General features: G+C 70.5%; 45 protein-coding genes and 2 pseudogenes (2 of these 47 running past the window's edge). 28 read left to right on the forward strand and 19 right to left on the reverse strand.

The features are described from left to right. Positions 1-174 carry the 5' portion of a response regulator transcription factor gene (locus J4573_RS39455; RefSeq protein ID WP_208261243.1) on the reverse strand. It extends 525 nt beyond the left edge of the window, so the window shows 174 of its 699 coding nt (coding positions 1-174); its start codon is at positions 172-174; its stop codon lies off the left edge, out of view. Positions 175-313: 139 nt separating this feature from the next. Here J4573_RS39455 and J4573_RS39460 point away from each other — a divergent pair, with 139 nt between their 5' ends. The 3 genes from J4573_RS39460 (at position 314) to J4573_RS39470 (ending at position 2943) form a co-directional block, all read left to right on the forward strand. Then, complete coding sequence (locus J4573_RS39460; RefSeq protein ID WP_208261244.1) at positions 314-1465, forward strand: putative hexosyltransferase; 1152 nt, start codon at positions 314-316, stop codon at positions 1463-1465. Between the two features lie 113 nt (positions 1466-1578). Then, positions 1579-1941, forward strand: coding sequence for a BlaI/MecI/CopY family transcriptional regulator (locus J4573_RS39465; protein ID WP_208261245.1), 363 nt, complete (start codon positions 1579-1581; stop codon positions 1939-1941). 30 nt (positions 1942-1971) lie between these two features. Beyond that, the gene (locus J4573_RS39470) at positions 1972-2943 is read left to right on the forward strand and encodes a M56 family metallopeptidase (protein WP_208261246.1); all 972 of its coding nucleotides are present in this window, start codon (positions 1972-1974) and stop codon (positions 2941-2943) included. Positions 2944-2984: 41 nt separating this feature from the next. Here J4573_RS39470 and J4573_RS39475 read toward each other — a convergent pair whose 3' ends face one another. Then, entirely contained in the window at positions 2985-3917 is a 933-nt protein-coding gene (locus J4573_RS39475) for a COG4705 family protein (protein WP_208261247.1), read from the reverse strand. A 459-nt stretch (positions 3918-4376) separates the two neighbouring features. On the opposite strand from J4573_RS39475, the gene J4573_RS39480 reads away from it, so the two are divergent. From J4573_RS39480 to J4573_RS39505, 6 genes are all read left to right on the forward strand, one after another. Further along, on the forward strand, positions 4377-5255 hold the full coding sequence (locus J4573_RS39480; protein ID WP_307797269.1) for an ATP-binding cassette domain-containing protein: 879 nt from the start codon (positions 4377-4379) through the stop codon (positions 5253-5255). After that, positions 5252-6070 carry an ABC transporter permease subunit gene (locus tag J4573_RS39485; protein ID WP_208261249.1) on the forward strand — a complete coding sequence of 273 codons (819 nt, stop codon included), beginning with the start codon at positions 5252-5254 and terminating at the stop codon, positions 6068-6070. Before J4573_RS39480 ends, J4573_RS39485 begins: the two co-directional genes overlap by 4 nt. Positions 6071-6104: 34 nt before the next feature. Then, positions 6105-7319: a sensor histidine kinase gene (locus J4573_RS39490; RefSeq protein WP_243774291.1), complete on the forward strand. Its 1215-nt coding sequence runs from the start codon at positions 6105-6107 to the stop codon at positions 7317-7319. Further along, positions 7316-7981: a response regulator gene (locus J4573_RS39495; RefSeq protein WP_208261250.1), complete on the forward strand. Its 666-nt coding sequence runs from the start codon at positions 7316-7318 to the stop codon at positions 7979-7981. The genes J4573_RS39490 and J4573_RS39495 overlap by 4 nt, the downstream gene beginning before the upstream one ends. Before the next feature lie 681 nt (positions 7982-8662). Then, positions 8663-10351 carry a M28 family metallopeptidase gene (locus J4573_RS39500; protein WP_208261251.1) on the forward strand — a complete coding sequence of 563 codons (1689 nt, stop codon included), beginning with the start codon at positions 8663-8665 and terminating at the stop codon, positions 10349-10351. A gap of 175 nt (positions 10352-10526) precedes the next feature. After that, positions 10527-10763: a hypothetical protein gene (locus tag J4573_RS39505; protein ID WP_208261252.1), complete on the forward strand. Its 237-nt coding sequence runs from the start codon at positions 10527-10529 to the stop codon at positions 10761-10763. Positions 10764-10851: 88 nt separating this feature from the next. Here the strand turns inward: J4573_RS39505 and J4573_RS54590 are convergent, their stop codons facing one another. The 5 genes and pseudogenes from J4573_RS54590 to J4573_RS39525 all read right to left on the reverse strand — a co-directional run bounded on the left by J4573_RS54590 (position 10852) and on the right by J4573_RS39525 (position 17367). Next, the gene (locus J4573_RS54590; protein ID WP_307797276.1) at positions 10852-11529 is read right to left on the reverse strand and encodes a PP2C family protein-serine/threonine phosphatase; all 678 of its coding nucleotides are present in this window, start codon (positions 11527-11529) and stop codon (positions 10852-10854) included. A gap of 60 nt (positions 11530-11589) precedes the next feature. Continuing rightward, positions 11590-12450: pseudogene (locus tag J4573_RS54595) on the reverse strand (Sco1979 family transcriptional regulator); the annotation flags it as partial. A 54-nt stretch (positions 12451-12504) separates the two neighbouring features. Next, positions 12505-13860: an FAD-dependent oxidoreductase gene (locus tag J4573_RS39515; protein ID WP_208261254.1), complete on the reverse strand. Its 1356-nt coding sequence runs from the start codon at positions 13858-13860 to the stop codon at positions 12505-12507. A gap of 49 nt (positions 13861-13909) precedes the next feature. Continuing rightward, entirely contained in the window at positions 13910-15982 is a 2073-nt protein-coding gene (locus J4573_RS39520) for an ATP-binding protein (protein WP_208261255.1), read from the reverse strand. A gap of 677 nt (positions 15983-16659) precedes the next feature. Continuing rightward, positions 16660-17367: a hypothetical protein gene (locus J4573_RS39525; protein ID WP_208261256.1), complete on the reverse strand. Its 708-nt coding sequence runs from the start codon at positions 17365-17367 to the stop codon at positions 16660-16662. Positions 17368-18056: 689 nt separating this feature from the next. Between J4573_RS39525 and J4573_RS56940 the strand changes: the two are divergent. Further along, positions 18057-18278, forward strand: a pseudogene (locus J4573_RS56940) (SDR family oxidoreductase); the annotation flags it as partial. Between the two features lie 53 nt (positions 18279-18331). On the opposite strand, the gene J4573_RS54600 reads toward J4573_RS56940, so the two are convergent. Beyond that, positions 18332-18910 (reverse strand): hypothetical protein, encoded by a 579-nt coding sequence (locus J4573_RS54600; protein ID WP_243774292.1) that lies wholly within the window; start codon positions 18908-18910, stop codon positions 18332-18334. 802 nt (positions 18911-19712) lie between these two features. Here J4573_RS54600 and J4573_RS39535 point away from each other — a divergent pair. The 3 genes from J4573_RS39535 (at position 19713) to J4573_RS39545 (ending at position 25216) form a co-directional block, all read left to right on the forward strand. Beyond that, complete coding sequence (locus tag J4573_RS39535) at positions 19713-23579, forward strand: eCIS core domain-containing protein (protein ID WP_208261258.1); 3867 nt, start codon at positions 19713-19715, stop codon at positions 23577-23579. Between the two features lie 233 nt (positions 23580-23812). Beyond that, on the forward strand, positions 23813-24250 hold the full coding sequence (locus J4573_RS39540) for a hypothetical protein (RefSeq protein ID WP_208261259.1): 438 nt from the start codon (positions 23813-23815) through the stop codon (positions 24248-24250). A gap of 186 nt (positions 24251-24436) precedes the next feature. Then, positions 24437-25216 (forward strand): SGNH/GDSL hydrolase family protein, encoded by a 780-nt coding sequence (locus J4573_RS39545; protein ID WP_208261301.1) that lies wholly within the window; start codon positions 24437-24439, stop codon positions 25214-25216. Between the two features lie 41 nt (positions 25217-25257). Here J4573_RS39545 and J4573_RS39550 read toward each other — a convergent pair whose 3' ends face one another. Beyond that, the gene (locus tag J4573_RS39550; RefSeq protein ID WP_208261260.1) at positions 25258-25614 is read right to left on the reverse strand and encodes an STAS domain-containing protein; all 357 of its coding nucleotides are present in this window, start codon (positions 25612-25614) and stop codon (positions 25258-25260) included. Positions 25615-25769: 155 nt separating this feature from the next. Here J4573_RS39550 and J4573_RS56385 point away from each other — a divergent pair, with 155 nt between their 5' ends. Beyond that, on the forward strand, positions 25770-29369 hold the full coding sequence (locus J4573_RS56385; protein WP_208261261.1) for an AAA family ATPase: 3600 nt from the start codon (positions 25770-25772) through the stop codon (positions 29367-29369). A gap of 111 nt (positions 29370-29480) precedes the next feature. Here the strand turns inward: J4573_RS56385 and J4573_RS39560 are convergent, their stop codons facing one another. Beyond that, positions 29481-31460: an ABC transporter ATP-binding protein gene (locus tag J4573_RS39560; RefSeq protein WP_208261262.1), complete on the reverse strand. Its 1980-nt coding sequence runs from the start codon at positions 31458-31460 to the stop codon at positions 29481-29483. Positions 31461-31722: 262 nt separating this feature from the next. Here J4573_RS39560 and J4573_RS39565 point away from each other — a divergent pair, with 262 nt between their 5' ends. From J4573_RS39565 to J4573_RS39590, 6 genes are all read left to right on the forward strand, one after another. Beyond that, a complete protein-coding gene (locus J4573_RS39565; RefSeq protein ID WP_307797271.1) occupies positions 31723-32811 on the forward strand; it encodes an LCP family protein in 1089 nt (362 codons plus the stop codon). 59 nt (positions 32812-32870) lie between these two features. Next, a complete protein-coding gene (locus tag J4573_RS39570) occupies positions 32871-33197 on the forward strand; it encodes a hypothetical protein (protein ID WP_243774293.1) in 327 nt (108 codons plus the stop codon). 189 nt (positions 33198-33386) lie between these two features. Continuing rightward, on the forward strand, positions 33387-33542 hold the full coding sequence (locus tag J4573_RS39575) for a hypothetical protein (protein ID WP_208261263.1): 156 nt from the start codon (positions 33387-33389) through the stop codon (positions 33540-33542). A 172-nt stretch (positions 33543-33714) separates the two neighbouring features. Beyond that, positions 33715-33879, forward strand: a complete 165-nt coding sequence (locus J4573_RS39580) for a hypothetical protein (protein ID WP_208261264.1) — start codon at positions 33715-33717, stop codon at positions 33877-33879. Positions 33880-33912: 33 nt separating this feature from the next. Beyond that, positions 33913-34398 (forward strand): glutathione peroxidase, encoded by a 486-nt coding sequence (locus J4573_RS39585; protein WP_208261265.1) that lies wholly within the window; start codon positions 33913-33915, stop codon positions 34396-34398. A gap of 92 nt (positions 34399-34490) precedes the next feature. Then, entirely contained in the window at positions 34491-35399 is a 909-nt protein-coding gene (locus J4573_RS39590; protein WP_208261266.1) for an oxidoreductase, read from the forward strand. A 404-nt stretch (positions 35400-35803) separates the two neighbouring features. Here the strand turns inward: J4573_RS39590 and J4573_RS39595 are convergent, their stop codons facing one another. Further along, positions 35804-36436, reverse strand: coding sequence for a TetR family transcriptional regulator (locus tag J4573_RS39595; protein WP_208261267.1), 633 nt, complete (start codon positions 36434-36436; stop codon positions 35804-35806). 71 nt (positions 36437-36507) lie between these two features. Between J4573_RS39595 and J4573_RS55630 the strand changes: the two genes are divergently transcribed. Next, positions 36508-38178 (forward strand): FAD-dependent monooxygenase, encoded by a 1671-nt coding sequence (locus J4573_RS55630; protein ID WP_208261268.1) that lies wholly within the window; start codon positions 36508-36510, stop codon positions 38176-38178. Here J4573_RS55630 and J4573_RS39605 read toward each other — a convergent pair. After that, a complete protein-coding gene (locus J4573_RS39605; RefSeq protein ID WP_208261269.1) occupies positions 38135-38710 on the reverse strand; it encodes a TetR/AcrR family transcriptional regulator in 576 nt (191 codons plus the stop codon). The two genes, J4573_RS55630 and J4573_RS39605, sit on opposite strands and share 44 nt — an antisense overlap. A gap of 133 nt (positions 38711-38843) precedes the next feature. Here J4573_RS39605 and J4573_RS39610 point away from each other — a divergent pair, with 133 nt between their 5' ends. Then, entirely contained in the window at positions 38844-39800 is a 957-nt protein-coding gene (locus tag J4573_RS39610; protein WP_208261270.1) for an ABC transporter permease family protein, read from the forward strand. Then, positions 39797-40444: an ABC transporter ATP-binding protein gene (locus tag J4573_RS39615; RefSeq protein ID WP_208261271.1), complete on the forward strand. Its 648-nt coding sequence runs from the start codon at positions 39797-39799 to the stop codon at positions 40442-40444. The genes J4573_RS39610 and J4573_RS39615 overlap by 4 nt, the downstream gene beginning before the upstream one ends. An 18-nt stretch (positions 40445-40462) precedes the next feature. Here the strand turns inward: J4573_RS39615 and J4573_RS39620 are convergent, their stop codons facing one another. The 4 genes from J4573_RS39620 to J4573_RS39635 form a co-directional block, all read right to left on the reverse strand. Further along, entirely contained in the window at positions 40463-41014 is a 552-nt protein-coding gene (locus J4573_RS39620; RefSeq protein WP_208261272.1) for a methylated-DNA--[protein]-cysteine S-methyltransferase, read from the reverse strand. 77 nt (positions 41015-41091) lie between these two features. Next, positions 41092-43713: a DUF7824 domain-containing protein gene (locus J4573_RS39625; protein WP_208261273.1), complete on the reverse strand. Its 2622-nt coding sequence runs from the start codon at positions 43711-43713 to the stop codon at positions 41092-41094. Further along, the gene (locus J4573_RS39630) at positions 43710-46373 is read right to left on the reverse strand and encodes a DUF7824 domain-containing protein (protein ID WP_208261274.1); all 2664 of its coding nucleotides are present in this window, start codon (positions 46371-46373) and stop codon (positions 43710-43712) included. The genes J4573_RS39625 and J4573_RS39630 overlap by 4 nt, the downstream gene beginning before the upstream one ends. Then, positions 46370-47824: an SWIM zinc finger family protein gene (locus J4573_RS39635; RefSeq protein WP_208261275.1), complete on the reverse strand. Its 1455-nt coding sequence runs from the start codon at positions 47822-47824 to the stop codon at positions 46370-46372. The genes J4573_RS39630 and J4573_RS39635 overlap by 4 nt, the downstream gene beginning before the upstream one ends. A 125-nt stretch (positions 47825-47949) precedes the next feature. Here J4573_RS39635 and J4573_RS39640 point away from each other — a divergent pair, with 125 nt between their 5' ends. The 4 genes from J4573_RS39640 to J4573_RS39655 all read left to right on the forward strand — a co-directional run bounded on the left by J4573_RS39640 (position 47950) and on the right by J4573_RS39655 (position 51308). Beyond that, positions 47950-49311, forward strand: coding sequence for a citrate synthase (locus tag J4573_RS39640; protein ID WP_208261276.1), 1362 nt, complete (start codon positions 47950-47952; stop codon positions 49309-49311). A gap of 48 nt (positions 49312-49359) precedes the next feature. After that, on the forward strand, positions 49360-49731 hold the full coding sequence (locus J4573_RS39645; RefSeq protein ID WP_208261277.1) for a hypothetical protein: 372 nt from the start codon (positions 49360-49362) through the stop codon (positions 49729-49731). Between the two features lie 55 nt (positions 49732-49786). Beyond that, on the forward strand, positions 49787-50122 hold the full coding sequence (locus tag J4573_RS39650) for a DUF3817 domain-containing protein (protein ID WP_208261278.1): 336 nt from the start codon (positions 49787-49789) through the stop codon (positions 50120-50122). Positions 50123-50348: 226 nt separating this feature from the next. After that, entirely contained in the window at positions 50349-51308 is a 960-nt protein-coding gene (locus J4573_RS39655) for a bifunctional helix-turn-helix transcriptional regulator/GNAT family N-acetyltransferase (protein ID WP_208261279.1), read from the forward strand. 232 nt (positions 51309-51540) lie between these two features. Here J4573_RS39655 and J4573_RS39660 read toward each other — a convergent pair whose 3' ends face one another. The 3 genes from J4573_RS39660 to J4573_RS39670 all read right to left on the reverse strand — a co-directional run bounded on the left by J4573_RS39660 (position 51541) and on the right by J4573_RS39670 (position 56133). Further along, positions 51541-52956 carry a chaplin family protein gene (locus J4573_RS39660; protein WP_208261280.1) on the reverse strand — a complete coding sequence of 472 codons (1416 nt, stop codon included), beginning with the start codon at positions 52954-52956 and terminating at the stop codon, positions 51541-51543. Positions 52957-53304: 348 nt separating this feature from the next. Then, a complete protein-coding gene (locus tag J4573_RS39665; RefSeq protein ID WP_208261281.1) occupies positions 53305-54666 on the reverse strand; it encodes a hypothetical protein in 1362 nt (453 codons plus the stop codon). Between the two features lie 186 nt (positions 54667-54852). Continuing rightward, positions 54853-56133: a PucR family transcriptional regulator gene (locus J4573_RS39670; protein ID WP_208261282.1), complete on the reverse strand. Its 1281-nt coding sequence runs from the start codon at positions 56131-56133 to the stop codon at positions 54853-54855. Between the two features lie 163 nt (positions 56134-56296). On the opposite strand from J4573_RS39670, the gene J4573_RS39675 reads away from it, so the two are divergent. After that, positions 56297-57671, forward strand: partial view of an MFS transporter gene (locus J4573_RS39675; RefSeq protein ID WP_208261283.1) — the 5' portion only. The gene runs 119 nt beyond the window's last position; only the first 1375 of its 1494 coding nucleotides appear in the window; its start codon is at positions 56297-56299; its stop codon lies beyond the right edge, outside the window.

Genomic DNA, 57671 nt, shown 5'->3' on the forward strand with positions numbered 1-57671 from the left:
GACGTCGGGCAGACCGAGGTCGAGCAGGACCAGGTCGAACTCCGTCATCGCCGCTTCCCGGACCGCCGTACGTCCCGCGCGGACCCAGGTGACCTCGTGGTCCTGCATGCGGAGCTGCGATTCCAGCAGAGCGCCGATGGTCTCGTCGTCCTCCACCACCATCAGCCTGGCCATGCGCTCATCGTACGTGCGCGGAGAGCATTCGGGGCGCTCCCGCGGCCGCCTTCCAAACGCTTACCTTGCAGGTCCGGGGCGCTAACCTGCCGCTGCCTAGCGTGGCTCCTCCGACCACAGCCTCGGGGGAGGAGCCGGGATGCCAGCCGCCTTCGGGGAGCCTCGAATCCAGGCACGGGCGTGGTGTCTGCTGTGGAGCTGGGCGATGGCCTGGTCGCTGGTGCACGCCTGGCACGCCGGAGGTTCGTGGCACTGGTTCACCCAAGGCAGCCAGGTTCTGTTCGACGACGATCCCGGGACGAACCTGCACCTGTACGCGAGGCATCCCGAGTTGCAGATCGGACCGCTGGCATTCGTGGTGGCGGCCCCGATGCTGCTGTTCCAGGCCGGCACGGCACGTGTGGTGGCGATTGCTCTCATGAGCACCAGCGGCCTTGTGCTGCTGGCAGGCCTGTGGGCTCTCGTTCCGCCGAGGCGCCGCAGCGAGGCCCGCTTGCTGTGGGCCGGGGCGACGCTGCTGCCGGTCTGGGCCGAGTTGGCCACCCGCGCCGGCCACCTGGACGACGTGCTGGCGCTGGCCTTCGCCGTCGCCGCCATGCGCGCGTTGGTACGTGGGCATCCCTTGCTCACCGGAGTGTTCCTGGCGGCGGCCGTCGACTCGAAGCCCTGGGCGCTGGCCTTCGCGCCCATGCTCCTCGCCCTGCCCTGGCGTCAGTGGTGGAAGGCCGCGGTCGTGCTGGTCACAGGAGTCCTTGCGGCCTGGCTGCCGTTCCTGCTCGCCGACCCGAACACGATGGCGGCGGCACGTTTCACGATCCGAACGTCCGCGTTCTCGGGCCTGAGAGCGATGGGTTTCACCGATCCAGCGACACCGCCCTGGGACCGGCCCGTTCAACTGCTGCTCGGCGGGGTTCTGGGAACGCTCGCAGTTTTCAGAGGACGGTGGCCGGCCGTCATCCTCCTGGCGACCGGCGCTCGGATCCTGCTGGATCCCAAAACCTACGGCTACTACACCTCAGGCGTCCTGCTCGGTGCGCTGGCCTACGACCTGATGTGCGGCCGGAGCCAGTGGCCGCGCCTGACCTGTCTGGGCTTGATCATGCTCTATCTCCCGCAGGTCTTTCCGCCCGCCGGCAACCCGTTCCCGCCGCAGCTCGCCGGGATGCTCCGCGTCATGTACGTGGCCATCGCGGCGGGAGTCGTACTTCTGTCGCCGCGAAGACCGGACGCCGAGCGCGACAAGGCCACTGACACGACCCCGACACCGCGCGTACCAGCGCCCGCCTCATGATCATATTGATGGCGCCGACTATCCTTCTACTGGCTGAAGCAGGTGTCAGGCTCTCTGCGGCCCGAAGATCACTAGCGGCTCAGGGGCGACGACTCGCCGGAGGGACGAAGGATATGACCGAGCCGAGCGAGCGTCGTGCCTCAGGCGCCCTTGAGGGCGAGGTCATGCAGGCCCTCCAGCAGGCGGCCGAGCCGCTGGCGGCGGGAGACGTCCAGACACGGCTGAGCGGCGACCTGTCCTACAGCACCGTGGTGACGATCCTGTCGCGCATGTACGCGAAGGGCCTGCTCAAACGCAAGAAGGCCGGGCGCGCGTTCGTCTACTCGCCGGTGAGCGATCAACCGGGCCTGGCCGCCCTGCAGATGCACAGGGTGATGGACTCCGAGCCCGACAGCCGTGCCGTCCTGGCTCGGTTCGTCAGCTCGCTGTCCGAGCAGGACGAACGCATCCTGCGCGATCTTCTCCAAGATCCGTGAGCGCCATGCGCCCGGCGCCGGGGGGAACGCATGGATCTTGACCAGTACGTGCCCCTGGTCGCTCCCGTCAGCGCGGCACTGGCAGCCCGGCCGCTGGCCTGGCGACTGCCACCGCGCGCCGCGACATGGCTGCTCACGGCCGGTGCGGCGATCATGGGCCTGGCCACGGTCTGCTGTCTGGTTCTCCTCACCTCGGGCGGTCTCCTGCACATCTCGTGGATCGCCGCGCTGGCGGACATGGCGCCAGGGGAGCTTCCGAGGTCTCCGGAGACGAACGTCCCGATGGCCACCGTCGCCGGCGTGCTCCTGGTCGTGTCCCTGGCGATGGCGACGCGTGCTGCTCTCGTCCAGGTCCGGGGTCTGCGCTCCAGCGCGCGTGCCGCACGGAACCTGCCGGGACGCGATGTCGTCGCGATCGTCGAAGACGACCAGGTCGACGCCTACGCACTTCCAGGGCGCCCGGGCCGGGTGGTCGTCTCTACGGGAATGCTCGAACTCCTCACGCCGATCGAACAGGGCGCACTTCTCGCCCACGAGCGGTCGCATCTCTCCGCCAGGCACCACCTGTTCCGCGGCGTGACCGCGGTGGCCGTGGCAGCCAACCCTCTTCTGTGGCCGTTGAGAGACGCGGTGGTCTTCAGCACCGAACGCTGGGCGGACGAGTTCGCAGCACGCACCATCGGTGATCGCACACACCTGGCACGTGCCATCGGGAAAGCCTCCCTGGCCGGGCCCTCCGGGCGCCTCGCTGAGGGTGCCGGAGGCATGAGCATCATCGGCGGGACGCGAAGGCCCCGGCTACGCCGCGATCCACGTCCCGGCCCGGTCCCTCGCCGGGTGATGGCACTGATGCGGCCCCGCCGGGTGCGGCGCAGTGCGATCTTTCTCGCGCTGCTGACGATCGCCGTGCCCACGTTCACGGCCACCCAGCAGGTCGGTGAAGCCGCCCAAGAACTGCACGGCCAGGTCGAGTTCGCGCAGGAACAGGCGCCGACCCGCTGAACACCTCGCCCCGCCGGTCGTCAAGCTGGGCCGCAACAGTGCTATCTGTCGGGCGTCGAGCCGGCGGTGGGCCTGGCGGTTTCCTGATGTCCTGCCGGAGCGAGCACGACCGCGCCGTTCGGGGTCAGCGCTCGGCCGGTACGGCGATCGATCGGGTAAGGGAGCGGCGGGAGCGGGTGCCGGCGTACGTGCCAGGCCTGGTAGGCGACGAGCGTGAGGAGTACGGCCAGCAGAGCGGCGGACCCCCGCAGGGTGCCCCAGCCGAGGCCGCCCTCGTCGACCGGTTTGATGAGCGAGTCGCCTCCGGCCGCGCCGAGCGGACGGGTGAGGACGAACGCCACCCAGAACAGGAGCGTGGTGTTGATGCCGGTCAGGTAGTGGGCGGCCAGGATGAGGACCATGACCGCCGCGATGATCAGGAAGGCGTTGCGGAAGCCGAGGCCGGTGTCGTCGGAGAGCCAGTCGCCGCTGGCGGTGCCGAGGGTGTTGGAGACCAGGATGGCGATCCAGTAGAGGATTTCGCCGGTGCGGCTGGAGACGTTCTCCACGTCGTAGCTTTGGCCGGTGCGCCACCAGACCAGGAAGACGACGGCGAGCAGGCCGGTGAGGATGAGGGCGCCCCAGCCGTAGCCGACGCCGTTGGCCGCGCTGCCGTGGCCGGGGCCGCGGTCGAGGAAGTCCGACATCTCGGTGCCGACCATGCTGGTGCCGAGCACGACCGCCCAGTAGAGGGCGGGCCGGAACCGGGGGGCCTTGAGCTGGAGGACCAGGACCACCAGAAAGTAGCCGAGGAAGATCACTTCGGTGCCGATGTAGCCGATGGCGAGCGTGATGCCGAACAGGTCGCCGGCCGTTTCGCCGAGCGTCACCGCGACGATCTTGATCACCCAGAACAGCGCCGTCACCTGCGGAAGTTTCCGCATCACGTAACGGACGCCGAGGTCTGCCGGCACTCCAGAGGTCTCCGTGGACACCTGCGCTCCCCAGCTCGAGGATGACTACTTAACGTGACGAGACGCTAGCAGTCTGGAGCTGTGGATCTCGCGTATTTCTACAAGACTGTCGAAGAAGCGCGTTCGCATCACCGCGGGGCCTGCTCGGTCTTCCGTCGGCGCGGACCGCGCACGCCGTTGCCGGGCAAGCGTGGATGCCATCAAAAACTACACGCGTGTAGATACCGGGCTAAGCTTGCACGAGTTGGCCGGCCGAGTGTGATGATCCTGCTCTTAGGCCTACGGCGTAGTTCTTGATATGTACCTGCCTACATCTGGTTGTTCAGCATGGCTCACGGGAGTCTCCGACCTCGGGGCGAAGACTCCAGGACCCTGCTGACCGTAGCGTTTCAACGCCGAGCGAGATGCCGAGTGAAACGGCGGGATATTCACGTGATCGAAGCCAGAGGCCTGACTAAACGGTATGGAACAAAGCTGGCGGTGGACGATCTAACGTTCACTGTGAAGCCAGGTGTCGTCACCGGATTCCTCGGCCCCAACGGGGCGGGAAAGTCCACGACCATGCGCATGATTCTCGGGCTGGATCGGCCCACGGCCGGAACGGTGACCGTCAACGGGCGACCCTACGCCGAGCATCGCGCACCGCTGCGCGAGGTGGGCGCGCTCTTGGAGGCCAAGGCCATTCACACCGGGCGTACCGCCACCAACCACCTGCTGGCCCTGGCTGCCACGACCGGCATCCCGCGCAGCCGGGTCGAGGAGGTCATCGACCTGGTCGGGCTGCGGGAGGTCGCACGGCGCCGGGCGGGCGGTTTCTCGCTCGGCATGGGGCAGCGGCTCGGCATCGCCTCGGCGATGCTCGGAGACCCCAAGACGCTCATCCTGGACGAGCCGGTCAACGGCCTGGACCCGGAGGGGATCCTCTGGATTCGCACCCTGCTGAAGGAGCTGGCGTCCGAGGGCCGCACGATCCTGGTCTCGTCGCACCTCATGAGCGAGATGGCGCTGACCGCCGAGCACCTCATCGTGATCGGGCGAGGTCGGCTGATCGCCGACACCTCGGTGAAGGAGTTCATCGAACGAGCCTCCACGGGCAGTGTGAAGGTCCGTTCGCCTCAGGCCGCAAAGCTGCGCGAGCTGCTGAGCGGACCGGGCGTGACAGTGGCCAGTGGTGAGGAGAGCACGCTGGAGGTCATCGGGCTGACCAGCGACGAGATCGGCCAGATCGCCGCGGACCATGCGCTCGTCTTGTTCGAACTGGCGCCTCAACGCACCTCGCTCGAGGAGGCCTTCATGGCGCTCACCAGTGACGCCGTCGAATTCCGTGCCGGGCGTCTGACCGAAGGGGCTGCGGCATGACCGCCGTGACGACCGAGCCGGTGCGCGTCGACGGAGTCTCGTTGCCGCGGGTCCTGCGTTCGGAATGGATCAAGTTGTGGACGCTGCGCTCCACGTTTTGGACGCTGTTCACCGCGATCGTGGCGACCGCCGGGCTGGGCATGTTGTTCAGCTGGGGGTTCGCCGGCCACGCCAACGACCCGAAGGACCCGATTCCCAACGCCGCCATCCGGGCGGTGACCGTGCCCTTGCAGCCGTACGTGATCGCCCAGCTGGCCATCGGTGTCCTCGGCGTAATGATCATCACGGGGGAGTACTCCACCGGCATGATCCGGGCGACCCTCGCGGCCGTGCCGACCAGGCTGCCGGTGCTGTGGGCCAAGGCCGCCGTGTTCTCGGTCGTCGTTCTGGTGCTGATGGAGGTCATGGCGTTCGTGGCCTTCTTCTGCGGTGAGGCGATCATTTCCACGCACCACATCCAGGCGTCGCTGTCCTCCCCACAGGCACTGCGGATCGTGCTCGGCGTCGGCCTCTACCTCACCGTCGTGGGGCTACTCGGCACCGCGCTGGGGGTCATCATCCGCAGCACCGCGGGCGCGATCGCCGCATTGTTCGGGATCCTGCTGGTACTCCCGCTCCTCGGCGAAGTCCTCAACCTGACTTCATGGGGAAAGCACATCACCCCGTACCTGCCCTCCAACGCGGGCGGAGACCTCCTCACCAACATGCCCGACCCCGGCTCGCTGAGCCCCTGGACCGGATTCGGGCTGTTCTGCCTGTACACGGCGGCCGCGATGGCAGCGGCGGCCTACCTACTGCATCGCAGGGACGCTTGAAGCGGATGAGCGGATGAGCGGATGAGCGGATGAGATGAGCGGCTTGAGCCTGGTCAGGAACCGCGAGGCGCTTTCGCTGCTTCGCGGCTCATGGCCGCATCGCGTCGCCGAACGCCACCCTCTGGTGGTCGACGCCCTCCTGGCAGCGGTGCTGTTCGCGGCGGCGATACCACGCGAGATCCATGAACCCGCTCGGCCGGTCGCACTGGGCTGGGTCCTTCAGGCGGGCCTGGTACTCCCGCTGGCCTGGCGACGAGTCGCCCCGCTCACGACCTTTGCGGTCGTGGCCGCGCTCGCCTTCACCCAGTGGCAGAACGGGGTCCTCGTACCCACCGGAGACGTAGCAGTCCTCATCGCCCTTCACGCCGTGGCCGCCCACACCACGCTACGGAAGCTGGCCCTGGCCTTCACGGTGGCAGAGCTCGGCGTGACCCTGGCAGCGATCCGATGGGCTCCGAATCACGAGACCTTCAAGGCGTTCGTCCTGCTGTCCGGACTGACCACCGCCGCGGCGGTACTCGGCCTGAACCAGCGGACCCGCAAGGCCTACACCGCGTCACTGGAGGACCGCGCGGCCCGGGCCGAACGTGAACGCGACCAGCAGGCCCAGATCATCGCCGCCGAGGAACGTGCCCGGATCGCCAGAGACGTCCACGACATCGTGACGCACAGTCTGTCGGTCATGATCGCCCTCGCCGACGGCGCCGCATACGCACTTCCCACCGCTCCCGACCAGGCCGCGGACGCGATCGACAAGGCATCGACCGTCGGGCGCCAGGCCATCGCGGAAATGCAGCGCGTTCTCGAGGTACTGCGTTCCGGTGCGGACGACCTTCCCGCACGCCGTCCCCAACCGGCGCTCCAGCAACTCGACGGCCTGATCGCCGAGGTCCGCGCCGCCGGGCTCCCGGTCGAGATCATCGTCGAAGGCAAGGCCCCCGCCATGCCCTCCGGCGCCGAACTGACCATCTACCGCGTCGTACAGGAAGCGCTCACCAACACGCGCAAGCACACCGCGCCCGGCACCGCGGCCCGCGTCCGGATCGCCTACGACCCCGAGACCGTCGACATCGAGATCGTCGACGACGGAACGGCGTCACCGCCGGAACGACCCCACGGCCACGGCCTCACAGGGATGCGCGAACGGGTGGCGGTGTACGGCGGCCGCCTCGAGGCCGGGCCCCGCCCCTCCGGCGGGTGGCGGGTGCACACGACGTTGAAACCCGCCGAACTCCGGAGCGCACCGTGATCAGTGTCCTGCTCGTCGACGACGAGCCACTCCTTCGCCTGGGGTTCCGCCTGGTCCTGAACACCCAGCCCGACCTGGACGTCATCGGCGAAGCAGGCGACGGAGCCGAGGCCGTCCGGCAGGTCGCGGACCTGGAACCCGACGTCGTGCTGATGGACGTACGAATGCCGGGCACCGACGGCATCGAGGCCACCGAGCAGATCGTCCGAAGCCACGCCACGACACGCGTCCTCATCCTCACGACGTTCGACCTGGACGAGTACGCCTTCGCCGCCCTGCGCGCCGGCGCGGCCGGCTTCCTGCTCAAGAACGCCCAGCCCGCCGACCTCATCGCGGGCATCCGCACCGTCGCGTCCGGCGACGGCGTCGTGGCGCCGCGCGTCACCCGGCGGCTGATCGAAACCTTCGTCGGCGCCGGCACCCCCCAGAGCCTGGCGGCCCAGACCGAGAACGCCCGCCTGGGCCGCCTCACCGACCGAGAACGTGAGGTCCTCGTAGCGATGGCGCGCGGACGCTCCAACGCCGAGATCGCCCACGAACTAGGCCTATCCGAAGCCACCGTCAAAACCCACGTCAGCCGCATCCTCCCCAAACTCGGGCTCCGCGACCGAGTCCAGGCCGTCGTCCTCGCCTACCAAACAGGCCTGATCCGCATCGTCTGAGCCAACCGCGAAGCGTTCGCGCCCTTTCCGTGCGGTCGCACGACCAACGGACCTGTGACGGCCTTGTCCGCGTTCTCGCGGATGGTCTGGCCTAGTCCAAGAACTTGCAATCCGCGTAAGAGATCGTCCGCCCCCAGGCAATCTCGAAGGCGGCGACAACTGGCCGGACCGGGAGAGATCTGTGAAGCCCCTCCCGCCTTGACGGAAGAACTGTGAGTTATCCGTGCCGCTGGGGACGCGACATTGGGCGAGGCGACCCGACCTGCTGGGAGAGCCCGCGCTGACCTTGAGCCCGACCTGCACGCCGACCGCCGCTCCGCGGCCCCTGGCCGCCGCCCAGGCATACCGGCTGCGCATGACCGGGCCCGGCGGGCCGCAGACGACGTGCCCTCCCCGGCAGCGGCCGCCATTCTCCGCGGATTCGTGTCCACGGTCGCAGCCCCCGCCGTAATCGGCGATCTCCGTTGAAGGCCTCTCGCACCTCTCGCGCGTAAATTAAAGGGGCGCACGATAAACCTCGCCAAATGAGAAATTCATGAAGATCCACAGATAAGGGTGACCTTACTTTGACCGGAGACGGACAGTTGATCTGCGAATAGTTTTCATGTGATGGGCGGTGTGAAACAGTGACCCTCGTTCGGCCTCCGGTCGAATGCCATTGGTATGCGAGGGGAGTTTCGCATGTCACATCATCGCTGGATGCTGCGCCCGTTCACGGTCTTGGCGGCGGGTGCCGCTCTCGTCACGATGGTCATCACCGCCCCCGCCGGGGCGGCCCCTGCGCCCGCGGGCGCGGGCCAGGGGCCGAGTTCTGCCGGGTGCGCAAATCGCGTCAACGACACGCCGCGCAAATTGATCGAGTGCATCCAGACCGAGGACCTGTGGCGCCATATGCGGGCGTTCCAGGCGATCGCCGATGCGCACCCGGGCGCGGACGGTCACCCCTCTCGCAATTCCGGCGAGCCCGGCTATAAGGCGTCGGTCGACTACGTCGCCAAGCTGATGCGCCAGGCCGGATACGACGTCAAGATCCAGAATTACAAGTTCTTCTACTTCGCCTTCACGGCGCTACCGACCTTCCGCGAGGCCTCGCCGACGCCGCACGACTACACCGTGGCCACCGACTGGAACCCGGGCCAGAGCACCGGTGCCGCTTCGGCGGCCCTCCAGCCCGCGGGCGGCATCGTCATCCCGCCGACCTCGTCGCCCAGCTCGACCAGCGGCTGCGCGGCGGCCGACTTCACCGGCTTCACCGCGGGCCGGGTCGCGCTCGTCCAGCGCGGCGGCTGCAACTACGGCGTCAAGGTCCAGAACGCGCAGGCGGCCGGCGCCACCGGAGTGATCGTCTTCAACGAGGGCAACCCCGGACGCACCGATCTCATCAACGGCAGCCTCATCGACGCCGCGGGCAACCGGATCGTCCCGACCATCCCCGTCGCCTTCACCTCGTTCGCGACCGGCAGCGACCTGCTCACCCAGTACGACCAGGCCGTCCAGAACGGCACGGCACCGCCGGTCATGAGCCTTGAGATCAAGGCGAAGGTCAACCCCAACGCCGACGACTACAACGTCATCGCCGACTCCAAGGGCGGCGACCCGAACCACACCGTGGTCGTCGACGCCCACCTCGACGCGATCTACGGCGCCGGAATGCTCGACAACGCGTCCGGCTCCGCGACGATCCTGAACATCGCCCAGCTGATGCGCAAGGTCAAGCCCCGCAACAAGCTGCGGTTCATCTGGTTCGGTGGCGAGGAGCTGGGCGAGCTCGGCTCGGCGTTCTACGTCAACAACCTCGCCCCCGCCGACCTGGCCAAGATCGGCTATGACCTGGACGCGGACGTGACGGCGACCCCGAACTACGTGGTCGGCGTGCTCGACCCGGCGGGCGTCGACCTGTTCACCCGCACCGTCTCGACGCAGTTCCCGCCGCAGGTGTACGAGCCCTCGAAGGTCGCCAGGGACCTGGGCATCCAGTACTTCAGCTCCATCGGGAAGAACCACATCCTGTTCTCTCCGGTGGGCACGGACGCCGAGCAGTTCAACCAGGCCGGCGTTCCCGCGAGCGGCGTGCTCACGGGGCAGGACTGCTGCAAGCTCCAATCGGACGTCGACCTGTTCGGCGGCGTCACCGGCAACTTCGAAGGAAAGATCCCGAGTACCGACGGCGGATGCGTCGACAACCCGTTCCGCTGGTGCGACAACCTCGCGAACAACGACAAGAAGGTCCTCACCTTCATGTCCCGGGGATTCGCCAACATGGTGGTCAACATGGCCTTCGACACGAAGGTGCTGTCCGCGGCCGCCAACCCGCGAGTCCACGCCCAAGCCCGGCCGTCGCCCCACACCACAGGAGCCCCGTCCCGCTGAGCCGCACTTCCACACAGCCCTCAGGCCCCAGGAACGCGTTCCTGGGGCCTGACCCCTGGGCGCCGGGCGGGCGCGGGTGGGCGCGGATGGCATCGCCTGTGCTGCGGAGACAGGACAGAAGCGGGGGTCTTGGCTCTCGCCGGACGGGGCCGCACGAGCCCTTGCCGAAGACACCATGTCCCGCTGCGATCGCACCCTCGGCCCAGACCACCCGTTCACCCTGCGCACCGCAGGCTCACTGGCCATGGGTTTCCACGCTCTCGACCGCAGTGAGCAGGCGTCACACCTGGTCTCCAGCCTGCGCCTCCAGGATGTGGACGACGCAATCCACCAGGCCGACTTCCATTGGGACTCTGGCCTGGCCTTGAACGCACTGTCGCCGCACTACGGCGACCGCATCACCCTGAACTGACAGCGATCACCGCGCCGCCCACAGAGTTTCAGGCAGTCCCTCGCGGCCGTCTGCGTGGACGATGGGCTGTGCCTTCTACGGCACTGGATCATTCGGGGGCGGTGGGTTGGGCCCGGCCGATGGCGGTATGTGCAGGGGGGCGATCGAAGCGCGCCAGCAGGAACGTTGTTTGGAGAGGGATCTCGTCGCCGGAGTGCTGGAGCAGATCGCTCTGAATGCCGTCCAGTAGCACCGCAGGCTCGTCCGTCTGCAAGGAAGAGATCCGTTCCGCGAGCGGATAACCGTGCTTTTGACCGGCCTCGCTCGCGCCGTGGGTGCACAGCAACAACCGATCGTCGGGACGGACGGGGACAGTGGTCGTCTCGCACCAGTGATTGGTGAGGTCGAGCAGGCTCAGCGGCGGGTAGGTCGGCAAGGACTCGATGGGAAGCGCCCGGTTCTCGCGCAGCAAAAGGGGTGGGGGATTCCCGCAGCACACCATCTCGGCGCGCCCGTCCTCCGGGTGCAGGGTGATGAGGACGGCGGTGACGAACTCTTCGGTCTTCATCTTCGGGCCGAGTGCCGCGTTCATCCGTTCGGCCACTCCCGACAGGGGCCGTTCGTTGACCGCCAGCTGCCGGAACACGTCGACCACTCCGGCCGCCGTCTCTTCGGCCGACTCGGTCGCCCCGAGGACGTCGCCGACCAGAATCCGGGTTCCGTAGGGCGTCGGCACGACGGCGTGGAAGTCCCCCTTGGTCCGGGTCGTGGACAGGAGTCGGCGCACTTGGGTCCGGGCCGTTCTGGTGTGCGGGCCGGTGCCCGCGACCGGCTTCGGACCGTAGTCCTCGCGAAGGATCTCCTGGAGGGCGTCAGGGGTGGACCCCGGGGGCGTGCCCTGCACGCACAGTTGTTCCATCACCTCGAGGTAGTGGTCGACCTCATCGGACCTGTCCAGATACAGCGCACCGGTGAGGTTCTCCAGGTAGACCACGTCGGGCACGTCGTGCTCGGGGAAGCGCAGGATGCTGAACGCGCCGGCCTCCGCACGGTGGGCTCCGGAGCGGAACGACATCAACTGGATCGTGGTGCCGGGTCGGCCGCACTGGGCGACGAGGTGCTCGATCTGGCCGCTCATCACCTCGGGACCGCCGATCGGGCGGCGCAGCGCGGCCTCATCGATGACGGCCCACAGCCGTGGGCGGCGGGGACCGGTGAGCCGTTCCTGGCGCTGTAGCCGCAGGTCGACCCGGTGGTCCAGCTCGGCGGGGGAAGCGCCGGGATTCCCGAGCGCGATGATCGCGCGGGCGTACTCGGGGGTCTGCAGGAGCCCGGGGATGAACTGGATCTCATACGTCCGGATGAGCGACGCCGATTCCTCGAGGCCCAGGTAGTTCTGGAACCAGCCGGGCAGCACATCGTTGTAGCCATGCCACCAGCCCGGCGTGTTGGCCTCGCGCGCCCACGTCAGCAGCAGCGCCCGCTGGCCCTCGTCGGTCACGGCGTAGAGGGTGAGCAGATCTGCCACGTCGCGTTCCTTGAAGCTGACGCGCCCCAACTCCAGTCGGCTGATCTTCGACTCCGACGACCGGATGCTGAAGCCGGCCTGCCGGCGCGTCAGCCCGGCCGCCTCGCGCAGGCGGCGCAGCTGTGCCCCGAGGAGGATGCGGCGCACCGTCGACCCTGAACCGGGTCGTTCAATGGTCATCTCCCACCCCCTTCAGCACGTACGACATCGCTTCAATACCGGCCGGCGGCCCGCTCAAGGAGAGAGCTCGTCGGGGCCGATGGGCTGCCGTGCGCGCATGGTGGCGGCGCGCCAGAGCACGTCCGGCATGAACAGGGACTGGGGCTGCGCGTGGAGCGACAGCACGCTGATGAGCCGATCGCATACACGCTGGTCGATGTTGGCGAGAGCCTGGACCCGGTCGACGTATCGGTTGAGGATCCGGGTCTGCAATCCGGCCGACGCGCCCTCTGTGGTGGCGTAGCGGAGGTCCTCGCCGGTGGCCACGAGCCAAGGGCCCGCAGCGTTCTTGACCACGCGCCGGTGGAAGCGCCGTGCCAGCCCGTCGAGGTCCCCGTCGCCGCGCAGGCAATCGTCCAGCGTCAGCGCGGACTTGGCCGCGACGCTCATCCCCTGGCCGTAGAGCGGGTTGAAGGCGCACAGCGAGTCGCCCATGGCCATGAGGCGCTTCGGCCAGCGCGACATCCGCTCGTAGTGATGCCGGACGTTGGAGGTGCGTCGATAGCTGAGGATGGGCGTGAGCGGCTCGGCCTCCCGGATCGCCTCGTAGAGCACTGGGCTGCGCAGGCTCTTGGCGAACTCCAGGAAACCTTCCTCATCGGTCGGTGGGAAGTCTCGCCCGACCCCGAACAGGCTGACGATCCAGCGTCCGCCCTCCTGGGGGAACAACGCTCCGGTGCGCGTGCCCGGTGCCCTGGCCTGGAGATACAGCGCCTTCCATCCGGGGTCGAACCCCGCAGGGATCGCATAGGTGCGGCTCGCGTACCCCAGCAGGGGATCGATCAAGGTCCGGCGTGCGGCGGGGTAACCGAGCTTCTCCAGCCACTCGGGAGTCTTCGAACTGCGCCCGGTGGCGTCGATGATCAGATCGGCCGTCAGCGTCTCACCCGGCTCGGTGGTTCCGCGCTCGCGGATCGTGAGCCCGGTGACGGTGCCGTTCTCGGCGACGAGGTCGACCGCCTCATGACCATCGAGCACCTGGAGATCCCCGAGCTTGGCCAGCCTGGAGCGCACGGTCCAGTCGAGCAGGTCGCGGCTGAAGGTCATCAAGCGGGTGGAGTCGAACCGGCGGCGCCACCCCGCCGGGGTCATCCACAGCAGATCGGCGGGGATCCGGACCTCCGGTACGCCCGCGACGCGCAGTTCCTCCTCAAGCCCCGGGAACAGCTGCTCGGCGATCTCCAGGCCCCGGCTCCAGAACACGTGCAGGTGCCGCGCCTGGCCGAGGCCCGGACGGGAGGCGACCGTGTCGGGGAACCTGTCCCGCTCGACCAGGGTGACCCGGTCGAAATGGTCGCTCAGGACCCTGGCCGCCAGCAGTCCGGCCATGCTGCCGCCGATGACGATGGCGTGCTCGCGGGACTCGCTCACAGTGCTTCCTCACAGTTCGGACGGATGTGGGACGCTCGGACCACCGGTGTCAACGATGGTGACGGGATCCGTCCGGGAACGGCAGGCGTCCGCCGCTCTCGCCCATCGCGAAGGCGACCGCCTGATCGAGATCAAGATGCGTGCCGTCCTCGAAGTACCGCTCGTAAGCCGCCTCGCCCAGCGACTGGCGGGCGAGCGCCTCTCCCTGCTCGTGCGGGGCGTTGAAGAACGCGGAACCGAAGAGCGGGAGCCCGACGGTCCGCCAGACCCCCTTGGCCGCCCCCTGCAGCGTCGACGCGTCCTCGGGGCGGCCGCCCGAAGCCTGGAAGAGGGCGAGCAACTCGACGGCGAGGACCGCGCACACGAGATCGTGGAAGGTACGGCTGAGCGTGAGGCTCTCCCGCGCGAGCGTGATCGCCTCCTCGGCCTGGCCCCTGGTCCAGGCCGCGAAGGCCAGAACGTAGAGCGCGTAGGCCTTGACCCACCCCTCACCGTGCTCCTCGCAGATGGCGCGCACGCCCTCGCACAACTCGACGGCGTAGGGCAGGTCACCCTGGAACGCGTTCGTCATGGCGAACTCGACCCGGGCCATGATGACGGTGGTGTTCAGCTCACCGAGGGCGTCGTAACGGGCGAGCGCGTCCTTGAACAGCACGGCCGCTCGTGCGTGGTCGTCGGTCACCAGGGAGACACAGCCCAGCCGGTGAATCGCGTTCGCCAGCGCCACCCGGTCGCCGGTCCGCTGCGCCTGGGCCTGGCTCGCCTCCAGCAGTGCGGCGGCCCTGCCGGTGTCGCCCTGCTTGATGGCGATGTATCCGTTGACCCAGAGGGCCGCGGCCCGTTCCCGAGTCGGCGCGGAGTCGAGGGCCAGCGCTCGGTCCAGCCAGCAGCGCCCCTCGTTGAGGAAGCCGCAGCCCAGCCAGTAGAAGTACATCGTGGCGGCCATGTGCAGGCCGGCCCGCACTTCACCGGGTGCGGTGAGGCTGTATTCGAGCGCGGCGCTCAGGTCGGCGTGCACGCCGCGCATGCGCTGGAAGATCTCCGCCTGCCCGGCGCCGAACCACGCCCGCTCGTGCTCTTCGACCAGCCGCACGAACCAGTCCCGGTGCCGGCGCCGCAGGTCGTCTTGCTCGCCCAACTCGCGGAGCCATTCCGCGCCGTACTGGCGCAGGGTGTCCAGCAACCGGTAACGGACGCCCGATCCGTTGTCGACGCGTGTCAGGATCGACTTGTCGGTCAGGCTCACCAGTGTCGCGGGCACGCGGTCCGAGGGCAGCACGTCGTCACAGCAGATGTGTTCGGCCGTCTTCTGGTCGAAGTCTCCGGCGAACACCGACAGCCGGGCCCACAGGAGCCGTTCCTCCTGCGTGCAGAGCTCGTGGCTCCAGCCGACCGTCGTACGGAGCGCGTCGTGGCGGGAAGCATCCGCGGGGCTGGTCGCCAGGTCTTCGTCGACCAGTACCTGGAACCGGTCGTCCAGCCGATCAAACAGATCGTCCAGGGAAAGATGCCGCAACTGTCCGGCGGCGAGCTCCAGCGCCAGCGGGAGTCCCTCCAGGCGCCGGCACAGGCGTGCCACGGTGCGCCAGTTCCGCGGGGTGAGATCCAGTCCGCCCATGACGGTCGCGGCGCGCTGCTCGAACAGAGCGAAGGCCGGAGGCCGCACGGAGGTGTCGACGGGCATCACCTCGGGGTCGGTCATGGCCAGCGGTGCGAGCGGGAGCACGTGCTCGGCACCGAGGCCGAGGGCCTGCCGGCTGGTGGCGAGGACGCACAGCCCCGGGGCGGCGGCGAGCAGTACCTCGGCCACGCCCGCGGAGGCCTCCCTGAGATGCTCGCACGTGTCCAGGACCAGCAGGAGCCGCCTGCCGGCCAAATGATCGGCCAGGACGTCGAGCTGCGGTCGTGCGGTCTGGTCGACGACCCGCAGCGTGCGGGCGATCGCATGGCCCACCAGCTCAGCGTCCCGCAGGGCGGACAGATCCACCACCCAGACGCCGTCGGGGAAGTCCTCCCGGGACTCCCGTGCAGCCTCCAGCGCCACCCTGGTCTTGCCGACACCGCCGACACCGGTCACCGTCACCATGGAGCCCGGTCGACACAGCCGCCTGAGCTCGGTCATCTCGGCCTGCCGACCGACAAGAGCGGTCAACCCGAGAGGCAGATTGCCCCTCCTACGCGCAGCGAACTCGGCCACGATCGCCTCAACTCCCCACCGGTGGCCGCCACAACACGGCCCCCAGGCCCCACTCTAACTAAATGATCTCTGAAGATATGCCGCATTTGGCAACTAAGCGAGTGCAACCCGAAATGGTGCGTCTTATCTATAGATGGGACCTATTCGTATGTCCACATCTGGTCTGCACCCGCTTGCGAGGGTCGCCGACGCCTATTCGGCAGGGACGCTCTCCCCGGCTTCTCACCCGCCGGCCGCAACCATTACCAACGGTGACCCACCTGGCCTCGCGTGAGGGCGGGCCTGGACGGTCACCGCGGGTCTCGCGGGCGATGAACGCGACCCCCATGACAAGGATCTGGGTATCGTCGGCGGCGAACGCCTGGGCAACACAGGCGCAGTCGCACCAGGCCCGGCCGTGGCCAGATGTGCCTGGCCGTCACTGCAGCGTTGGAGCACTACACCGCGACCCTCGCGCAGTTGTTGATGACCGAGGCTGAGCTGCAAGAGATGTTCTGCGAGACCCGGCCACCTACCGTGTGAGCAAGACGATCGCCGGCTTCCGGCGCTTCCGCCGTCTGCCGCTGTCCAAGAGCGCCTGAGCCGGCCTTTCATCGGCTCTTCTATCGCCGGCGGAGGGTGAAGTGCATTTCGAAGGCGATCACGTGGTCTCGGACCGGCGGGGCGGCCAGCCCGTTCAGCCGGTCCACCAGAGGCCGCACGACTTCACCCGCGAGGCCGCCGTTGACCGCGGCCTGAACGTAAAGCGGTCGCTCGGGAGCGAGTTCGACACGGACCACTAGTTCCCCGCCCGCGCGGGCGGCGCCGGCCAGTTCGGTGTCGACGGTCGTCATCACCGTGTCGCAGAACGCCGCGAACCCGTCCCTTGGGATCTCGTCTCCGATCACCTCCGGCTCGGTCAGCAGGACGATCTTCGATGCCTCGACGTTGCGCAGGTCACGCCGGGGCTGACCGGCGGGGCGGTAGTGGCGCGGCGGCTCGTCGAAATGGACCGTACCCAGTGGCGAGGCGTAGTCGGTCGCGGCCATCGACACCTCGACCTCGACGTCCCGCGCGCGCCAGCGGTAGCTCTTTCCGGACTCCAGTGCCGTTAGCAGTTCTGCCACCACCTGCTGGGATGCGATCAGCCCGTACCCGTCCTCGATGCGCTTGACCTCGGGTTGCCCGGGCTGCTCGACGAGCACCATGAAGTTGCCGGCGATCAACGGATCCCCTGGCTGCGGGACGCCGATCGCGGTCGGGCCGCGCTGGTCCCACACGTACCGCTGCATGGCGGTCGAGTGCGAGGCCGCCGTCAGCAGCCCGATCACACCTTGGTTGTGCTGCCGGCCAGCCGGCCAGCCGGGCCGCCTGATCCTGACGGACCGCGATGGTCACCTGCCTCGCGTTGCCCGCGACCTCGACCTCTGGAGTGTGCAGGAGCGGCGTCCGCGCCAAGATGGTGGCCGCCGAGTGCGCATCGAACTCGACCACCGGTGCTCGCCTCCGATCGAAATAGACCGGGTAGGGGAACACCCCCGATTGGGCGCCCAGCAACGTCAGCACCCGGCCGGGGCCGAATGCCGAGGCCACTCTGGCCTCATCGTGCAGCAGCGGTACGGCGACCAGCGGCGGCAACCCGTCCGGATACAGCGAGGCGTAGTCGGAGCCGCGGTCGTAGGTGAACCCTGTGATCCCCAGCCCCCACCCGGGTGTCCGGAGGACGGTGTTACCGCCCGGCTCGACGACGGCGCCACCGACGGCCTGCCGGTGCATCTCCCTCATCAACCACAACGCGTAGTCCGACGCCTGCCGCTGGCCCGGTTCGCAGAGCTCGTGCAGCACCACCTCCCGTTGCCCGAGCCGCAGCAGGCCCTGGCTGGCGTACGTCCAGATCGTCCTGCCACCGGCGGCGGCCAGGCCGTCGTAGACAACGGCCGACAGCTCATTCGTGATCAGGTCGACCGACTGGATGCGGCGCCACGGTCCCATGGCCGATCACCTCGAATCCCTCTGTCAAATGAACATCACTGTTCATATTAGAGGACTCGCCGACTCTCGGCGCGCACCCGGACACGGCCTCTACGGCCTCTGCGGAATGTCCAAGGCGGCCGCCGTCGAGATCGGCCCCGCAGGCATCCGGGTCAACGTGGTGTCGCCCGGAGCGACCCTGACGCCGCGCATGGTCGCAGATCCACGCTTCATCGACGCGATCCGCGCCAACTCCGCGCGAACCTCACTGGGAAGACTCGCCCCGACCATCCGACCGTCTGACGGCGCGGACCGCCTCAGGCTTCAAGGCGTCGGCACATCGCCGGGTTCAGGGTCGGACGACCATCTGTGCAGTGAGGGGTCGAGCAGGGTGTGGAGCGCCGATTCGGGGGCCCACGCGAGCGTTTCGAGGAGCAGCGCGTCGAAATCGGCGGTGCGGCCGGTGTTGTTGTCCAATGATCTGTTGTTGTCGACTGATCCGCAGGCTGGTCGTCGACACGGTGGTCCTGCTGATACGGCCGGCCGGGTGCCGTCCCGGGAGTCGGCGTGCTCCTCGACCAGCGGAGCGATCCAGGCCTGTCGGTCGTGGAGGACGGCGCACCGGTCGGCGCCGATCGCGGGCAGGCTCGCCTGGGTCATCGTCTCGACTCGGACGACCGCGATCATCAGGTCTTGGTCTCGGTCGGTTGTGGGCATGAAATCGTGCCAGACGCTGGCAGAGAGCCGCACGGGTGTGCCGGAGATGGACACGCTCTCGGGAACGGTCCGCAGAGCGGCCAGCGTCGAGTCGCTCACCTGCTCGATGGCGGGTACCTCATGCCCGTGAAGCCACTGTGCTGGCTCGTCCTGGACGCCGTCCGGCGTGGCGCCATCGGTCGTCATGCCGGGATCGTAGCCAGCGCCAACCGGCGCCAGGTAGACCGGACGTCACCAGGCCCGGGGCATCTCACCCTGCTCTAACGGTGTCTGAGGTTCCCCCTGTGGCGCGGACACCTCGTATGCCTGAGCGCGGAGAAGAAAGAGCTGGCCGCGTTGCGTAGGCGCACCGAGCAGCTGAGAAACCGAAAACGAGATCCTGCGGAAGACGGCTGCCCACTTCGCGCGGGAAAACGTCCTCCCAAACGAAAGTATGCGGTGTCCGGAGCCCAATACACATCTGACGCCCGCCCTCACCCTTATCCCGCCGCATTCCCGCTGGGATTCTTTGTCCGCAACCGAATGGCGGCGGCCGTCGCGCACATCGCAGTGCATTCGTTCGTGTGCGCGTTCCAGAGCACGCAACTGATCCGGGAGTGGACGGATGGCGACCTTTTCCGCCTTTCTCAGGCACTCCGGCTTCGCCCCGTGCCCGTACGCGGTGGTGACCGCCAGCAGTAAAGCTTAGATCTGGCCGCACCGCCCTTGACCCGGTCGCTCGGGCTCGGTCATTCGGGCCCGGCCATCGCCGTTCGGCTGGGCTGAAAGAGGGCATTCTGAAAGGGCTATCTAAGTCACGTATCCGGTAACTTGGCAAACACTGGATTCCCTGTGCCCCAGCATGCTCCTGCGTACCCGTCTGTCCTTCCTATGGGTGAACGCATCGCAGTCGAATTTGTCGGCACGATCACAATGTGGCCAACTCCGCGGACTGGAAGCGTGAGCGCGCTTAGGTGACAATCCGGGGGGTTGGTGATGGGGGTCACGGATGTCGGAGATCGCGTCGGCGCAGATCATTCAGGGAATCGAAAGTTCAGGAAATGGGCAGCGGTTGTACGCGGACCTGCGGGAGAAGCTGGAACGCGGTCTGGGGGCGGATCTGCGGGCGATGCGGGTGCACACCGGGCCGGTGGCGGACGGTCTGGCGCGGGCGCTCGGCGCGGAGGCGTTCACCGTCGGCTCCGAGGTGTTCTTCAGGGATGGGGCCTTCCGGCCAGGTACGCCGGAGGGGCTGTGGCTGCTCGCTCACGAGGCCGCGCACGTCGCGCAGCGGGCCAGGGGCGCGATGGCCGCTTCACCATGGACGGTGAGCCGCCCTGGCGATCCGTCGGAACGGGACGCGGACTGCGGCGCCGCCATGGTCATGACCGGCCGGACATGGCGCGGACTCTCCGGTGCGGGCGTGTCGTCGACGATGATCCATAGGCACGTGTCGTTCGAGCACCGGATGCTCGGTGACGGCCCCACCAAGAATCTGGTCGAGGTGTCCACCGGCGGGCCCAGCCGCAAGGAATTCCTGATCAATCAGATCAAGCTCCTCGAGCTGTGGCGATACGACCCGGGTAAAGTCACGGAAACCGACATCAAGAAGCTGTGCAAGTGGATCAGGACGGTCCGTCTCGGGGCGAATGGTCTGCTGGTCACCTATGGCGAGCTGAACGCCCTCCCGGATTACCTTTCGGACGCGGCGGCTCTCGACAGCCTCGACGCCGACATCGTGCTGCCGATTCTCCAGGTCATCCGGCAGGAGGGATACAACCAGCTCACCTACCTGCTCACCGGCGAAGACCCGAACAAGACCTTCGCCGGGGCGGCCGCCCAGCCGTGGAAGCTCAGCCTGGTGAACAACATCGTCGAGACGAGCGAACTCGACGACTTCACCATGGGGCTGGGGCCTGCGGGACAGGACCATTACCAGGGGCTTCTCGCCCGGAACGCATGCCATTTCGCGCCCTACTCCTGGTATCGCTGGCAGGCTTCGCATCTGATCGCGCGTGACCTCGCCACACAGGCTCATGCCAAGAAGGACCAGGAACTCGCCCGGCGGGCCTGGATCTTCCACGGCTACGCCGATCACTTCCTGGAGGACTCCTTCGCCGCGGGCCACCTGGTCAACAAGACCCTGGTGATGCAATGGTTCATCGAATGGGCCGCCAGTCACGATCTGTTCGTCTCTGACTGGGAGTCCATCAAGGACATCACCGAGAGCGCGCAGCCGTCGCTGTCGGGAAAGTGGCTGTACGACCCCGCCTACGCGGGCCCGTCCAACGATCCCCAGACGGCCCAGGAGGCCAGCGCGCTCGTCGGGCGCGTGCTCGCCAGCACCGTCGCCCCCTATGGGAAGACTGGGCAGTTCGCCGCCTATCAGAACTACCTGACCTTCCTCACGAGCGCCGCCGCCCAGCTCAGTGCGGCGGACCTGCACGACCACTACAACTCGCACTCCCTGTGGGTGAGTTCGGCGGCGCGCACCACTCCGTACGAGATCTGGGGCGACGACACGCTGTTCAGCGGCGCGAACGGCGGAACCGGGGTGGCGGCCACCAGCGAGACGGCGCAGATGTCGCAGCAGGCGCTGCTCGACATCCTCGCCTCGGGGACGACGTCCATCACGACGGAGGAGATCCGCCGGCACTTCCCGACGAAGGCGAGTTCCAGCAGCACAGGGCTCCAGGATTTGAAGACCTGGATGACGACGCAGAAGTCGTTCTGCATGGAGCGCTTCGAAGGCTTCTCCGCGACTTTGGAGACGCTGCTGCTGGGCCTCGCGTCCCCGCGGCTCGGAGTGGTGTCGCAGGACCAGGACTTCGCGAGCGTCTGGTCCAGGAGCCTCCCGGATTGCGGCTTCCACCCGGTGAACATGCTGGTCCACGACGACCGGGTGTTCGCCGCCTGCAACGGCTACGTCTACGAACTGGACCCGGTGACGAGCAAGGTCGTCCACAGCCTGCATCTGACGGAGGCCCTGGCCGGAGTCGCCACCAACATGGCCACCGATGGGACGTTCTTGTACGCCGGTGTGCACGGCTACGCGTACGGCATCCGTCTGAACGGTGACTGGTCCAGGGCGGACTGGTCGCAGGGGCTGGGAGGCACGTTGACCTACGAAGAGGTCAACGTGCTCAGCGCAGGCGGGAAGCTCTTCGCCGGTTGCGATGGTTACGTGTACGAGCTGCGTCCCGCCACCGGCGATCGGATCCACAGCCTCCACCTGACCGCCACCGGAGCCGGAGCCGTCACCCGGCTCGCCGCCGACGGGACCTCCCTCTACGCTGGTGTGCACGGCTACGCGTACGGCATCCGCCTGAACGGTGACTGGTCCAGGGCGGACTGGTCGCAGGGGCTGGGAGGCAAGTTCACCTACGAAGAGGTCAACCTGCTCAGCGCGAACGCGAAGCTCTTCGCCGGTTGCGATGGTTACGTGTACGAGCTGCGTCCCGCCACCGGCGATCGGATCCACAGCCTCCACCTGACCGCCACCGGAGCCGGGTCCCTCACCCGGCTCGCCGCCGACGGGACCTCCCTCTACGCCGGTGTGCACGGCTACGCGTACGGCATCCGCCAGAACGGCGCCTGGTCCAAGCCGGACTGGTCGCAGGGACTCGGAGGCAAGGCCACCTACGACAAGGTGAGCGTGCTCACGGCCGGCGGCCGGCTGTTCGCCGGCTGCGACGGCTACGTCTACCAACTCAACCCGGACGACGGGAACGTCCAGCACAAGCTCCTGCTCACCTACCTGGTCGGCATCGGGGACTACGACACCCGGCTCGCCGCCCGCGGGCCGAACCTGTACGCGGGAGTGAACGGCTATGCCGACAAACTTCTCGTCAACGACGTCTCCCCGACGGGAACGCTCTTCCACGCCTCCGGCGACTCGAAGGGCTGGCGGGCCTGGAAACCGAATTTCGACGGGGCCCCTCAGCGGATGCAGGCGGTCTGCGGCTTCTCCGCGGGTTCCGGTACCACCCTGACCTTCGCCGTCGGCGTCGACGGGACGCTCTACCGCGACTGGCTGGACAAAGACGGCTGGCACGGGTGGACGCCCGACTTCGACAAGGCCGCCAAGATGCTGGACGTCGCCGGCGTCGCGGGCTATTTCGGGCTCGAACTGTTCGGGATCGGCCTCGACGGCACGCTCTGGCACGACCACACGCAGGGCGGCCGGTGGCAGGGCTGGAAGCCGGACTTCGACCGGGCGCCGAAGGTGCAGGCGGTCACCGTGTTCGGCGAACAGGGCACGGGATACCCCCAGGCCTTCGCCATCGGCATCGACGGCACGCTCTACTACGACAGGCACGACAGCGGAGGCTGGCACGGCTGGACACCGAATCCCGGCGGGATCCCGGTCAAGGTGAGCGCCGTCTACGGCGCGAGCCTCACCCCGTCCACCGCCGACCTCTTCGCGATAGCGCGCGACGGCACGCTCTACCACGGCTACCGCAACGCCAAGGGCTGGCAGGGCTGGACGCCCGGCTTCGACGGAGCACCCAAGCTGAAGGCCGTGACGGGCGCGCACACCGCCCCGTTCAGCGGCGAGGTCTTCGGCATCGGGCTCGACGGCACGCTCTACCGCGACCACGCCGACCGTCAGGGCTGGCACGGCTGGACCCCGAACTTCGACGGAGCCCCGAAGGCCAGGGCCGTGGCCGGACTGGCCGTGGCGGATCCCGCCGTCGACATACGGGTCTTCGCGATCACCGCCGACGGCACGCTCCTCCACGACTACCTCGACTCCGCCGGCACATGGCACGGCTGGTCCCCGTTCGGAACCAACTCGCCGCGAGCGTCCCGCCTGGTCTACGCCCAGCAAGGTCCCTTCGACACCAGCGAGGTCTTCGCCATCTCCGACGCCTGAACCGGCGCAAGCGCCGACCTTGAACGTCACTCTGTCTTCTGCCTTGTCGTCATGGTCCAGGGTGAGGATCTCGCAGTCGCCGCGGGGATCGTTGATGGCCGTGTCGGCTGCCGCTCACACCGCAGATCGTTCTGGGAGGCGGTGCCATGGGCCGACCTCGTTCAGTGACCCAGTAGGGATCACGATCCATCCTCCGGTTCTGGCGGTGCCGGCGTGCTCGATACCGCATCGGCATGCCGGGCGGTGACAGCACGATCTCGCTCAGGTTGGCGCAGGTCGATGCAGTCGCGGTCGAGACGGACGAGCACGCCGACGACGTGCGGGTGACGCTCGTTGGCGGTCATAAGGCGCAGGTTCAGGCCAAACGCACGCTGCGTTTCGACGCTGTGCTCCGTGCCGCTGTGGCGCAGTGGATCGCGGCGGCGAAGTCGGGGTTAGACCCGGTTCGCGATCGCCTGGTCCTGGCAACCGGCGCCGCCACCGGGCCTGTGCGCGAGCTGGCTGAGGCGTTCAAGCGATGCAAGACGGACGCGCCCGGTGTGGAGGAGGAGCAGTCGCCGGGAGCGGCGCATGCGCGGCTTTTGCTGGGACGAGTCCTCGGCGGCCAAGACGTGGTGGGCGCATGGCGTGATCTGGTCGCGCACTGCATCTTGGACAGCTCCACGTCCTGATACGGGCGTGTGCGGAGCAGTGACACACACCGACACACACCGACACACACGATCTTGGTGTGTCGGTGCCGGACCCTTGTTGAGCTGGGTGTGCTGGATTGCACGGTGCTTACGGTGGCGTAGGGATGTGTGCACAATGCACAATTAATCAACGTGAACGCACATGATTCCGCTCTTGGGGTTGCGATGGGAGATACACCGCAGTTCCGTACGTATGTCGCTATCGGGGACAGCTTCACTGAGGGGCTGAACGATCCGGACCATGCCGCGGGGCCTGACCGGTATCGGGGGTGGGCGGACCGGCTCGCGGGGCATCTGGCCGTGCTGAATCCGGGGCTGCAGTACGCGAACGTGGCGATCCGCGGCAAGCTGGTGCAGCAGATCGTGGACGACCAGGTGCCGCTGGCCCTGGATCTCAGGCCTGATCTGGTGACGTTCTGCGCGGGTGGGAACGACATGATCCGGCCGGGCGCTGATCCGGATGCGCTGGCGGTTGTTTTTGACGGGGCGGTTCAGCGGCTGCGGGCTGTTGGGGCGCACGTGGTCGTTTTCACGGGGTTCGATCCGCGTGGGCTGCGGACGGGGAGCCGGATCCGGGGGAAGGCCGCCATCTACAACATGCACCTGCGGGCGATCGCCGATCGGCGGGGGTGCTCGGTGGTGGATCTGTGGCCGACGATGGGGGTCTTCAACGACCCACGGGCCTGGTATGAGGACCGGCTGCATCTGTCGCCGGAGGGGCATCGGCGGATGGCGCTGAGGGTCGCGGGGGTTCTGGGGGTTCCGGTGGAGGGGGATTGGCGCGAGCCTTGGCCTCCGTCGGAGTCGGTGCGCTGGCTGGACTCGCGGCGAGATGACATCCACTGGGCCCGCACCTATCTGCTGCCGTGGATAGGGCGGCGGGCCACGGGGCGTTCCTCGGGGGACGGGCGCGGGCCCAAGCGGCCCACGCCGTCGCCTCTATAACGAGACCGCCCCCGGAGCCGGTGGCTCCGGGGGCGAGCGCTTTATGGGGTAGCTCCTGCGGGTTCGGCCAGGGCCTCGTCCAGCGAGTCCGTCACGTTCATCCGCATGGTGAGGCCGGTGACCTCGAGCGTCCGGCGGACGATCGGGCGCGGCGCGGCCAGGGTGAGGCCGCCGCCCGCCGCGGTCGCGGCCTTGTAGCAGTGGATGATCACCGACAGGCCGTGGGAGTCCATGAACTCCAGGTCCGTCAGATCCAGGACGACCTGCTCGCCGAGCTCCTGGCGCGCCGTGGTGAGCTTCTGGCGCAGATCTTCGGCGTTGGCGATATCGAGCTCGCCTCGCAACCGCACGACGGTACGCCCGTCGTGCGAGCGGGCATTGACTTGCAATGGCTGCACGGGGGATTCCTCCTCCCGGTCGGCGCGCACCCGCCAGGTGCCGTGGCGGGGTGCATTTAACGGTCAACTATCCCGGACTCGTCGCAGGATGCCAAGCCGGGCATCCTGTCACGGGCAGGGTGTGCGTGATCGGTGCGGGTCGTAGTGTGTTCCAGGTGAGTGCCCCCCGGTTGCCGGAACACCTTGAACTGCTCCTGACGGACGAGCCGGTCCTCGACGTCTACGCGTACGGGCCCTGGCGGGTTCCCGACGGGCTCTACGAGGAGATGCGCGAGCGCGCCCTCGACTACAACCGCGACCCGCGGGCCGTGATCCTCACCCGTCAGCTCAGCGACTTCTACGGTTCGAACACGTCGGCCGCGGGGGCCGAGCAGTGGTCGCTGCTGACGTTCCTGCTGGGCGCCTCGGCCCTGCGCGCCGGCTCGCGCGGGGACGTGGACTACGAGCTGCTGTCGGACTTCCTGGCCACCCCCGAGCCCGCCGTACGCGACCCACAGGCCTGGTTCTCCCAGGGCGGCCGGTGGCGCCCGCCGGGCCTGTGGCTGCCCGAGCCCGCCGGCGACGATCGTGAGCGCCGCGCGGTGATGTACGAGCTGGCACGCGCGGGCCTGGACGTCTTCGACGGTCTCGAGCCTCTCGAGGCGCGCAGGCAGGCCCTCATCGGGCTGTTCGAGGGCCGCGCGAACGATCCCGTGCTGCGCGAGCTGGACATGGCCACGCCGCAGGACCGGCTGGAACGGCTCTGGGCGGCGAGCCTGACGGACGAGACCATCGCCGTCCTGCCCGAGCTCGCCGGGCCGGTCGGCTACCTGGGCTGGGCCTGCTCGGGCCTGGCCGCCGCGCACGAACGGCTCGCTGGAGAGCTGAACGACGGCGACGCGTTCGACACCGCGTTCGCGCGCCTGCTGCTGGCCGCCGACGTGAGCGTCGCGCCCGCCGAACTGGCCGCCGCGCTCGGCACCGAACGGTATGAGGGCGTGGCCGGGCGGCTGCGCGCCCTGCGCGAGGAGTTCGCCGCCGAGGCCTGGCAGCTCGACCTGCGCGCCTGGCTGGCGCGCGGCCTGGTCGCGGGGGAGGCCGACGCCTGCCGCGCCTGGCTGGACATGGCGGTACGCGTGACCGGCGCGGTCCAGGGGCTGCCCGAGACCGCCACGACGCCGCGCTGCCGCCTGCCCGTCCGCGCGTTCCACCTGGACATGCGGCGGCTGTTCGAGGTCCGCCACGTCATCAACCCGCTCGCCGGACGGCTCAACCCCACGTCCACGACCGAGAGCGGCGAGACGGACGAGACACACGAGGCGGAGACCGAGGAGCAGCAGGGGCCGAACGGCGGCGCGCTCGTCGGCCAGCCCGAGCTCACCCGCGCCGTCCAGGAGGCGATCATCGCGCGGCTGGCGGGCGAACGGCCCGCGCGGCTGCTGATCAGCGGCCCGGAGGGCACCGGCAAGGGCACCGCCGCCGAGGTCGTCGAACGAGTCCTCACCGAACGCGGCGCGATCCGCGAGGCGCTGTGGATCTCCGACCAGGTGTTCGCCGCGCTCAGCGTGAGCGACGCCGTGCTGTGGCTGCAGGCCAGGGTCCGCGACTGCATCGAGGGCCGCCTGCTGCTGGTGGTGGACGACCTGGAGCGGCTGGCCGCGCACGAACGCTGCGGACCGGCGGCCGTGGAGGAGCTGCGCCGGCTGATGGCGCGCTCACCGCGCCTGGACGTCGTCGCGCTGTGCCGTCCCGGCGGCGACCGGCGGCTGTTCGACACCAACCCGGCGCTGGTGCGCTCGTTCGAGGTCGCCCGGACCCGCGACTTCACCGAGGAGGAGTTCGGCGAGCTGTTCCGGCGGGCCGCCGAGCGGCGCGGCGCGAGCGTCGCCGACGCGACCGCGCGCACCGCGGGCGCGCTGCTGGCCCGTACGCCGCCGCTGCTCAACCTGCGCGGCGCCCGGCTGGTGGAGAACCTCGCCGACCAGTGCACCGCCGCCGCGCTCGCCCGCACCGAGACCTCGCCCGCCGCCGTGGAGGACGGGCTGGAGATCACCGACGCCGACCTGCCGCAGCGGCTCATCCCGGGCCGCGCCGCGGGCGGCGACCCGTTCGCCGAACTGGCCGCGTGCGCGGGCATCGAGCCGGTCAAGCGGGAGGTCGAGGCGCTGGTCGCCGAGGCCAGGGCCGCGCACCTGCGCCGCGAGGCGGGCATGACGGTCGCCGCGCGCCCGCGCAACCTGGTCTTCACCGGCAACCCCGGCACCGGCAAGAGCACGGTCGCCCGCTGCCTCGCCCGCATCTACGCCGACCTCGGCGTGCTGACCAGCGGGCAGTTCGTCGAGGTGGACCGCGCCGACCTGGTCGGCGAGTTCGCGGGCGAGAGCGCCCTGAAGGTGCGGCGGGCGGTCGAGCGCGCGCTCGGCGGCGTGCTGGTCGTACGCGACGCGCACGCGCTCAACCCGGTCGACTCCACGCGCGGCCGCGAGACCGTCGAGGCGCTGGTCGCGTCGCTGCAGGCGCACGCCGACGATCTGCTGGTCGTACTGACCGGTCCCGAGGCCGAGCTGAACGGCCTGCTCAAGGCCCAGCCCGACCTCGCCGGGCACTTCCCCAAGCTCATCCGCTTCCCGGACCTGACCGACGACGAGCTGGTCGAGGTGTTCGCGCGCCGCGCGGAGGACGAGGGCCTGGCGCTCGCCGACGGTGTGCTGGAGAAGGTGCGCGGTCTCGTACGGGCCGCGCCGCGCGACCGCGGCTTCGGCAACGCCGGGCTCGTGGTCAACCTGCTGGAGTGGGCGGTGTCGATGCAGGGCCGCCGCGTCCTGGCCGACGGTGTCGTCGACGAGACCGAGTCGCTGGACGAGATCCTGCTCGTGGACGTTCCCGACAGCCTGGTGCCCGACCGCGGCCGCCGCCCCGGCGACCCGGTCGCCGAGATCGGCCGGCTGATCGGGCTCGGCGCGGTCAAGGAGGAGATCGACCGGCTCGTCGCCGAGGCCCGTACCGACAAGATGCGCCGCGACGCCGGGCAGCCGCCGCTCGCGCCCACCCGCCACATGGTCTTCACCGGCAACCCCGGCACCGCCAAGACGACGATGGCCCGGCTCATCGCCGCCGTCTACGCCCAGCTCGGGCTGCTGTCGTCGGGGCACCTGGTCGAGGTCACCCGCGCCAACCTGGTGGGGGAGTACGTCGGCCAGACCGCGCCCCGGGTGCGTTCGGCCGTCGACAGCGCGCTCGGCGGCGTGCTGTTCGTGGACGAGGCGTACTCGCTCGCCCCGCCCGGCGCCGACCAGCGCGACTTCGGCCAGGAGGCGGTCGCCGAGCTGCTCAAGCTGATGGAGGAGCATCGCGGCGACCTCGTGGTGATCGTGGCCGGCTACCACAACGAGATGGAGCTGTTCCTCAAGTCCAACCCGGGCCTGGCCTCGCGCTTCCCGAAGGTGCTGCGCTTCCCCGACTACGGCGACGACGAGCTGATCGCCATCTTCGAGTTCATGGCCGCCGAGCAGGGCTTCACGCTCGGCGACGGCATGCTGGACGGCGTGCGCCGCCTGCTGGCCGCCGCGCCGCGCGACTCCTCGTTCGGCAACGCCCGCCTGATCCGCAACATCCTGGAGGACGCCATCTCCCGCCAGGGCCAGCGCATCGCCGCGGCCGACGACGCCCGCCCGGGCGCGGTCGGCCATGACGAGGTCGCGCTGCTGCTCCCCGAGGACCTGCCCGCCGCCCCCACACTGTCCGAACGCCGCGAGGGCCACGGCCCCTACCTCTGATCGGCTCTGCACCTGATCGGTCCTGCGTCTGATCGGTCCTGCATCTGATCAGCCCTGTCCGACCGGCCCTGTCCGACCGGCCCTGTCCGATCAGCCCTGTCCGACCGGCCTCTACACCGGATCCACCTCTTCGCTCGGGTGCGCGGCCTGGTAGGCGGCGGCCTGCAGGGTGTAGAGCTCGGCGTAGAGGCCGCCGAGCGCCATCAGGGCGGCGTGGTCGCCCTCCTCGATCACCACGCCCTTGTCGAGAACGTAGATGCGGTCGGCCTGCCGCACGCTGGCGAGCCGGTGCGTGATCAGCAGGACCGTACGGCCGTCGGAGTGCGTGCGGATGCGGTCGAACAGGTGGTGCTCGGCGCGGGCGTCCAGCGCGGCGGTCGGCTCGTCGCAGATCAGCAGGGGAGCGTCGCGGTAGAAGCCGCGCGCGACCGCCAGCCGCTGCCACTGGCCGCCCGACAGCTCCGCGCCGCCGTCGAACCGGCGGTCCAGCAGCGTGTCGTAGCCCTTGGCCAAGCCGTCCACGACCTCGTCGGCGCCCGAGGCGCGCGCGGCCGCCAGCACCAGCGCGTCGCCGTCCATGCGGCCCATCGTGATGTTCTGGCGGGCGGTCATCGGCCAGTGCGTGTACTCCTGCGCGATGACCGCGATGTGCTCCCACAGATGCTGCGGGGGAACGTCGTGCAGCGAGACGTCGTCCCAGCGCACGTCGCCGCCGTCGGGGTCGTACAGGCCCGCCATCACCTTGGCCAGCGTCGTCTTGCCCGAGCCGTTCTCGCCGACCAGCGCGACCACCTCGCCGCGCCGCAGTTCCAGCGAGATCCCGTTGAGTGAGGCGCGCTGAGCGCCCGGATAGGTGAACGTGACGTCCTCCACCACGATCCGCTCGAAGTCGGCCGGCAGCGTGCCGGACGGCCCGCCCTCCGGCACGCGCGTCTCGGCTTCGTTGCAGAACGTCAGGTAGTCGCCGAAGTACAGGCCCTCCTCGTAGCAGCGGTTCACCGCGAAGACCAGGTTGGACAGCGAGCTCTGCCCGGCGCGGATCGCCAGCACGGCCGTGCCCGCGACCGCGAGCGGGACCAGGCCCTTCCACAGCATCAGCCCGAGCGCGAGGTAGACGGCGCCGGTCGCCAGGCCCTGCATGATGTCGCCGAAGATCTTGACGACGGTCTGGCGTCGCGCGAGCTTCAGCTTGGCCCCGCGCTCGTACGCCGCGAACCGGTCGTACTCCTCCAGCAGGAACTCGCGCATGGTGAACGAGCGCACCTCGGCCGCGTGCCGCCGGTCGGCCATCAGGTCCGACAGGATCCACTTGCGGCGCGCGACCCCGACCAGCGTCAGCTCGGTGAGGTACTCCATGCGCGCCGAACGCACCGACGCCCAGCCGCGCGGCACCGCGGTGAGCAGGAGCAGCGGCAGCAGCAGTGGATGCAGCACGCCCAGCGTCAGCGCGGCGGCGATCACGCCGACCGCGCCGGTGAGGACGTCGACCGCCGTCTGAACGACCCGGGGCGCCGACGCCATGCCCCGCGACTGCGCCCGCTGCAGATCATCGAGGAAGTCCGAGTCGTCCAGCGCCGCCAGATGAACCGCGGTGGTCAGCTCGTACAGGCGCAGCTCGACCAGCCGCTCGACCTGCGGCTCCAGCCGCGACTGCGCCCAGCCCGCGATCGCCTGCAGGCCCGCCCGCAGCGCCGCCGCCCCCGCCACCACGACCAGTGACGGCAGCGCGGCCCGCACCCGGTCGGGGGTCGGGCCGGCCGCGAACAGCGCGGTCAGCACGCCGGTCGTGGCCAGCAGCCCGAACGCGGTGAAGAACCCCGCCGCCAGGTTGAGGGAGATCGTCACCGCCGTGTCCAGGCGGCTCGCCCGCCAGGCCAGCCTGGCCGACTGGGCGATCACCGCGGGCAACCGGGTCGCCATCGTGCGCATGCTGGTCTCGACCAGCTCGCCGGTGTGCCGCGTCCAGCGGTGTTCCGACAGGTCAGGCATGGCCTCGGAGATCTCCCGCGGCTCTGGGGAACGGGCCCTGTCCTTCTTGTTGTCCTTCTTAGGGAGGAGGAAACGGACCGAGAATCTTCGCCGAGAAGCCATCCACAGCCCTTCGCCGCACGTATCACCAGAAGCCGGCACCGTCCGAGGGGGGATGACCCGCCACGCCCCCCGGCCGACTTCGTCGGACTCAGTGTGACCCGTACGAGTGACAGTCTTTACCTCAGAAGTCACATAGCGTGGTTATTTGTAGCTGTGGACAATCATGCGCTGGATGGACGCACAGACCGCCAGGGTTGTCTAGGGTCGATGACGTTGACCGAGAACCCGGCCCGGGGGCTGGAGACGAGAGGACGGTAACCGCGTGGCGCGCAGCAGGCACGGCTCTGCCTCGGCGGAGTATCCCTACGGCCACGAACAGGATCCCTACGGGGATCCGCACGCGGGTGATCAGCTCGCCGGCTACGGGCACGACGATTACGACGAGCCGCCCCGCCTGCGGCGCCGCCGCAGGCGCTGGCCGATGATCCTCGGGATCGTCGTCGTGGTGCTGCTGGTGATCACCGTCGGCGGCTACTTCTACCTGGACTCCCGCCTGAAGCGCGAGGCGGTGCTCAAGGACTACTCCGGGCGGCCCAGTGACACCCCGGGCACCAACTGGCTGGTGGTCGGTTCCGACAGCCGCGCGGGACTGACCAAGTCCGACCAGAAGAAGCTCGCCACCGGCTATGCCGCCGGGAAGCGGACCGACTCGATGATGCTGCTGCACTACGGCGACGGCGGCACGTCGCTGATCAGCCTCCCGCGCGACTCCTACGTGCCGATCCCCGGCCACGGCACCCACAAGCTGAACTCCGCCTTCAACTACGGCCCGAGCACGCTGGTGCAGACCGTGGAACAGGCCACCGGCGTGCGGATCGACCACTACGCCGAGATCGGCTTCGGCGGGTTCGTCGGCGTGGTGGACGCGATCGGTGGGGTCAAGATCTGCGTCAAGTCCAAGATGAAGGACCACAAGGCCGGTCTCGACCTCCAGCCGGGCTGCCAGAACCTCAGCGGCAGCCAGGCGCTCGGCTACGTCCGTACCCGCGCCACCGCCCGCGCCGACCTCGACCGCATCGAGCACCAGAGGCAGTTCTTCAGCGCGCTCATGAAGAAGTCCACGAGCCCGGGCGTCATGCTCAACCCGTTCCGCAGCATCCCGCTGGCGATGAACGCCACCAGCAACTTCCTCGTCGACGACAACGACCACCTGTACGACCTGGTCCGCATGATGTGGGCCATGAAGGGCGTCTCGGGCGGCGACGGCGTGACCGGTTCGGTCCCCGTCGGCGGCTTCGGCAACAGGCCCGGGGACGGTTCGGTCGTGCTGTGGGACAAGGCCAAGGCGAGCAAGCTGTTCGACGCGCTCAAGAACGATCAGCCCGTGCCCAAGGACGCCGTCACCAACTAGCTCCCGCGGCGCGGCCCCGCTTGGATGCCCCGGCTCTGCCATCTGGCTAGAGTCGGGGCATGTCCGATGTCACGCCCGACTCCTCCGCCTCCGGCTCCGCCGCGTCCGACTCCGGGGTCGACGCCGAGCTGGAGAAGCTGTCGTCCAAGGAACTCCACGACAGGGCCGTCAAACTGGCAAGGGATCGTCACGATCTCGGCTTCACGTGGGAGCTGCTGCGTTCGATCCCGGCCGCGGCCGCCTCGATCGGCGACACCGACCGCGCCGACTTCGACATGCTGCACGGCCTGTCCCTGTGGGAGGAGTTCACCCACGCCGGGGAGGGCGAACTCGCCGACGCCCTCCGGCCCGTCTATCTCGACTACCTGAGCAAGCACAACGGCTGATAGTTGCGCGACGGGCACTAATGAAACTTGCGCGAGTACCGCGACCGAACGTCCGGTAATCGCACAAATCCCCCTCGTGGCCGCCAAAGGTTGCGGCGGCTGACGTTCTCTTTGCCGTGCCTTGGCCGGGTCTCATCCACTGCCGGGAATCACTCTCGGTAAGTATGTGACTGCGAGAGGTGGGCAGACGTGAACAAGAAGCATCTGAAGCTGGCGGCGATCGCTTTCGTCGCTTGGTACGTCATCAGCAGACCCGAGGGGGCGGCCAATCTGGTGAACAGTGCGCTCGGCGGTCTCGGCAACGCCGCCGAGTCGTTGTCCCAGTTCGTGAGCGCCATCCCCTGATCCGGGAGCTCCGCTCGGCCCCGTACCCGGTGTGGTGCGGGGCTCTTTCGCGCGTGGCCATCCCGCGCTAGCGCCGCGGTCACAGTAAAATCGCGCTTTGCGAGCAGGAGCAGCTGGGCACAATTGAATCGGGTCAGTGTGTCGCTGCGAAACAACCAGGGACGGCGTACGGATGAAGAAGAACCTCCGCTATGTGGCCATCGCCTTCGTCATCTTCTACTTGCTGAGCAAACCCACCGAGGCCGCCGGCGTGGTCAACAACGCTTTCGACCAGCTCGGCAAGGCCGGTAACCAGGTCGCCGCCTTCCTCGGCGGACTGAACGCCCTTGGCAACTGATCCGAGCGGGCGCCGGTCTTCTAAGATCGGCTCATGTCCGTCTATGAGGTAGAGATCGCCGGTCTGCAGGGTGGCTCCGCGGATCTGGCGCAGTATCGGGGCAAGGCCGTGCTCATCGTCAACGTCGCCTCCAAGTGCGGCCTGACCCCGCAGTACGCCGGGCTTGAGAAGCTTCAGGAGCGGTTCGCCGGGAGCGGGTTCACCGTCCTCGGCGTTCCCTGCAACCAGTTCATGGGGCAGGAGCCCGGCTCGGCCGAGGAGATCGCGCAGTTCTGCTCGGCCACCTACGGCGTCACGTTCCCGATGACCGAGAAGGTCGAGGTCAACGGGGCGGGCCGGCACCCGCTCTACGACGAGTTGGTCGGCACCGCCGACGCCGAGGGGCACACCGGTGACATCCGCTGGAACTTCGAGAAGTTCCTGATCGCTCCGGACGGCAGCGTCGCCGCCCGCTTCGCGCCGCAGGCCGAACCCGAGTCCACCGAGGTCGTCGGCGCCATCGAGAAGAACCTGCCGTAACACCCGGCTCCCTGGTTGCACGCTATTCGACGTCACGTCTACGTTGTGGCGTCAGACACGGTGCTGTCGGAACACGGCGGTGGAGGTGGCCCATGGGCTGGACTGCGGACGACATCCCGGACCTGAGCGGGCGGCGGGCGATCGTGACCGGCGCCAACAGCGGCCTGGGCTACCACACCGCCCTGCAGCTCGCCCGGCACGGCGCGACCGTGGTGATGGCCTGCCGCAGCGCCGAACGCGGCCAGGAGGCCTACGACCGCGTGATGGCCGCCGTGCCGAAGGGCGACGTCACGCTCGCACCGCTCGACCTGGCGGACCTGTCCTCCGTGCGCGCGTTCGCCGCACGGCAGGACGGGCCGCTGGACGTCCTGGTCAACAACGCGGGCGTGATGGCCATCCCGCGCCGCAGCACCGCCGACGGCTTCGAGATGCAGTTCGGCACCAACCACCTCGGCCACTTCGCGCTCACCGGCCTGCTCCTGCCCGCACTGCTCGCCGCCGGCGCGCCGCGCGTGGTGACCGTCGCGAGCGCCGTCGGCTACCTCGGCCGCCTGCGCTTCGACGACCTTCAGGGCGAACGGCGCTACAACAAGTGGAGCGCGTACGCCCAGTCCAAGTTCGCCAACCTGGTCTTCGCCAAGGAACTCGACCGACGCGTCGAAGCCCTGACCAGCATGGCCTCCCATCCCGGCTACGCGGCCACCAACCTCCAGACGGCCGGCCCGAAGATGTCGGGCCGGAAGCTGGAGGAGAAGGGCGCGGAGGTCGTGAGCGCCGTGATCGGCCAGTCGGCCGCCTCCGGCGCGCTTCCCTCGCTGTACGCGGCGACGGCTCCAGTCGTGCGGGGCGGCGCGGTCTACGGCCCGCGCATCGCCCAGTACCGGGGCGCGCCCGCCCGCGTCTTCGCCCCTCCCGCGGCCGGCAAGCCCGAGCTCGGACGCCGCCTCTGGAAGGTCTCCGAGGACCTCACCGGCGTCACGTACGACCTCCCCGCCAACTAGCCGATCACAACCCGCCTGCCAAGGCCGAGCCGCCGAAAGGCTGCGCATCCGGGAGGCTGCGCATCCGGGAGGCTGCGCATCCGGGAGGCTGCGCATCCGGGAGGCTGCGCATCCGGGAGGCTGCGCGTTCGGGAGGCTGCGCGTCCGGGAGGCTGCGTGGTTAGGGGCCGCGCGGTCGGGGGGCCGCGCGGGCGGTCGGGCGTTCGGGAGGCCGCGCGGGCGGTCGGGAGGCTGCGCGTTCGGGAGGCTGCGCGTTCGGAAGGCTGCGTGGTTGGGGGCTGCGCGTTCGGGGGGCCGCGTGGTTGGGAGGCCGGGCGTTCGGGGGGCCGCGTGGTTGGGCGGTCGGGAGGCCGGGAGGCTGGGCGGTCGGGAGGCCGGGCGGTCGGGAGGCCGGCGGTCGGGATTTAGTCTGCGCGGTCGGGTGGCGCGACTGCGCGCAGGCCCTCGACCAGGAGATCGACGGCGAAGCGGAACGAGGCGGCGTCGTCGTCCGGCCCCTGCCGAAGGGCCAGCGCGGCGGCCATGCTGGGGAAGCGGCTTCTGACCTCGGCGAGAGCCTCGGGCGTGACGTCGGTCAGGGCCTGCTCCTCCACGGTCCGGCCGATCACCAGTTGCAGCACCGTTCCGGCGCCCCTGGAGGCGTCGGCGAGGTCGAGCCCGGCGGCCTCGTGCAGGACCTCGACGATCCGTTCGGCGACCGCACCCAGCGCGACCGCGCGGTGCAGGCCCGCGCCCAGGGCCACGGCGCCGCCGTCTCGGTGGGCGAGCAGGGCCTCGTGCAGCAGGCCGGCGGTCCGGCGCAGCCAGTCGGGCCATGCGGCGGGGTCGGACGGGCCCGCGAGCTCGGGGACCAGCGGGGCCACGATGACGTCGGTCATGTGGTCGAGCAGCGCCCGCTTGCTCGGCACGTGCCAGTACAGCGCCGGGGCCTGGACGCCCAGCTCGCCCGCCAGCCTGCGCAGCGACAGCTTCTCCAGGCCGTTCTCGTCCAGCAGCCGCAGGGCCGTCCGGACCACCTGATCGCGTTCGATTCCCATTCCGGTTGACAGCTTAACGCGTTAAGGGGAGGCTGTGGCTCGGGCGGCTACTTAACAAGTTAAGGAGAGTCGTGGACACCGACGTGATCATCTCCGGGGCGGGGCCGGTGGGGCTGATGCTGGCCACCGAGCTGGCGCTGCACGGCGTGGGCGTGATCGTGCTGGAGCGGTCGACCGAGCCGTCACCGATGCTGAAGGCCTTCGGGCTGCACCCGCGCTGCGCCGAGACGATGGAGCTGCGCGGCCTGGTCGCCCCGATGGAGGCGATGCGGGAACGGATGGGGCCCGGCGGCGGGATGCCGGGCATGACCGAGGCGATGGTGCGGCCGGCGATGCCGCGCGCCCACTTCGCGGGCATCCGCAAGATCCGGCTGGACGTCCTGGACACCACCCGGCCCGGGCTGCTGGGCATCTCCCAGGGCGGCGTGGAGACGGTCCTGGCCGAACGGGCCGCGGAACTCGGCGTCGAGGTGCGCAAGGGCACGGCCCTGACCGGACTGACGCAGGACGCGGACGGGGTGACCGTCCGGTCCGAGCAGGGCGATGAGCTGCGGGCCCGTTACCTCGTCGGGTGCGACGGCGGCCGTAGCACCGTGCGCAAGCTGGCCGGGTTCGCCTTCCCCGGCTGGAACCCGACCATCACCGGCCGGCTCGCCGGGGTCACGGTCCCCGACCTGATCGCCGAGCCCGGGATGGGATGGCACCGGCTGCCGGGCGGCATCCTGCAGATCCTGCCGGGCCGGGTGATCGCCGTGGAGTTCGACGGCGCCCCCGAGGCGGGCGGTGCGTCGGGACCGAACGGCGCGCCGGGCGCGGGCGGCGCGTCGGGCCTCGACGGCGCGCCCGAGCCGGACGCCGCGTCGGGATCGGACGCTGCGTCCGAGCCGGAGGCTGTGCCGGGATCGGACGGCGCGCCGGAGTCGGGCGGCGTGTCGGGATCGGACGGTGCGTCCGAGGAGGGCAGGGCCGGGCTGGCCGCCGCGTTCAGCCGGGTCGCCGGGCGGCCGATCGAGGTGCCGGGGGAGATCGCCTGGAGCACGCGGTTCACCGACAACACGCGCCTGGCCGACACCTACCGGCGCGGCCGGGTGCTCCTCGCCGGCGACGCCGCCCACGTGCACTCGCCGTTCGGCGGCCAGGGCCTCAACCTCGGGCTGCAGGACGCGGTCAACCTCGGCTGGAAGCTGGCCGCCGCGGTGGCCGGGTGGGCGCCGGAGGACCTGCTCGACAGCTACGGCCGGGAACGGCGGCCGATCGCCGCCCGGGTGCTCCACAACACCCGGGCCCAGGTCGCGCTGATGAACCCCGACCCCCGGATGGACCCGCTGTACGAGCTGTTCGGCGAGCTGCTCGACCTCCCCGAGGCCAACCGGCACATCGCCGGGATGCTGAGCGGCCTGGAGGTCGAGTACGACCTCGATGACGCCGATCCCATGGTCGGCGCCTTCGTTCCCGACCTGCACGCCGAGGGCCGGTCGGTGCGGGAGCTCTGCGAGCCCGGCCTGCCGGTGCTTCTGGACGGCGGTTCGGAGACGGTCCGGTCGGTGGCCGCGGGCTGGCTGGACCGGGTGACGGTCGTGCCGTACGCCGGGCAGGCCGTGCTGATCCGGCCGGACGGCTACGTGGCGTGGGCGGGCGCCGACGCCGACGGGCTGGCGGACGCGCTGGGCCGCTGGTTCGGGCGTCCCGGCGAGCCGGTCAGTCCAGGCCGTGAAGCGCCTGGGCTACCGCGGCCGCGATGACCTCGTCCGCGTTCGCCGGGCGCTGCGCGAACAGCTTGGCGGCGGCGTCGACGATGCCCTGAATCAGGTGAGCGCGCAGCTCCGGCTCCGGAACGTCCGCGCCCTCGAGCGCGGCGACCAGCGGGCTCAGGAGCTGCGCGTGCCCGTCGCGGATGCGTTCGCGCGCCGGTTCGGCCAGTGCGTGCTCGACGAGCGCGACGGCCGCGGCGTGGCGGCCGTCGGTCATGACCTCGAGCTGCGTACGGATGTACGCCTCGACCTTGCCGGTGACGTCGGGCGCCGCCGCGAGGGCCTTCTCGACCAGCGAGGCCCAGCGTGGCAGCTCCTCCTCGACGATCGCGGCGACCAGGTCGTCCTTGGAACGGAAGTACTCGTACAGGCTGGGCCGTGACAGGCCCACCTTGCGGGCGAGCGCGGCGAGGGAGAGCGCCTCGATGCCCTCCTCGGCCACCAGGGCGCGCGCCGCGTCGAGCAGAGTGCGGAGCTGACGGGCGCGGTGCTCGGCGACCGTGGGTTCGCTGATTCTCGGCACCCGGCCATTCTACGTTTTCCGACGTCACGTCGGTAACTTGGCATTCCGACGCACCGTAGGTATGTTTGCCTACATGCCGTCGGAAAGGGGCAGGGTCGTGTGGTTCGCCGTGTGGTTTCTCGCATGGAGGGAAATGCGCCATGATCGGGTCCGCTTCGGGCTGACCGCCGCGCTCGTCGGGCTGGTCGCGTTCCTGGTCTTCATGCTCACCGGCCTGGCGACGGGCCTCGGCCAGGCCGGCGTGTCGGGGCTCGGGAAGCTCCCCGCCGACACGATCGTCTTCTCCTCGGGCGCGGACAAGGTCCTGTCCCGCAGCGCCCTGCCAGCCTCCACCGAGGCGAAGCTCCGTGCCGACCCTGCCGTGCGCGACGTACGCCCGATCGGCCAGTCGATGGTCCAGACGCAAGGAACCTCGCTCGCCCTCATCGGCCTGGACCCCGTCCCGCCCGGCACGATCGTCCTCGACCGTTCGGTCCACAACGTGAAGCCGGGCGACGTCCTCACCATCGACCACACACACCTCAAGGTCAGCCTCGCCGACCTCGGATCCATCCAGCACACACCAGTCGGCCGCGTCTCACTGAGCACCTGGCAACACCTAGAAGGCCGCAACGCCAGCGCGTACCTCCTCCACGGCAAGCCCAGGCCGATCCCCGGCGCCGAGATGGCCACCAAGTCGGCCGCGATCGACGCCGTACCCGGCTACAAGGCCGAGACCGGCACGGTCACCCTCATCCGCGGCTTCCTCCTGGCGGTGACGGCGCTGCTCATCGGAACGGTCTTCTGGATCTTCACCCTGCAGAAGGAACCGAGCCTCGCCGTCCTGCGCGCCACGGGGGCGCGCGCACGCCTGCTGGTCGGCTCGTACCTCGTCCAGGTGATCCTCACGACCGTCACCGGTGTGGCGCTCGGCTTCGCGGTGGTCCAAGGCATCGGTGCGACCATGCCCGCGGGAACGTTCTCCCTCACCGCGACCTCCGCCGCAGCGGCCGCAGCCATCCTCTCCGCCCTGGCGATAGCCGCCTCCGCCGCATCCCTGCGCCGCCTGCTGACAATCGACCCGCTGCTCTCACTAGGGAGGAACGCATGAGGACCTCCGTGCAAACAGAGCCCCTCACCCTCCGCCGCGTCCACCACGCCTACAACAACGTCGAAGTCCTGCACGGCATAGACCTCACCCTGAACAACAACGAGCTGGTGGCGCTTCTAGGCCCCAGCGGTTCAGGCAAGACAACGCTCCTGGCGATAGCAGGCGGCCTCCTACGCCCCACCTCCGGCGAAGTCTCGATCCTCGGCGCCCCACCGGCCCGCGACATCGCCCGCAAGGTCGCCTACATCCTCCAAGCGGGCTCCCTCATCCCGTACCTCACGGTCGCCGAGAACCTCCACGCCCGCCGCATCGTCGCCGGTCTCAAACCCGACCGCGCCCGCGCCGCCGAACTCCTCGAAGCGGTCGACCTCGCTCCCAAGGCCGACCGCCATCCCGACAAGCTTTCCGGCGGCGAACGCCAGCGCGCCTGCGTAGCCCAGGCCCTCTACACAGGCGCGCCCGTTCTCCTGGCCGACGAACCCACCGCCAGCCTCGACCGCTCCCGAGGCCGCGCCGTCATGACCCTCCTGGCCGCCCACGCCCACGACACCGGCGCAGCCGTCCTGGTAGCCACCCACGACGAACGCTCCCTGGATCTGGCCGACCAAACCCTCTCCATGGAGGACGGTGTCCTCCATGGCTGAGTTCTCCAGGGTTGAGCCCTAAGGCGCCTGGGGGCCCTCGTCGGGGTTCCAGTCGAGGGTGGCGGGGATGGAGCCTTCGAGGGTGAGGAGCCAGCGCTTCATCTCGACGCCGTTGCCGCCGCTGTAGCCGCCGAGGCCGTTGGAGGCGACGACGCGGTGGCAGGGGACGATGATGGGGATGGGGTTGCTGCCCATGACCTGGCCGATGGCCTGGGCGTGGACGCCGGTGCCGCTCAGCTCGCCGAGGTCGCCGTAGGTGACGACCTTGCCGTACGGGATCTGCTCGTACAGCGTGGTGAGGACCTGGCGCTGCACGTCGGTGGTCAGCCGCCAGTCGATCGGCGCCTCGAAGGTGAGGGTCTCGCCCTTGAAGTAGGCGTTGATCTTCTCCACGACGGTCGCGGTGCGCTCGGGGTCCTCGACGACCGGGAGGCCGATCCGCTTGGTGGCGCGGGCGCGGGCGCCGGGGGTGTCCTTGAAGCCCACCCAGGCGACGCCGGTCTCGGTCGCCGCGACCAGGAGTCGCCCGATCGGCGTGTCCACCGCGTTGAGAGTGACTGTCTCGTTCATCGGTCTGCCCCCTTCTGGCCGGTTGTCTCTATGTAACACCGCATGTAACACCGCGCGGCTCGAATGCGTTGCACGGTCTATGCGCTCGTGAGGATGTTGTGGAGGCGGGCCGCTTCGCGTACGAGGCGGGACGATCCGCCGCGCGTGGCGAGGCCGGCGAGGCCTTTGATCTCGGGGCGGGTGCCGGTGTTCTGGGCGGACTCGGCGGCTAGCGCCAGGAGTTCGGCGAGGCCGGTGGGGGAGCGTTCGCCGGGGGCGGGCAGCAAGGTGGGGAGCGCGGCTGCGGTGACGGCCAGGACGTCGGCGTACGCTCCGGCGCGGGCCGTCTCGGTGAGCGCGGAGGAGACGCGGTTGAGCTTGGCCTGGCCGGAGTCGACCAGTGTCGCGATCGCCGTGCCCAGGTCGGTGGCGGGCAGCTGGCGGCGGGCGCAGAGGGTGATGACGGCGTCGGTGGCTCCGGCTCGTTCCTCCGTACGTTTGGCGGTGAGGCCGAGCGCGAGCGCGGTTGCCATCGCCTGGCCTGCGGGACCTTCGCCTTCCGCCAGGGCGAGGAGGACGGCGCCCTGGCCGTCGCGGGACTCCGTACGGTCGGCGAGGGGGAGCAGGAGGTGCGCGGCGATCACCTCGCGGTGGGACGGCAGGAGCGACGGCCACCAGGAGAAGGCGTAGGAGATGTGGAAGCCCTCCGGGTCGAGCACCTTCCAGAGGCCTTCGGCGGGGTAGCGGAGCAGGGGCGTAGCCAGGCCGCCCTCGTCTGGCGCGACGATGACGGGCAGTACGCGGTCGACGTAGCTGCGCTCCCAGGCCGAGTAGTTCCAGGTCTTGCGCGGGATGCTGTGGAACGAGCAGGTCACGTCGGGGTCGGGCAGGCCGCCGCCGGTGAGCCAGGCCGTCGCCAGGGCGCCTGCGGGTGACTGGAGGCGGCGGGCCCGGCGGATGATGTCGGCGCCCGGTTCGCGGGGGAGCCGCATGAGGGCCTGATCCAGGTCGCTCTGGGCGGGTGAGATGCCTGCTGCTTCGAGGCGTTCGAGGCGCTCCAGGAGGACGGCGGGATCGATGTGGCCGGTGGAGAGCGTCGGGGTGGAGAGCAGGGCAGGGGTGCGGCCCACGGCTGCGCAGATCTCACGCATGCGCGTCCACAGCACGACGTCGGGGGCCGGGCCTGCTTGATCGGGTGACAGGGGTTCGTGCTCGAACGGCGGCGGACCGGCGGTCGGCTGCACCAGTGGCCGGAGCGCGGCCATCAGCCAGGAGGTGGGATCCTGGTCCAGCGGATCGTGGTCGTGCAGCAGCCAGGGGGCGGCGTGCGGCGCGATCCGTCGCATGGCCTCGCTGGTCGCCTGCGGGTCGCGGTGGGCGAACTCGACGATTCCGGCCAGCACGCGTTCGCCGTCCGCCCAGCCGATCTCTCCGCGCAGCCGCGCCGCGACCTCCTCGGTGAGCTCGGGCAGGGATGAGATGGGCGGGAGGTCGCGTGGGGCCGGGGCCGGGGGCGGCGGGAGGCCTGGGCCCGGCGTCGTCGACACCGGAGCGGAGATCTCGCCGAAGGCGGCGGCTAGGCGTTCGCGCGCCTCGGCGGGAAGGCCGGCGGCCGCGTTCCGGACGATCTCGCGAGCCGAGGCGGTCGCCTGGGGAGCCAGCTTCGCGACGATGCGCGCGGCCCGTTCCTGCAGGTCGAGCGAGTCCTGCTCGAACGCGATGGTGAGTGCGGTGAGCGAGGCGTCGACGCGGGCGGCGGCTGTGCGGTCGATCCAGGTGAGCGTCGCGCGGACCAGCTTCTTCTCCGGGCGGAAGAGCAGCGCCTCGGCGGCCTCGCGGAACGTCACCTCCTCCAGCGCGCCCGCCTCGTCGATGCGGCGCAGCTCAGCGAGCGCGAGCTCGGCCACGCGGCCGGGGGCGACGGGCAGCAGCCGCAGGTAGTCGCGCGCCCGGTCGATGGCCTCCGGAACCGATGGCGTGAGCGCATCGTGCAGGTACACGTACCAGCGCAGGTCCTGGATGGTCCCGCCCCGCAGGAACCGCCGTACGCAGCCGTCGAGCAGCATCGTCCGGTCGATGCGATGAACGGCGACCAGGTGGAGCAGCATCTCGATCCACGGGTCGTCGCGTTCGGTGCCCGGGTCCAGGACGAGGCCGGCGCCCTGCACCTCGAACAGGCGCGGCAGCAGCGAGTCGAGGTAGGGCTCCTCGTTCAGGTCCGGGTAGGGCGTGGTCCACCGCACCCAGCCGACGAAGTAGGCCTCGTCCTCCGGAAGACCCTCGCCGGCGTCGTGCGCGAGCAGGTCGGCGACGTACCAGCGTCCTGCGTCGCGCCACGGGTCGGCGGCTCGCAGCCGTGCGGCGACGCGGCGGGCCACGTCCGCGCGCCAGGCCGGCGGCCGATGCTGAACGGCCGTCACGACCAGTCGCGCGTGCCCCTTGTCGCTGCCGAACCCCAGATCCCTCCGGCACAGCCACGACGCCACGGCCGTCGCACCGGGGATGCAGCCCGCGCCCACGACGCGGAAGGCCGCGGCGCACCCCCGGCCGGTGTCGCCCCAGAACCCGCCATTGGAGGCCGACAGGAGTTCCTTGAGGTAGCCGGGCAGCTCCTTGGCGACCGTGTGGCGTGTGGCCTCGTCGAGCTCGCCTACCAGGGCGGCGAGCTGGTGCGCCCGGCCCCGCTTGATCTCGGCGCGGATGTCGTCCCAGGTGGTCAACGCGTGTCCTCCGCGGTCAGGGTGCGGTGCAGCCGCACCGCTTCTCGTACGAGGCGGGACGATCCGCCGCGCGCGGCGACGTCGGCCAGGCCCTTCACTTCGGTCCGCGCGCCCGTCGCCTCGGCGGCTTCGGCGGCGAGCGCGATGAGGTCGGGGAGGGCGTTCGGGGCCTTCTCGCCGGGCTCGGGGATGAGGACGGGCAGAGCGTCGGCGATGACGGCGATGACGTCGGCGTAGGCGCCCGCTCGGGCCGCTTCGGTGAGCGACTCGGTGACCCGGTTGAGCTTGAGCTCGCCGATCTGGACGAGGGTGACGATCGCCTGGGCCAGGTCGAGAACGTTGAGCATGCCGCGGGCGCTGAGGGTCAGCAGGGCCTCCACGGCGTCCGCGCGTTCCTTGCGGTGCTTGGCGCTCAGCCCGTACGCCAGGAGGGTCACCATGGTGGAGCCGATGGGCCCGTCGGCGTGCGTCAGGCCGAGCAGCACGGTGCCCAGGTTGCTGCGCTCCTCGTTGCGTGAGGGCGCCAGGACGAGGGCGTGCGCGGCGATGACCTCACGGTGCGACGGCAGCAGGATCGGCCACCAGGTGGCGTGCGGGGGATGGAAGTAGGGGCCGACCGTGAGGAACGACCATTCGCCCTTCGGCGGGAGCTCGCACAGGCTGGCGGCGATGGTGCTCGTGGTGTCCGGCTGCGTGATGGTGGGCAGAACGCGGGGGACCTTGCCGCCGTAGGCCCATGGGATCTGGTACGCGGCGCTGACGATCTCCGGGTCGCGCAGGCCTCCCGTCGTCAGCCACTCCACGATCAGCTGCCCGGCGAGCGAGCTGAGGCGGCGGGCCCTGGTGAGGACGTCGGATTCGATCTCGCGCGGCAGGCGGAGCAGGGCCTGGTCGAGGTCGAGCGGGCCCGGCTCCTGACCGGCGGCCTCCAGGCGTTCCATGCGGTCGAGGAGCGCCTCGGCCGACACGTGGCCGGTGACGTCGGTCGGCGTGGACAGCAGTACCGGTGAACGGCCGACGGCCGCGCCGATCTCCTCCATGCGCGCCTGAAGAACGCTCAGCGGCTCGTTCGGCGGTGGCGGGGTCGGGGACCAGCGCTGGGCGTGTTTCTGGGTCGGCGGCACCAGGGACTGGATCGCGTGCCCCAGCCACGTCGCGGAGTTGCCGTTGCCGACCGAGTCGGAGTGGTAGTCCAGCCAGGGCGCGGCTTCGAGGACGGCCGCGCGGAGCGCCTCGCGCGTCTCGTCCGGCCGGCTGTAGGCGAACTCCACCAGACCGGCGAGCACCCGTTCGGCGAGCACGCCCTCGGTCTCGTGGTCGCGGAGGACGCGGACGCTCGCCTCGACCAGCTCGGCGATGGACGCGATCGGCGGCGGCAGCTCGGCGCGCACGGGAACGGGAACGGCCAGGGACGGCGCCGGTACTTCGGCCGTCGGCACAGACGTGACCGCGCCGAACGCGGCGGCGATGCGTTCCCTGGACTCGTGGGGGAGCGACGTGGCCGCCTCGCGGACCGTCTCGCGGGTCTGCTCGGTGGCCAGGGACGCGTGCTTGACCGCGACCTTGGCGGCGCGCTCCTGGATCTCCAGCGACTCGTGCCCGAACGCGATGCTGACCGCGGCGAGGGTGGCGTCGACGCGGTCGTGTTTGCGGGCGGTGTCGTGTTTGCGGGCGGTGTCGTGTTTGCGGGCGGCGCGGTCGAGCCAGGTCAGCGCCGTGCGCACCAGCTTGCGCTCGGGCCTGAACGCGAGCGCGTCGGCGGCCTCGGCGAAGAGGCCGGCGGGCAGGCGCCCGGCGTCGTCGAGACGCCGCACCTCGGCGAGCGCGTGCTCGACGATGGCGGGCGGGGCCGTGGGCAGGATGCGCACGTGATCGCGCAGGTAGGCCTCGGACTCCTCCAGCGTCGGCTGGAACGCGTCGTACAGCAGCACGAACCACTGCAGGTCGTTCGCCTCGCCGCCGCGCAGGAGGCGGCTGACGCAGCCGTCCATCATGGCCTTGCGTTCGAGCCGTCCCGCCTTGGTCAGCTCGATGATCGGGCCCGCGTAGCCGGCGCCCGGCCACCACCGCTCCCGGTTGCCGAGGACGCCGCCGATACCGTCCACCTCGAAGAACCGGGGGATCAGGGCCTCGGCGAAGGCATCGGAGGCCAGCTTGACCGGGTCGCCGCCCCACAGCACCCAGCCGCGCACGAACGCGTCGTCGAGCGGCGGCCCTGCCTGCGCGCCGCGGACGAGCTCGGCCGCCAGTTCCCACACCTGCGTGTCGCGCCACGACCCGGCGTTCGGGCGCAGCCGCGCGCTGAGCCGGTGCGCGACGTCGGCCCGCCACTCCGCCGGGCGGTCGGCGAGGATCGCGGCGAGCTGCCGGATGATCGTGTCGCGGTCGCGGCTGATCCAGGTGCGCAGCTCGCGGCGCGTCATCCAGCCCGCCACGGCCGCGGCGCCGCTCATCGTCGCCATCCCGGCGGCCAGCAGCGGCAGGGTCTGGTGGTCGGCGAGGAACCCCCACTCGGTCGCGGCGCGCGCGTCGCGCAGGTAGCCGGGCAGCGCCTTGGCGATGACGCGGCGGCCGGACTCGGGGAGCGCGCGGGCGAGGTCGGCGACCTTGGCCACCTCGCCGGTCGCCACCCAGCCGTCGAGGACGTCGTCGGCGTTCACCGGGCCACCTCCGCGACGCCGGCGCGGACCATGCGGGCCGCCAGCACGTGCTTGCACGGGCCACGCGAGCCGTTGTGATCGGACCACCAGGGGCAGGTGCACGAGGCGCGGTCGCCGTCGAAGCGGACCTGGCGAGGCCTGCCGTCGACCGTCACGATGGCGAGGTCGCTTGTGGTGGGGTCGCTTGTGGTGGGGGCGACTGTGGTGGAGTCGCCTGCGGTGAGGTCGCCTGTAGCGCGGTCGCCTGTAGCGGGGGCGCTTGTAGCGGGGTCTCGTGTGGTGAAGGCGACCGCGCCGTCGTCGACCAGCGCGCGGGCGGAACGCAGCCGCGGGTTCATCGCGGCGACGCGGTCGGGGTCGTAGGGCAGCTCCCGGTGGAAGTGCGCGGCCTCGGCGGTGTCGTAGCCGACACGGCCGGACGTGCCGAGCTGGGTGAGGGCGGCTCGTACGCGCGCGATGTCCAGGCCCGCGCGCTCGGCCAGCAGGTCGGGCTCGACGCGCGGCTCGAACGCCAGCAGGGCGCCGATCAGGTCGGCATCGCCGGCTGCCTCGTCGGTGATGAGCGCGTCCAGCACGGCGCCCTCGCCGGAGAACCCGCGGCGGACCTCGGGGGACAGGGTCAGCACGTAGCGCATGCCGGGCAGCTCCAGCTCCCACGCGCTCGCCACCGGGTTGTCGCCCGCTGAGACCGCCGGGCCGTATGCGCGCAGGGAACGGGCGAAGCGCAGCAGCGGGATCATGGTCCGCAGCCGGTCGGGACCCGGCAGGCACACCGCGCCGGGGGAGGGCCGGGAGGCCAAACGCAGCGTACGCCCGGCCGGGGTCGCCCAGAGCACCTCGCGCGTCCCCCGCGGTAGACCGCGCAGGAACCGCACGGCGTCCGGCCCGGTCAGCTCGGCGCGCAGGTCGAACGCGGCGGCGATGACCTGGACCTCGGCGAAGCCGCGCAGCCAGCGGTCGGGCAGCGGCACCTTCTTCTCCACGACCGCGCCGTCCAGCGTCGTGACGGCCATCTCGTCCGCGCCGACCGCCAGGTGCAGCGGGTCGGAACCGCCGACGCGGGCGAGCGCCTCGCGCAGCGGCCCGTTGACGTCGACGTTGGTGGTGCCGAGCTCGACCACGTCGCCGTCCAGCGCGCCCTCCAGCACGTCCAGGCGCGCGTAGACGCCGCAGCAGGCCGAGAACGACTCCATCCGCAGCCGGTCGCCGTTGCAGGTCACGACGGGATCGCGCATGGCGGTCGGTTGCGGTTGGTGGTAGCGGGTCTGCGCGACGTCGGCGAGGCCGGTCAGCGCGGCTGCGGCCGGGGCCGCCTGGGTCAGCAGGCCGCTGAAGAAGTGCGGGTGCGTGGCCGCGCCGGTGGTCGTGGTCCCGCCCGATGTCGAGAGGCCGAGGGCGTCCTCGGTGAGCGTGGAGGGGCGCGCGTAGGCGTATGCCTGTGCCGTTGCCATGGCCGGGAACGTAACGGGCGCCGCCGACATTTCGCGGCCGTTTCGGATCTTTCCCCGGGCGGCTTGAGAAGGCCCTGGTCGGGTTGGCAATATTGATTCCAATCAACATTGAAGGGGTCGTGCTGATGAGGGAGTGGATCGACGCCGCCACGGCCGCCGAGCGCCTCGGCGTGAAGCCGGCCACGCTCTACGCCTACGTCAGCCGCGGCGTCCTGACCCGGCGGCACGGCCCCGACGGGCGGCGCAGCCTGTTCGCCTCGGACGAGATCGAGGCGCTGGCCGAACGCGGCAGGCCGCGCCGCGCGCCCTCCCCGAGCGAGCTCGCCATCGAGTCGGCCGTCACCGCCATGGGCAAGGACCGGCACTACTACTGGGGGCAGGACGCCACCGAGCTGGCGGCCGAGCACATCTTCGAGGAGATCGCGACCTTCCTCTGGACGTCGGAGTTCGCGGCGGGCCCGCCCTGGCGTTCACCCGTGGGCGGGGTGGCGGCCGCGATCGCCGCGCAGTCCGGCCTGCCCGCCGAGCTGCTGCCGCTGGACCGGCTCCAGGTGATCACCACGACCCTCGCCGTCACCGACCCGCGCCGCATCCACCTCGACCGGGACGGCGTGCTCGACACCGCGCGCGGGCTGATCGCCGGGATGGTCGACGCCCTGCCGTTCGCGGGGGAATCCGTGGGTGAGCCCGCCGGGAAGTCCGCGGGTGAGGCCGCGGGGAAGCCCGTGGGGGAGGTTGCGGGTGAGGCCGCGTGGAAGTCCGTGGGTGAGCCCGCAGGGAAGTCCGCGGGGAAGCCGGCGGGGGAGTCCACGGGGCCGTCAGTGGGGCCGTCAGTGGGGGCGGGGGCCGGGGCCTCGATCGCCGGGCGGCTGTGGGGGAAGCTGTCGCCGGATGCCGCCGACCCGGGGCTCGTGCGGGCCCTTCAGGCCGCGATGGTGCTGCTGGCCGATCATGAACTGGCCGCCTCCACCCTCGCCGCGCGGGTCGCCGCGTCCGTGCGCGCCGACCCGTACGCCGTGGTCACCGCCGGGCTGGGCGTGGTGAGCGGCCCGCTGCACGGCGGCGCCTCCTACGGTGCTGAACGGCTGTTCGCCGAGATCGGCGGCGACCCCGGCCGCGCGGCCCGGGTGGTCGGCGACCGGCTGCGTGCGGGGGAGCGCATCCCCGGCTTCGGGCACTCGGTCTACAAGGCCGGCGACTACCGGTTCGACGCGCTGCTGTCGTTCGTGGGCGCGGCGGCGCCAGATCATCCGGGCCTCGCCGTGGTCGACGCCGTACGGGCGGAGGCGACCCGCCGCAGGCTGCCCGAGCCCAACGTCGACCTGGCCCTGGCCTGCCTGACCACGGCCTCCGGAATGCCGCCGGGGTCGGGCGAGGCGATCTTCGCCGTGTCCCGGACGGCGGGCTGGATCGCCCATGCCCTGGAGGAGTATGAGGGCAAAAGGACCCTCCGTCCCCGGGCCGTCTACACCGGCCCGGCGATTTGAGGCGGGGGTGGGCGTGGCCTCGGCACCCCCGGCGGTAGTCTCATTGACGTGCGAAGGTTCTTCACCCCCGGTTGGCTCGGGCTCCACGCCCTGGCGGTCGCCCTGTGCGCCGCGTTCCTCGGCTTCGGGTGGTGGCAGTTCGACCGCGCCCAGCAGGGCAACGACCGCAGCTGGGCTTACACCTTCGAATGGCCGATCTTCGCCATCTTCGTGATCGTGATGTGGATCAAGATGATGCGCGACGAGGTGAACGGCGTGGACGAGAACGACCCGCGGCGCGCGCCCAGCGTCATCGAGGAGCCCGCCGAGGCCGCGGTCAAGCGCGAGATCATCAAGCAGCAGGAGACCGAGGACCCGGCCCTGGCGGCCTACAACCGCTACCTGGCCCGGCTGAACGCCGAGAGCCACCGGCGCGACTGACCGCCTCTCTCCCCTTCTCCTCCAGTCTCCTCTCCTCCCTAGGAAGGTGTGATCAGTGGAAGCGGCCATCACCAGGTACCGCGTCCTGGCCCTCATCGTGGGCACCCTGCTGGTGCTGCTCACGCTGGGCATGGTCCTGAAGTACGGGCCGACGAAGATGGACGCGGTCGTGTCGATCGTCGCGCCCCTGCACGGCCTGCTCTACATGGTCTACCTGGTCGCCTCGTACGACGTCTGGCGCCGGGTCGGCTGGCCGCTCACCCGCATGGTCGAGATCGTCCTCGGCGGCATCGTCCCGTTCATGACCTTCTTCGTCGAGCGCCGCGTGGTCCGCGACGCCCGCGCGGTGGCCGCCGCCCAGCCGGTGGCCGAGCCCGCCGCGAAGGCCTGACCCGAGTTCCGGCTCCCGTCGTTCCGGCCTCCGTCGTTCCCGTCGGTTCGGTCTCGATCGGTCCGGCCCCGATCAGTCCGGCCTCGATCGATCCGGCCTTGATCGATCCGGCTTCCATCGGTCCGGCTTCCTTTTAGTCCCACCCGTCCTGGCGAAACGCTGGACCGGTGGCGCCCGGTCGCCTAATGTTTGACTCTGTCAAACGATTGCTGTGGAGGTGGACGGGATGGACGTGGACGAGGTGGACGGGGACGGGGCGGACGGGGACGTCGCCGCGGACGAGATCGCCACGGTCCGGTCGTTCAACCGGTTCTACACCGGGATCATCGGGGTCCTAGGCGAGGGACTGGTGCGGACGCCGTACTCGCTCACCGAGGCCCGGGTGATCTTCGAGCTGGCGCAGCGGGACGACACCGAGGTGCTCGCGCTGCGGCGCACCCTGGACCTGGACGCGGGCTACCTGAGTCGGATGCTCGCCCGCTTCGAGTCCGACGGGTTGATCGTGCGCGAGCGCGCCGCGGGCGACGCGCGCCGCCAGATCACCCGCCTCACCGCGCAGGGCCGCGAGGTCTTCACGATGCTCGACGACCGCACCGTCGCCGAGATCCGCGCGCTGCTGGAGAGCCTGCCGAGCGGCGACCGGCAGCGGCTGGTGACGGCCATGAAGACCGTCCGGGGCGTGCTCGGCGAGGGAACGACGTCGGACGCGTTCGCGTTGCGGCCGCTGCGCCCGGGCGACCTCGGCTGGGTGGTGCAGCGCAACGGTGAGCTGTACGACGAGGAGGTCGGCTGGGACCGCACCTACGAGGCGCTCGTCGCCCAGATCGTCGCCGGCTTCGGCGCCGGGCACGACCCCGAGAGCGAGTGCGGCTGGATCGCCGAGGCCGACGGCGCCCGGGTGGGCAGCGTCTTTTGCATGCGCCACGACGACAAGGTCGCCCAGCTGCGACTGCTGCTCGTCGAACCGAGCACGCGCGGCATGGGCGTCGGGCTCGCGCTGGTCGAGGAGTGCGTCCGCTTCGCCACCGAGGCCGGCTACGCCGAGATCATGCTCTGGACGACCGCGCTCCAGAAGCCCGCACACAGCATCTACCGGCGGGTGGGGTTCGAGCTGGAGGTGGAGGAGCCGCCCGTCGAACGCTTCGGGGACACCATCCACGGCCAGTACTGGCGCAAGAAGCTCTAAGCCTTACCGGTCACGAAGCGCTGAGCCTTACCGGTCACGAAGCGGTGAGCCTTACCGGTCACGAAGCGGTGAGCCTTACCGGTCACGAAGCGGTGAGCCTTACCGGTCACGAACGCGAACCGGCCCGTAGAGGCGGGGCGCCTCCACGGGCCGGGCTGTCGCAGCGGTGCGATGACGCACTCCGGGCGGCCGGGACGGGGTCGGTACAGGATCCGGTCCGCCCGATCAGCGGTTAGATCCCCGTCTCACCCCCCTCCGGCATGGGCTCGGCCCGGCCGGTGCCCTGGGGAGTGTCCTTGAGGCGGCGACGGCCGACGAGGGTCAGGCCGGCGCCCGCCGTGAGGGCGGCCGCGGCGGCGGTGCTCAGTAGCCAGATGGGTGCCCCGGTGTGGGGGAGCCGGCCGTGCGCGCTCGTGGAGTGCGCGGCCGCCATGCTGCCCGAGCCCTGAGCCCCGGACGCCGATCCGCTGTTGGAGCCGGTGCCGTTGTTGCCGTTGGCGCCACTGTTCGACCCGTTGGATCCGTTGCCGTTCGACGAGTTTCCGTTCGAACCGTTGGAGCCGTTGGACCCGTTGCCGTTCGTGCCGCTGGATCCGTTCGAGCCGTTGTGGCCGTGGTGACCGTGATGGCCGTGGTGACCGTTGTGGCCATTGTGGCCGTTGCTCGACCCGTTGGAGTTCGAGCCGGTGGAGGTGTTCACCGTGCAGGGCGGGACGTTGGCCGAGACCGCGACGCTGCACACTGAGATCGGCGCGTTGATCGGGGCCAGGACCTGGGTGCCGCTGAGCGTCCCGTTCTTGCCGCTGGTGCTGGCCTTGGACGGGCCGCCGGACGAGGCGTGGACGTTCGCCTTGCATGCCGAGTGCGCGTCGCCGAGCACGCCCGCCGCGATGCCGCAGGCGGTGATCGGGGCGGTGATGGGCGCCACCACCTGGGTGCCGCTCAGCGTGCCGCCGCTGCCGTCGGTGTGCGCGCCGCCCGACGGACCGCCGCCGGACGCCTTGACCGACGCCTTGCAGCCCGCGTCGGCGTCACCGAGGACACCGACGGCCACGCCGCAGACGGTGATCGGCGCGGTGATCGGCGCGACGACCTGGGTGCCGCTGCCGACGCCGTTCTTACCGGACGTGGTGGCCTTGCCGCCGCCGCTGCCGTTGCTCGCCTTGACGTCGGCCTTGCAGCCGCCCTTGGCGTCGCCGAGGATGCCCACCGCGATGCCGCAGGCGGTGATGGGGGCGGTGATCGGCGCGACCACCTGGGTGCCGGACAGGATGCCGCCCTCACCCGAGGTCGTCGGCCCGCCTCCGCCGTGGCGCTCGGACGGCCCGCCCTTGCGGTCGCCGACCGGTCCGCGGTGGTGGTGCTTGACCTTCTTGCGCATGGCCTTGTTCTTGCCGACGCGTGCCTGCTTGCGGGCGCCGGTGGAACGACCCGAGTCGTGCGCCGAGGCCGAGGCGTTGCCAGCGACGCCGACCGCGACGCCCTTCACGTTGATCGGGAGATTGATCGGGGCGATGACCTGCGTGCCGGACAGGATGCCGCCCTCGCCCGAGGTGTCGGCCGAGGCCATCGGGGCGGTGGTCAGCAGTCCCGCGGCCACGGCCGCTGCCATGGCGGTGGTGCGCGTGGAGATGATGCGTGCGTTCACAGGGGTTTCCCGCTCTCTTCTGTCAGGGGTCGGGCTGTCAGGGGCTGGACTGTCAGGGGTCAGGGACAGTGACTTGCGGGTCGTTGAACCGCCTCCGTCCGGCGGCGACCGGGGGCGCCGGTTCGGGCTGGTTCGGGCATGGCGAAGCGAAGGCATGGTGTCTCCCCGGGCGATCGGTGGATCGGTGATCCGCGTTCGGTGTTCGGCGCGGCCCGCTCGTCTCGGCGGCGGCCGTGTGGTGATGGCGGTCCAGTCTGCGCGCGCGTGCCGGGCTGGGCTGCGGCCTCGGGCCTCAGAGGAGGGCCCGGGCTTCACTGGTCCGGGCCTCGGGGGCGGCCCGGCCCCGGTCTAGTCGGGGGTGTGGCGGGGTTCGCGCGCCGGGGCGTGCGGCACCGGCCGGAACGGGCCGCCGGTCGCGGGCGACAGCGCGGTCATCGGGTGGCGGGCGGGGCCGCGGAGAAGGAAGGCCGGGCCGGCGGCATTGCTCGAGGATGCCGCCGGCCCGGCGGTGAGGGACACCGGTGCCGCGGGGGCATACGGCGCCGGTGTCCTGGGGTGGTCGTGGAGGCTCGCGGCGTGGCGGTGCGCGGCGGACCCGGGCGCGGCGTCGTGCCGTGCCGTACGGGAGCCCGCGCCCGTGCCGAGGCCGGAGCCGGGGCCCGCGCCCGTCGCGGGGAGCGGCGTCGGGGCCTTGATGATCGGATGACCTGCCGCCGCACCGCGCTCCGGCGGCGGCAGGCCATCCGTCCCGCGCCCGTGCGCCGCGTGCGGCGCGGTCGGGTGCGGAGCATCGGCCGGTCCGGGACGGCCGAGGACCCGAGGTGTGTCGCCGAGCGCCGCCGTCACCGTGTGCACCGTCTTGCTCAGGGGGTGATGCACCGTGGTGGTCAGCGTGCCGGGAACGCCCTCGGCCGTCCGGGCCAGGCCATGCAGTGAGCTTTTGACGAGACCGGTGACCGCGCGATCGAGCGGGCCGCTGCGCCGTTCTCCTGTGCCGCCGCGTTCGCTGCCACCGCTCTCATTGCCGCTGCCACTGCCGCCTCCGGCAACGGGGCGGGCGGGCGTAGTGTCGGCGTGCCCGGCGGTCGCGGTGACCAGCATCAGGCCGAGCAGCCATCCGGCGGCGAGCAGCGCGAGGAGCAGGAACCTGCGGAGCACCGCAGACGCCAGCGGAGCGGACGCGAGCGGGGCGCACACGGGCAAGGCAGACGCGAGCGGCGTGGCCGCGAGCGGGTCGGCCGCGGGCGGGGTGCAAACGAGCGGGGTGGCCGCAGGCAGCGTGGCTGCGGGCGGGGTGCACACGAGCGGAGTGGCCGCAGGCGGGTCGATCGCGAGCGGCTTGGCTGCGGGCAGCGTGGCTGTGAGCGGGGTGCACACGAGCGGGTTGGCCGCGGGCGGGTTGGACGCGGACAGCGGGGCTGCGGGCGGGGCGGATACGAGCGGGGTGGACACGAGCGGGGTGGACACGAGCGGGGTGGACACGAGCGGGGTGGACACGAGCGGGGTGCACACGAGCGGGGTGCACACGAGCGGGTTGGCCGCGGGCGGGTCGGCCGCGATCGCGGTGGCCGCGGGCAGCGTGGCTGCGGGCGGGGTGCACACGAGCGGGTTGGCCGCAGGCGGGTCGGTCGTGAGCGGGGTGGAGGTCGGCGGGGCGGACACGAACGGACGGGCGGTGAGGAGCCCGTCCGCTCGCGCCGTGCACCGCATGTGACCCTCCCTCGACATGTGAGTTCCGGAGCCGGACCTTTACCGGTCCGGGGGGATCTCCTTCACTCAGCGTCACGATCTCGTTGCGGTAAGTACCCCTGCGTCACGGGGGCGTAAACCCAGGTCAACGATTATTTGAGTGCGCCCTTTGACTGCGTGTGATGGTCTTGGTCGGACAAAAGCGGATCAGCCGAGCCGACGGAGCGTGAGGGCCGTCGCGCACAGCATCAGGCCCCGCGTCGTCTGCAGATCCACGCCCAGCAGCCCCGCCGCGCGGCTCAGCCGGTTGTCGACGGTGTTCGGATGTACGGCCAGCGCCTGCGCGGTGCGGCGGCGGTCCAGATCGTGGTCGAGGAACGCGTGCAGCGTCTCCACCAGCTCCGGATGCTCGTCGAGCGGGTCCAGCAGCGCGGCGAGCGCGCGGCCGCTGTCGGCCTGGCCGCTCAGGTGGTAGTCGAGCAGCACGTCGTCCAGCTCGTACACCCCGGGCGGGCGGCCGGTGGACTGCGCGATGCGGGCGATCCGCACGGCCTGGTCGGCAGCGCGCGGGACGTCCGCCGTGCCTTCGGTACGCGCCGCCCCGGCGATGATCTGCTCGGCGCCGGGCCCGATGGAGGCCAGCAGCCGTCCGAGTTCGGGCATGCGTTCGGCGGCGGACAGGGGGAGCAGCACGTGCCCGCCGCGCGCGTCCAGCAGCGTCAGCGGCGGAACGTCGGTGAAGCCCTCGAGCCGCGCGCGCACCTGGCGCAGCGTCCGGCGTTCGATGATCTGGGAGATCGGCACGCCCGCGCCCAGCGTCTCGCCGTGCGGCGGCGTCCCGGCGACGTGCAGGTTGAGGACGAGGAACGCGGGCGCCAGCGCGATGCCGTTGCGTGCGGCGATGGCGTGCGCGGTCTCGCCGGTCAGCAGCGCGCGGGCCACCTCCTGGTACGCCTCGCGCTTCTCGGCGAGGATCGCCGACTGCTCGGCCTGGTAGGCCTCGGTCACGGCGATGACGGTGCGGTTCAGGCCGCGCAGCTGGTGCCGGGCGAGCCACAGCAGTGCGGGCTCCTCGCCGGGCCGGGCCGCGTCGCAGAGCGCCTCCCAGATCACCTCGGCGCCGATGTGGTACGTGCGCAGCAGCGTGGTGAGCTCGACGCCCTCCTCGGCGCGCTGCGCGGCGCGTTCGCGGAACAGCCGGAAGTCGTCCTCGGAGGTCGGCGCGCCCGCCGCCGTCTGCAGGAACTGCCTGATGGCGTGCCGCGCGGTGCCCGCCATCTCCAGGTCCCGCATGTCCTCGGGCAGGTCGGCGTAGTTAGGAATCACAGCGAAATGGCGTTCGGCCAGCTCGCGGGCGAGCTGGTTCACGCGGCTCTCGCAGCGGCCCGCCAGCTCGGCCGCCATGCGCCTGACCTGCTCGTTCGCCTCCATGACGTGATCCGTTCCGTGGTGGTGCAGGGCGGTGCCGATCTCGCTTGATTGTGACATGTCACAGCAAATGCGGCGGAACGGGGGTCGACGTTCCATTGCAGCTCACCGGGGCCGGGAGGAAGGGTGATCTAGACCACCCCGCAGCGATCGGAGCGCACGCATGGCCTCACCGGCGCCCGCCCCAGCGCCTCAGACTCCCGCCGCCCCGGCCCCAGCTCCCGTGTCCCGGAAGGCCTGGACGGTCGTCGTCCTGCTCTTCGCCTTCATGGTGATCAACTTCATGGACAAGACGGTCCTGGGGCTCGCCGGAAAGCACATCAAGGAGGACCTCGGGCTCAGCGACACCCGCTTCGGGCTGATCGGCAGCGCGTTCTTCCTGCTGTTCAGCGTCTCGGGCGTCGCGGTCGGCTTCCTCGCCGACCGGATGGAGGCCCGGCGGCTGCTCACCGTCATGGTCGTGATGTGGAGCGTGGCCCAGCTGGTCATCGCGCTCCCGGCTGCCGGGCTCGGCACGCTGATCGTGACCCGGATCGTGCTCGGCGCCGCCGAGGGCCCCGCGTTCCCCATGGCCAACCACACCGCGTTCAGCTGGTTCCCCGACAAGGACCGGACGCTGCCGAGCAGCCTGCTGTCGGTCGGCGGCGCCGCCGGGGTGGCGATCGGCGGGCCGATCCTGGCGATCGTGGTGAGCCAGCTCGGCTGGCGCACCGCGTTCGTCGTCACCGGCGTGCTGGGCCTGCTGTGGCTGATCGCCTGGCGCGCGTACGGCGCGGAAGGCCCCTATTCACCGCGCACCGCGCAAGCCGTGGACGGCGTCCCCGGCGTCCCCGGCGTCCCCGGCGGCTCCGGTGCTCCTGGCTGCTCCGGTGCCCCCGGCGGCTCCGACGCTCTGGGCGGCTGGGGTCCTCCGGGCAGTTCCGATGCTTCGGGCGGCTCCGGTGGCCTGGCCGTCTCGGGTGTCCCGGGCGGTTCCGGCGGTTCCGGTGGCCCTGCCAGCTCGGATGGCCTGGCCGTCTCGGGTGTCCCGGGTGGTTTCGGCGTCCGCGTTCCGTACCGGCGGCTGTTCACTCGCGGCACGGTGCTCGGCGGGCTCGCGGCGGGCTTCGCGGCGTTCTGGATGATGGCCGTCGCGATCACCTGGCTGCCGCAGTTCCTCCAGCGCGTGCACGGCATCGAACTGGAGAAGGCCAGCCTCATCACCGCGGGCACACAGGTCGTCGGCATCGTCGTCATGCTCGGCATCGGGGCGTTCTCCCAGCGGCTGCTGCGCGCCGGTCATCCGAGCCGGATCGCGCGCGGCGCGCTCGGCGGTGCCGCCGTGGTGGTGTCGGGCGTGGCGATGCTGGCGTTCACCCGCGTCGGCGGTGGCGCGGCGCTCATCCTGGTGATGATGGTCGCGTTCACGGTCGGCAACGCGTTCTACGGGCTGATGCAGGCGGCGCTCGCCGAGCTGGCGCCCGTACGGCAGCGCGCCGCCCTCCTCGGCACCGCGACCGCGCTCGCCTCCTCCGCCGGGGCGTTCGGGCCGCTGCTCACCGGCGCGCTCGTCGACCGCGCGGACAGCGCCGCCACCGGCTTCCAGCACGCCTTCGACC

The sequence above is a fragment of the Actinomadura barringtoniae genome, assembly GCF_017573505.1.
Lineage (GTDB): Bacteria > Actinomycetota > Actinomycetes > Streptosporangiales > Streptosporangiaceae > Spirillospora > Spirillospora barringtoniae.

Excerpts from the sequence above, each read along its gene's own strand:
- J4573_RS39460 (WP_208261244.1), top strand. The coding sequence starts at position 314 with ATGCCAGCCGCCTTCGGGGAGCCTCGAATCCAGGCACGGGCGTGGTGT.
- J4573_RS39465 (WP_208261245.1), top strand. The coding sequence starts at position 1,579 with ATGACCGAGCCGAGCGAGCGTCGTGCCTCAGGCGCCCTTGAGGGCGAG.
- J4573_RS39470 (WP_208261246.1), top strand. The coding sequence starts at position 1,972 with ATGGATCTTGACCAGTACGTGCCCCTGGTCGCTCCCGTCAGCGCGGCA.
- J4573_RS39485 (WP_208261249.1), top strand. The coding sequence starts at position 5,252 with ATGACCGCCGTGACGACCGAGCCGGTGCGCGTCGACGGAGTCTCGTTG.
- J4573_RS39490 (WP_243774291.1), top strand. The coding sequence starts at position 6,105 with ATGAGCGGCTTGAGCCTGGTCAGGAACCGCGAGGCGCTTTCGCTGCTT.
- J4573_RS39500 (WP_208261251.1), top strand. The coding sequence starts at position 8,663 with ATGTCACATCATCGCTGGATGCTGCGCCCGTTCACGGTCTTGGCGGCG.
- J4573_RS39505 (WP_208261252.1), top strand. The coding sequence starts at position 10,527 with ATGTCCCGCTGCGATCGCACCCTCGGCCCAGACCACCCGTTCACCCTG.
- J4573_RS39520 (WP_208261255.1), bottom strand. The coding sequence starts at position 15,982 with ATGACCGAGCTCAGGCGGCTGTGTCGACCGGGCTCCATGGTGACGGTG.
- J4573_RS54600 (WP_243774292.1), bottom strand. The coding sequence starts at position 18,910 with ATGACGACCGATGGCGCCACGCCGGACGGCGTCCAGGACGAGCCAGCA.
- J4573_RS39535 (WP_208261258.1), top strand. The coding sequence starts at position 19,713 with ATGTCGGAGATCGCGTCGGCGCAGATCATTCAGGGAATCGAAAGTTCA.
- J4573_RS39540 (WP_208261259.1), top strand. The coding sequence starts at position 23,813 with ATGCCGGGCGGTGACAGCACGATCTCGCTCAGGTTGGCGCAGGTCGAT.
- J4573_RS39545 (WP_208261301.1), top strand. The coding sequence starts at position 24,437 with ATGGGAGATACACCGCAGTTCCGTACGTATGTCGCTATCGGGGACAGC.
- J4573_RS39560 (WP_208261262.1), bottom strand. The coding sequence starts at position 31,460 with ATGGCTTCTCGGCGAAGATTCTCGGTCCGTTTCCTCCTCCCTAAGAAG.
- J4573_RS39570 (WP_243774293.1), top strand. The coding sequence starts at position 32,871 with ATGTCCGATGTCACGCCCGACTCCTCCGCCTCCGGCTCCGCCGCGTCC.
- J4573_RS39580 (WP_208261264.1), top strand. The coding sequence starts at position 33,715 with ATGAAGAAGAACCTCCGCTATGTGGCCATCGCCTTCGTCATCTTCTAC.
- J4573_RS39585 (WP_208261265.1), top strand. The coding sequence starts at position 33,913 with ATGTCCGTCTATGAGGTAGAGATCGCCGGTCTGCAGGGTGGCTCCGCG.
- J4573_RS39590 (WP_208261266.1), top strand. The coding sequence starts at position 34,491 with ATGGGCTGGACTGCGGACGACATCCCGGACCTGAGCGGGCGGCGGGCG.
- J4573_RS39595 (WP_208261267.1), bottom strand. The coding sequence starts at position 36,436 with ATGGGAATCGAACGCGATCAGGTGGTCCGGACGGCCCTGCGGCTGCTG.
- J4573_RS39610 (WP_208261270.1), top strand. The coding sequence starts at position 38,844 with ATGCGCCATGATCGGGTCCGCTTCGGGCTGACCGCCGCGCTCGTCGGG.
- J4573_RS39615 (WP_208261271.1), top strand. The coding sequence starts at position 39,797 with ATGAGGACCTCCGTGCAAACAGAGCCCCTCACCCTCCGCCGCGTCCAC.
- J4573_RS39620 (WP_208261272.1), bottom strand. The coding sequence starts at position 41,014 with ATGAACGAGACAGTCACTCTCAACGCGGTGGACACGCCGATCGGGCGA.
- J4573_RS39635 (WP_208261275.1), bottom strand. The coding sequence starts at position 47,824 with ATGGCAACGGCACAGGCATACGCCTACGCGCGCCCCTCCACGCTCACC.
- J4573_RS39640 (WP_208261276.1), top strand. The coding sequence starts at position 47,950 with ATGAGGGAGTGGATCGACGCCGCCACGGCCGCCGAGCGCCTCGGCGTG.
- J4573_RS39655 (WP_208261279.1), top strand. The coding sequence starts at position 50,349 with ATGGACGTGGACGAGGTGGACGGGGACGGGGCGGACGGGGACGTCGCC.
- J4573_RS39665 (WP_208261281.1), bottom strand. The coding sequence starts at position 54,666 with ATGCGGTGCACGGCGCGAGCGGACGGGCTCCTCACCGCCCGTCCGTTC.
- J4573_RS39670 (WP_208261282.1), bottom strand. The coding sequence starts at position 56,133 with ATGTCACAATCAAGCGAGATCGGCACCGCCCTGCACCACCACGGAACG.